Source organism: Brevibacterium linens ATCC 9172 (assembly GCF_900169165.1).
In the GTDB taxonomy this organism is placed as follows: Bacteria; Actinomycetota; Actinomycetes; order Actinomycetales; family Brevibacteriaceae; genus Brevibacterium; species Brevibacterium linens.
In genome coordinates, this window is record NZ_FXYY01000002.1 from 57104 (window position 1) to 114774 (window position 57671).

The 57671-nt window shown below is 64.8% G+C and carries 48 protein-coding genes (2 of these 48 running past the window's edge); 35 read left to right on the top strand and 13 right to left on the bottom strand.

Annotated elements, in window-relative coordinates:
- The 8 genes from BLIN9172_RS01815 to BLIN9172_RS01850 form a co-directional block, all read left to right on the top strand.
- A protein-coding gene (locus BLIN9172_RS01815; protein ID WP_101553600.1) for a S9 family peptidase crosses the window boundary here: on the top strand, positions 1-990 show its end. The gene continues 1062 nt to the left of window position 1, outside the view; the window shows 990 of its 2052 coding nt (coding positions 1063-2052); its start codon lies beyond the left edge, outside the window; its stop codon occupies positions 988-990.
- Positions 983-2071, top strand: a complete 1089-nt coding sequence (locus tag BLIN9172_RS01820; RefSeq protein WP_240811912.1) for a uroporphyrinogen decarboxylase/cobalamine-independent methonine synthase family protein — start codon at positions 983-985, stop codon at positions 2069-2071. The genes BLIN9172_RS01815 and BLIN9172_RS01820 overlap by 8 nt, the downstream gene beginning before the upstream one ends.
- A complete protein-coding gene (gene ligA, locus BLIN9172_RS01825; protein ID WP_101553602.1) occupies positions 2068-4296 on the top strand; it encodes an NAD-dependent DNA ligase LigA in 2229 nt (742 codons plus the stop codon). Before BLIN9172_RS01820 ends, ligA begins: the two co-directional genes overlap by 4 nt.
- Before the next feature lie 123 nt (positions 4297-4419).
- Positions 4420-4902: a hypothetical protein gene (locus BLIN9172_RS01830; RefSeq protein WP_145997912.1), complete on the top strand. Its 483-nt coding sequence runs from the start codon at positions 4420-4422 to the stop codon at positions 4900-4902.
- A 153-nt stretch (positions 4903-5055) separates the two neighbouring features.
- On the top strand, positions 5056-5361 hold the full coding sequence (gatC, locus tag BLIN9172_RS01835) for an Asp-tRNA(Asn)/Glu-tRNA(Gln) amidotransferase subunit GatC (RefSeq protein ID WP_039211078.1): 306 nt from the start codon (positions 5056-5058) through the stop codon (positions 5359-5361).
- A 1-nt stretch (position 5362) separates the two neighbouring features.
- Positions 5363-6865, top strand: a complete 1503-nt coding sequence (gene gatA, locus BLIN9172_RS01840; protein ID WP_101553604.1) for an Asp-tRNA(Asn)/Glu-tRNA(Gln) amidotransferase subunit GatA — start codon at positions 5363-5365, stop codon at positions 6863-6865.
- Positions 6862-8343 carry an Asp-tRNA(Asn)/Glu-tRNA(Gln) amidotransferase subunit GatB gene (gene gatB / locus BLIN9172_RS01845; RefSeq protein ID WP_101553605.1) on the top strand — a complete coding sequence of 494 codons (1482 nt, stop codon included), beginning with the start codon at positions 6862-6864 and terminating at the stop codon, positions 8341-8343. Before gatA ends, gatB begins: the two co-directional genes overlap by 4 nt.
- Positions 8344-8555: 212 nt before the next feature.
- Positions 8556-9590, top strand: coding sequence for a hypothetical protein (locus BLIN9172_RS01850; RefSeq protein ID WP_240811913.1), 1035 nt, complete (start codon positions 8556-8558; stop codon positions 9588-9590).
- Positions 9591-9603: 13 nt separating this feature from the next.
- Here the strand turns inward: BLIN9172_RS01850 and def are convergent, their stop codons facing one another.
- Positions 9604-10176, bottom strand: coding sequence for a peptide deformylase (gene def / locus BLIN9172_RS01855; protein WP_206516209.1), 573 nt, complete (start codon positions 10174-10176; stop codon positions 9604-9606).
- Between the two features lie 383 nt (positions 10177-10559).
- Here def and cysK point away from each other — a divergent pair, with 383 nt between their 5' ends.
- The 7 genes from cysK to ilvD all read left to right on the top strand — a co-directional run bounded on the left by cysK (position 10560) and on the right by ilvD (position 17965).
- Positions 10560-11486, top strand: a complete 927-nt coding sequence (cysK, locus tag BLIN9172_RS01860; RefSeq protein ID WP_101553607.1) for a cysteine synthase A — start codon at positions 10560-10562, stop codon at positions 11484-11486.
- Positions 11487-11633: 147 nt separating this feature from the next.
- Positions 11634-12311: a serine O-acetyltransferase EpsC gene (gene epsC, locus BLIN9172_RS01865; RefSeq protein WP_240811914.1), complete on the top strand. Its 678-nt coding sequence runs from the start codon at positions 11634-11636 to the stop codon at positions 12309-12311.
- Between the two features lie 317 nt (positions 12312-12628).
- The gene (locus BLIN9172_RS01870; RefSeq protein WP_101553608.1) at positions 12629-13828 is read left to right on the top strand and encodes an LLM class flavin-dependent oxidoreductase; all 1200 of its coding nucleotides are present in this window, start codon (positions 12629-12631) and stop codon (positions 13826-13828) included.
- Entirely contained in the window at positions 13828-14538 is a 711-nt protein-coding gene (locus BLIN9172_RS01875; protein WP_240811915.1) for an NAD(P)H-dependent oxidoreductase, read from the top strand. The genes BLIN9172_RS01870 and BLIN9172_RS01875 overlap by 1 nt, the downstream gene beginning before the upstream one ends.
- Before the next feature lies 1 nt (position 14539).
- Positions 14540-15007, top strand: coding sequence for a MarR family winged helix-turn-helix transcriptional regulator (locus BLIN9172_RS01880; protein ID WP_101553609.1), 468 nt, complete (start codon positions 14540-14542; stop codon positions 15005-15007).
- Positions 15008-15117: 110 nt separating this feature from the next.
- Positions 15118-16062 carry a 2-hydroxyacid dehydrogenase gene (locus BLIN9172_RS01885; RefSeq protein ID WP_101553610.1) on the top strand — a complete coding sequence of 315 codons (945 nt, stop codon included), beginning with the start codon at positions 15118-15120 and terminating at the stop codon, positions 16060-16062.
- Between the two features lie 190 nt (positions 16063-16252).
- Positions 16253-17965, top strand: a complete 1713-nt coding sequence (gene ilvD / locus BLIN9172_RS01890) for a dihydroxy-acid dehydratase (protein WP_101553611.1) — start codon at positions 16253-16255, stop codon at positions 17963-17965.
- 206 nt (positions 17966-18171) lie between these two features.
- Here ilvD and BLIN9172_RS01895 read toward each other — a convergent pair whose 3' ends face one another.
- From BLIN9172_RS01895 to BLIN9172_RS01910, 4 genes are all read right to left on the bottom strand, one after another.
- Positions 18172-19881 carry an ABC transporter family substrate-binding protein gene (locus tag BLIN9172_RS01895; RefSeq protein ID WP_101553612.1) on the bottom strand — a complete coding sequence of 570 codons (1710 nt, stop codon included), beginning with the start codon at positions 19879-19881 and terminating at the stop codon, positions 18172-18174.
- 215 nt (positions 19882-20096) lie between these two features.
- Positions 20097-21842 carry an ABC transporter ATP-binding protein gene (locus BLIN9172_RS01900; protein ID WP_240811916.1) on the bottom strand — a complete coding sequence of 582 codons (1746 nt, stop codon included), beginning with the start codon at positions 21840-21842 and terminating at the stop codon, positions 20097-20099.
- A 5-nt stretch (positions 21843-21847) separates the two neighbouring features.
- Complete coding sequence (locus tag BLIN9172_RS01905) at positions 21848-22720, bottom strand: ABC transporter permease (RefSeq protein ID WP_240811917.1); 873 nt, start codon at positions 22718-22720, stop codon at positions 21848-21850.
- Positions 22721-22821: 101 nt separating this feature from the next.
- Positions 22822-23802, bottom strand: coding sequence for an ABC transporter permease (locus BLIN9172_RS01910; RefSeq protein WP_101553615.1), 981 nt, complete (start codon positions 23800-23802; stop codon positions 22822-22824).
- 452 nt (positions 23803-24254) lie between these two features.
- On the opposite strand from BLIN9172_RS01910, the gene BLIN9172_RS01920 reads away from it, so the two are divergent.
- Both BLIN9172_RS01920 and mdlC read left to right on the top strand, forming a co-directional pair.
- Positions 24255-25196 (top strand): D-2-hydroxyacid dehydrogenase family protein, encoded by a 942-nt coding sequence (locus BLIN9172_RS01920; protein ID WP_101553617.1) that lies wholly within the window; start codon positions 24255-24257, stop codon positions 25194-25196.
- Between the two features lie 1337 nt (positions 25197-26533).
- Complete coding sequence (mdlC, locus tag BLIN9172_RS01925; protein ID WP_101553618.1) at positions 26534-28180, top strand: benzoylformate decarboxylase; 1647 nt, start codon at positions 26534-26536, stop codon at positions 28178-28180.
- Between the two features lie 91 nt (positions 28181-28271).
- Here the strand turns inward: mdlC and BLIN9172_RS01930 are convergent, their stop codons facing one another.
- Positions 28272-29093 (bottom strand): aldo/keto reductase, encoded by an 822-nt coding sequence (locus BLIN9172_RS01930; protein WP_101553619.1) that lies wholly within the window; start codon positions 29091-29093, stop codon positions 28272-28274.
- A gap of 238 nt (positions 29094-29331) precedes the next feature.
- Between BLIN9172_RS01930 and BLIN9172_RS01935 the strand changes: the two genes are divergently transcribed.
- A complete protein-coding gene (locus tag BLIN9172_RS01935) occupies positions 29332-30279 on the top strand; it encodes a hypothetical protein (RefSeq protein WP_151505451.1) in 948 nt (315 codons plus the stop codon).
- A gap of 40 nt (positions 30280-30319) precedes the next feature.
- Here BLIN9172_RS01935 and BLIN9172_RS18040 read toward each other — a convergent pair whose 3' ends face one another.
- Complete coding sequence (locus BLIN9172_RS18040) at positions 30320-30493, bottom strand: hypothetical protein (protein WP_170286848.1); 174 nt, start codon at positions 30491-30493, stop codon at positions 30320-30322.
- A 16-nt stretch (positions 30494-30509) separates the two neighbouring features.
- Positions 30510-31028 carry an adenine phosphoribosyltransferase gene (locus BLIN9172_RS01945; RefSeq protein WP_101553783.1) on the bottom strand — a complete coding sequence of 173 codons (519 nt, stop codon included), beginning with the start codon at positions 31026-31028 and terminating at the stop codon, positions 30510-30512.
- An 87-nt stretch (positions 31029-31115) separates the two neighbouring features.
- Here BLIN9172_RS01945 and BLIN9172_RS01950 point away from each other — a divergent pair, with 87 nt between their 5' ends.
- Positions 31116-31730, top strand: coding sequence for a protein-L-isoaspartate O-methyltransferase family protein (locus BLIN9172_RS01950; RefSeq protein ID WP_101553622.1), 615 nt, complete (start codon positions 31116-31118; stop codon positions 31728-31730).
- Between the two features lie 2 nt (positions 31731-31732).
- On the opposite strand, the gene BLIN9172_RS01955 is transcribed toward BLIN9172_RS01950, so the two are convergent.
- Together BLIN9172_RS01955 and BLIN9172_RS01960 are read right to left on the bottom strand one after the other, a co-directional pair.
- On the bottom strand, positions 31733-33586 hold the full coding sequence (locus BLIN9172_RS01955; protein ID WP_101553623.1) for an ABC transporter ATP-binding protein: 1854 nt from the start codon (positions 33584-33586) through the stop codon (positions 31733-31735).
- Positions 33583-35373, bottom strand: a complete 1791-nt coding sequence (locus tag BLIN9172_RS01960) for an ABC transporter ATP-binding protein (RefSeq protein WP_240811918.1) — start codon at positions 35371-35373, stop codon at positions 33583-33585. Before BLIN9172_RS01960 ends, BLIN9172_RS01955 begins: the two co-directional genes overlap by 4 nt.
- 391 nt (positions 35374-35764) lie before the next feature.
- Between BLIN9172_RS01960 and BLIN9172_RS01965 the strand changes: the two genes are divergently transcribed.
- The 5 genes from BLIN9172_RS01965 to serA all read left to right on the top strand — a co-directional run bounded on the left by BLIN9172_RS01965 (position 35765) and on the right by serA (position 42626).
- Positions 35765-37699 carry an acetolactate synthase large subunit gene (locus tag BLIN9172_RS01965; RefSeq protein ID WP_101553624.1) on the top strand — a complete coding sequence of 645 codons (1935 nt, stop codon included), beginning with the start codon at positions 35765-35767 and terminating at the stop codon, positions 37697-37699.
- Positions 37696-38211, top strand: a complete 516-nt coding sequence (ilvN, locus tag BLIN9172_RS01970; protein ID WP_025779412.1) for an acetolactate synthase small subunit — start codon at positions 37696-37698, stop codon at positions 38209-38211. Before BLIN9172_RS01965 ends, ilvN begins: the two co-directional genes overlap by 4 nt.
- Positions 38212-38392: 181 nt before the next feature.
- A complete protein-coding gene (gene ilvC / locus BLIN9172_RS01975) occupies positions 38393-39424 on the top strand; it encodes a ketol-acid reductoisomerase (RefSeq protein WP_101553625.1) in 1032 nt (343 codons plus the stop codon).
- Positions 39425-39613: 189 nt separating this feature from the next.
- Positions 39614-40906, top strand: a complete 1293-nt coding sequence (locus tag BLIN9172_RS01980) for a GNAT family N-acetyltransferase (protein ID WP_025779415.1) — start codon at positions 39614-39616, stop codon at positions 40904-40906.
- Positions 40907-41033: 127 nt separating this feature from the next.
- Entirely contained in the window at positions 41034-42626 is a 1593-nt protein-coding gene (serA, locus tag BLIN9172_RS01985; RefSeq protein WP_101553626.1) for a phosphoglycerate dehydrogenase, read from the top strand.
- Between the two features lie 23 nt (positions 42627-42649).
- Here serA and BLIN9172_RS01990 read toward each other — a convergent pair whose 3' ends face one another.
- Positions 42650-43351: a phosphatase PAP2 family protein gene (locus tag BLIN9172_RS01990; protein WP_101553627.1), complete on the bottom strand. Its 702-nt coding sequence runs from the start codon at positions 43349-43351 to the stop codon at positions 42650-42652.
- On the bottom strand, positions 43348-44199 hold the full coding sequence (locus tag BLIN9172_RS01995) for an HpcH/HpaI aldolase/citrate lyase family protein (RefSeq protein WP_101553628.1): 852 nt from the start codon (positions 44197-44199) through the stop codon (positions 43348-43350). Before BLIN9172_RS01995 ends, BLIN9172_RS01990 begins: the two co-directional genes overlap by 4 nt.
- A gap of 303 nt (positions 44200-44502) precedes the next feature.
- Between BLIN9172_RS01995 and BLIN9172_RS02000 the strand changes: the two genes are divergently transcribed.
- The 11 genes from BLIN9172_RS02000 to BLIN9172_RS02050 all read left to right on the top strand — a co-directional run bounded on the left by BLIN9172_RS02000 (position 44503) and on the right by BLIN9172_RS02050 (position 57326).
- Positions 44503-45540 (top strand): 3-isopropylmalate dehydrogenase, encoded by a 1038-nt coding sequence (locus BLIN9172_RS02000; RefSeq protein ID WP_101553629.1) that lies wholly within the window; start codon positions 44503-44505, stop codon positions 45538-45540.
- A gap of 194 nt (positions 45541-45734) precedes the next feature.
- A complete protein-coding gene (locus BLIN9172_RS02005; RefSeq protein ID WP_101553630.1) occupies positions 45735-46826 on the top strand; it encodes a branched-chain amino acid aminotransferase in 1092 nt (363 codons plus the stop codon).
- Between the two features lie 229 nt (positions 46827-47055).
- Positions 47056-48546, top strand: coding sequence for an MFS transporter (locus BLIN9172_RS02010; protein WP_101553631.1), 1491 nt, complete (start codon positions 47056-47058; stop codon positions 48544-48546).
- A 69-nt stretch (positions 48547-48615) separates the two neighbouring features.
- Positions 48616-50352 carry a DUF222 domain-containing protein gene (locus BLIN9172_RS02015; RefSeq protein WP_101553632.1) on the top strand — a complete coding sequence of 579 codons (1737 nt, stop codon included), beginning with the start codon at positions 48616-48618 and terminating at the stop codon, positions 50350-50352.
- A gap of 99 nt (positions 50353-50451) precedes the next feature.
- A complete protein-coding gene (locus BLIN9172_RS02020) occupies positions 50452-51114 on the top strand; it encodes an N-acetyltransferase (RefSeq protein WP_240811919.1) in 663 nt (220 codons plus the stop codon).
- Between the two features lie 74 nt (positions 51115-51188).
- Positions 51189-53396, top strand: a complete 2208-nt coding sequence (locus BLIN9172_RS02025; protein WP_101553633.1) for a prolyl oligopeptidase family serine peptidase — start codon at positions 51189-51191, stop codon at positions 53394-53396.
- A 10-nt stretch (positions 53397-53406) separates the two neighbouring features.
- Positions 53407-54486 (top strand): lipoate-protein ligase small subunit, encoded by a 1080-nt coding sequence (lplB, locus tag BLIN9172_RS02030; RefSeq protein WP_101553634.1) that lies wholly within the window; start codon positions 53407-53409, stop codon positions 54484-54486.
- Positions 54465-55253, top strand: a complete 789-nt coding sequence (locus BLIN9172_RS02035) for a Type 1 glutamine amidotransferase-like domain-containing protein (protein ID WP_240811920.1) — start codon at positions 54465-54467, stop codon at positions 55251-55253. The genes lplB and BLIN9172_RS02035 overlap by 22 nt, the downstream gene beginning before the upstream one ends.
- Positions 55254-55384: 131 nt before the next feature.
- Entirely contained in the window at positions 55385-56170 is a 786-nt protein-coding gene (gene thyX, locus BLIN9172_RS02040; RefSeq protein WP_025779438.1) for an FAD-dependent thymidylate synthase, read from the top strand.
- 60 nt (positions 56171-56230) lie between these two features.
- A complete protein-coding gene (locus BLIN9172_RS02045; protein WP_101553635.1) occupies positions 56231-56809 on the top strand; it encodes a maltokinase N-terminal cap-like domain-containing protein in 579 nt (192 codons plus the stop codon).
- Positions 56810-56891: 82 nt separating this feature from the next.
- Positions 56892-57326 (top strand): HIT family protein, encoded by a 435-nt coding sequence (locus tag BLIN9172_RS02050; RefSeq protein WP_101553636.1) that lies wholly within the window; start codon positions 56892-56894, stop codon positions 57324-57326.
- 72 nt (positions 57327-57398) lie between these two features.
- On the opposite strand, the gene BLIN9172_RS02055 is transcribed toward BLIN9172_RS02050, so the two are convergent.
- Positions 57399-57671: the final stretch of a zinc-binding dehydrogenase gene (locus BLIN9172_RS02055; RefSeq protein WP_101553787.1), read on the bottom strand. The gene runs 783 nt beyond the window's last position; 273 of the gene's 1056 nt are visible here — the last part of the coding sequence; the start codon falls outside the window, past its right edge; the stop codon is at positions 57399-57401.

Sequence of the window (57671 nt, forward strand, 5' to 3'; positions counted from 1 at the left end):
TCCTCCCCGCCCTGGGAGACCATCGATACGACGGGGGAGACGTTCGGCACGATCGAACTCCTCGACCTCGGACGCACTCACCTGCTTCTGACCGCGAAGTCGACGAGGCGACCCGGAGTCCTCTACGCCGTCGACCGGGTGACCGGACTGTTCACGGAGATCGCCAGCGAACGCCTCGACACCCACCAGGGCTACTATTCCCGCCCGAGCGTCGGCGAACTCGGGGGAGTGCCCGTCGTCATCCATCCTCCCCACAATCCCCGCTTCGCCGCCCCCGATGACGAACACCCTCCCTTCGTGGTCTCGATCCACGGCGGACCGACGGGACAGGCGACCCCGGAGATGACGGCCCGCACGAGCTTCTTCACCTCCCAGGGCATCGGCGTCCTCGAGGTCAACTACGGCGGGTCGACCGGATTCGGCCGCGCCTGGCGTGACCGGCTGCGCGGCGGATGGGGAGTCGTCGACGTCGAGGACACCGTCGCCGCCGTCAACGGGCTCGTCGCAGCCGGACTCGCCGACCCGAACCGCATCGCGATCTCCGGAGCCTCATCGGGCGGGTGGACTGTGCTGTCCGCCCTGGCCTCGACGAACGTGTTCGCCTGCGGCACCTCGTATTTCGGAGTCACCGACCTCATGCGCTTCGTCGTCGACACCCACGACTTCGAATCCCACTACATCGACGGGCTCGTCGGCCCCTGGCCCGCCGCCCAGGACGAATACATCGCCCGTTCGCCGATCCGCCGGACCAGCGATATCACCGTGCCCGTGGCCGTGATGCAAGGCGACCGTGACCCGATCGTCCCGCCCTCACAGGCCCAGGAGTTCGTCGATACACTTCAACTGGCCGGAGTGGAGTACATTTACCGTCTGTACAAGGGCGAATCCCACGGCTTCGTCCGCGCCGAAACCATCATCGATTCCCTGGAAAGCGAGTTCGGATTCTATGTCGACGTCTTCGGAATCCCCCGCGCCCACCAGCATGGCTGACCGAGTTCTGCCCGCCGCCACGACCACGGGAATCTGGCTGCCCGGAGCCCGTGATCCGCGTCGTGGCTATATTGCGACCAGCCCGGTTCGAGAGGCCGCGGCCGCCGGCTTCGACATCCTCGCCGACCAGCTTCCGCCGGTGCCCCTGACCGCTGACCGGTCCGAGGACCGGTGGGGCGCCGACGCCATCGGCCGCGCCGTCGGCCTGCTCACCGAACTCCACGTCGACCGCACATCCTACGGGTGGCGGCTGACCGCCTCGGCGGGCAAAGACGAACGGCTCGAGGACTCCGCCCTCATTGAAGCCTTTGACGCGATCGCCGAATACGGTGGGTCCCGGCCCGGGCAGGTCCAGATCAGCCTGCCGGGACCGTGGACGCTCGTGACCGCGCTGAGCCTGAGCTCCGGCGCCCGCGTCCTCGGCGACCACGGCGCCCGCCGTGATGTCGTTCAGGCCTACGCCTTCGGCATCGCAGCCTTCACCGATCGCATCGCGGGCTTGGGCATGCACCCGACCGTCCGCCTCGTCGAATCACGCCTGACCCCGGTGCTCACCGGCACCTGGCCGAGCGTGTCCGGGTGGGCGAGCCTGCCCGCCATCAGCGAAACCCAGGTGTGGGCGGCGCTCGAATCCACACTGCGCCACCTCCCGCCCACCGTGCTCGCCCTGCCGGACCTCGAGCCCTTGCGCCTGCAGGGCAAGGAGATCCCCGCCGCCGAGGCGGTCCGCCGCAGCGGCGCCCGTTCCGTGTCAGTGCCGTTGGTTAGCCTGAGACCACACAGCTGGGAGCAGCTGGCGATCCTCGCCGAGGCGGGGCTCGGCACCTGGATCCACCTGCCGACCGAGGCCGGTGGGCGATCGGACGCGGTCAATCACTGGTGCGAGCGGATCCGCACCCCGTGGTCGCGCATCGGCATGGGGGTCACGAGTCTGCGCGAATTCGGGATCATCGCCGGACCCGAACTGCCGCTGACCTTCCCGCCGCTGCTGGAGGACCAGCAGGGGCTCGGGCCCGAGCACAATCGGGGAACCATGACCATCGCCGCCGGTCTGCGGCGGGCTCTTGAGGAGATCGAATGACCACGACACCGGAGAACGCCGACTCATCGACGCCCGAGCACCAGACCTCGGATTCGACCACACTCGACCTGCAGGGCGTCGACCTCACCGACGCGACCGCTCGCGCTCAGGCTCATGCCCAGCTGACCGAGAAGATCGAGGAGCTGCGGGCCGCCTACTATCAGGACTCCCTGCTCGTCTCCGATGCGGAATACGACGAACTCGTCCATCGTCTCGAAGACCTCGAGGCGCAGTTCCCCGAACTCGTCACCGACTCCTCGCCGACGCAGACAGTCGGCGGCGTCGTCGATACCTCGACCTTCGACCCGGTCGAACACATCGGTCCGATGTACAGCCTGGACAACGTCTTCGACTACGACGAACTGCGAGCCTGGTACGAGCGGGTACGGTCGGCCACCTCGGTGAAGTCGAAGTTCCTGTGCGAACTCAAGATCGACGGTCTCGCCGTCAACCTGCTCTACCGGAACGGCGAACTCGTGCGGGCGGCGACCCGCGGCGACGGACGCATCGGTGAGGACATCACCGCGAACGTGCGCACGATCTCCGATATCCCGCACCACCTCGATACCGAGCACCCGCCGGCCGAGGTGGAGATCCGCGGTGAGGTGTTCTTCCCCGTCGAGGACTTCGCCGAACTCAATGCCTCGCTTGTTGCCGAGGGCAAAGCCCCCTTCGCGAATCCGCGGAACTCCGCGGCCGGTTCGCTGCGGCAGAAGGACCCGGCCGTCACGGCGCGTCGGCCCCTGCACATGCTCGTCCACGGAATCGCCGTGTGGACGCCGGCCGACGATTCGCATCCCGAGCCTGCCCACCAGTCCGAGGTCTACGAACAGTTCCGGTCGTGGGGTCTGCCGATCAGCGACTATTTCAAGGTTCTCGACACCGTCGATGAGATCGAAGACTTCATCGCCTACTACGGCGAACACCGTCACGACGTCACCCACGAGATCGACGGGATCGTCATCAAGATCGACAATATCGCCGTGCAGGAGGCGATGGGCTACACCTCTCGCGCACCGAGGTGGGCGACCGCATTCAAATACCCGCCCGAGGAGGTCACGACGAAGCTCATCGACATCCAGGTGCAGGTGGGTCGGACCGGGCGAGTGACCCCATTCGCCGTGATGGAACCGGTGACCGTGGCCGGATCGACCGTCGAGCGGGCGACCCTGCACAACGGATACGAGGTCAAGCGCAAGGGTGTGCTCATCGGCGACACCGTCACCCTGCGCAAGGCCGGCGACGTCATCCCCGAGGTGCTCGGCCCGGTCGCGGCCCTGCGGGACGGATCCGAACACGAATTCGTCATGCCCACCCACTGCCCGTCCTGTGGGACCGAGCTCGGCGAGCAGAAGGAAGGCGACAAGGACCTGCGGTGCCCGAACTCACGGTCGTGTCCCGCGCAGCTGGCCAATCGCATCTTCTACCTCGCCTCCCGTGCGGCCTTCGACATCGAAGCCCTCGGCGAGGAGGCCGCGCTGGCGCTGACGGCACCGGCCGAACCGGATACACCTCCGCTGACCTCGGAGGCCTTCCTCTTCGACCTCACTCCCGATGATCTGCGCGATGTCAAGATCTGGCGAAACAAGAAGTCCAAGGGTGTGGAGACCGGCGAACGAGAACTTGTGCCCTACTTCTTCACCCGTGGAACCGCGAAGAAGCCGAGCGCTCAGAGCGCGAACACGAAGAAGCTCTTCGACGAATTGGAGAAGGCAAAAGATCAAGAACTGTGGCGGGTGCTCGTCGCTTTGTCGATCCGCCACGTCGGACCGACCGCGGCACGGACCCTGGCCGCGAAGTTCCGCACCCTTGAGGCCATCCGTGAGGCCAGCCTCGAAGAGCTGTCGGCCGTCGAGGGCATCGGTCCGACGATCGCACAGAGCATCCGCGATTGGTTCGAGATCGACTGGCACAACGAGATCGTCGACACTTGGGCGGCAGCCGGGGTGCGGATGGAAGACGACGAAGTCGAGGCCGCCGCGCAGACCCTCGAAGGGCTGACGATCGTGGCGACCGGATCGCTGAGCTCGTTCACCCGCGATGGCATCAAAGAGGCGATCCTCGGCGCCGGCGGCAAGGCGGCGGGATCGGTCTCGAAGAAGACCGACTATGTCGTCGCCGGTGAGAATGCCGGGTCGAAGTTGGAGAAGGCGGAGTCGCTGGGCGTGCCCGTCCTCGACGAGGACCAGTTCAGGGTTCTGCTGGAGACCGGCAGCCTCGACTGAGGGAATACTTCGCGGGTCCTGGAGTTTCCATGGTGCGGCTGTGATTCGTTCGTGACCGAACTCGAAGTCGGGGTTCAGACTCAGTCAAGCTCAGAGACAGCTTCGAGTGGAAGAGTGTGGGACATGAGATGGATCCCCAAAGTCCTTGCCGGTACCTGCGTGGTCGTCGCCGCGGCCCTGACCGCGGTTCCCGTGACGGCGGGCCTGGCCGACCTGGTTCTGGGGCCGGGACCGAACAGCACCAAACGCAGTGCGCAGCCGACCCTGACGTCCATGCGCACTTCGGCGGCCCCGGCCACCGGGCGTACCGAGGAGTCGACGACTGCATTCGACGCCATCTCGACGGACGGTCGTGAGGTCATCGAAGGCACCATCGTCGACGATTCGGCGGCCGGTGCCCTGTCGTCCGGCTCACTGTCGACCGGCACCGACCTCGTCGCGGCCACCGCGGCCGACGCCCGGTCCCGCATCACCGATCTCGCCGCCGACCTGCAGTCCGGAGTCTCTGCCGGAGAGTTCACTCAGGCCGACGCCGACCGCGTCGTGGCCGACATGGCCGGATACATCCACGGCACCCGCACCTGGCCCGAACGCCTCTCCGCCTGATAATTGCTACCTGACGGCGGCCCAGCAACCTCGCGCGAGGTTGCTGGGCCGCCGTCAGGTAGCAATGGGGGAAGGTCACAGCGGGACTTCGGGAGGGCGCCCCGCGGAGAGACTAGACTGGGGGCGAGTGAAAACGACGATGAAAGGCAGGGAATGACGGAGTCTTCCGCAATCACCCCCGAACAGGTGGAGCATCTGGCTTCACTGTCTCGGATCGCCATGAGCGAGGACGAGCTGAAATCGCTCGCCGGTGATCTCAGCACAATTCTGGGAAACGTCGCCAGGGTCAACGAAGTGGCCGGCGACGATGTGCCCGCAACCAGCCACCCCATCCCGCTGACGAACGTCATGCGCCCCGACGTCGTGGGCGAGACGCTGACCAGCGAACAGGCACTGGCCTCCGCCCCGGCCGCCGAGGACGACAAGTTCCTCGTCCCGCAGATCCTCGGGGAGGAATGAGATGACCGCACTGACGAACAAAAGCGCCCTCGAACTCGCCGCAGGACTGAAATCCGGCGAGTTCTCCTCCGTCGACGTCACGCAGGCTCACCTCGACCGCATCGCCTCCACCGAGGATGACTTCAACTCCTTCATCACCGTCACCGACGAACTCGCCCTGGAGACAGCGAAGACCGTCGACGCCAAGCGTTCCGCCGGTGAGGACCTCCATGCCCTGGCCGGTGTTCCGGTGGCGCTGAAAGACCTCGTCGTCACCGAAGGTACGCGTACGACCGCCGGGTCGAAGATGCTCGAGAACTGGGTTCCGCCCTACGAATCGACGGTGCACACCTTGGTCAAGGCTGCCGGTCTGCCGGTGCTCGGCAAGACCAACCTCGACGAATTCGCCATGGGATCGACGACCGAGCACTCGGCCTTCGGCAACACCCGCAACCCCTGGAACCTCGACCACGTGCCCGGCGGTTCGTCGGGCGGCGCGGCCGCAGCACTGGCCGGTTTCCAGGCCCCGCTGTCCGTGGGTACCGACACCGGCGGATCCGTCCGCCAGCCCGCCGCGTTCACCGGCACCGTCGGCGTCAAACCGACCTACGGGTCGATCTCGCGCTTCGGCATCATCGCCATGGCCTCGAGCCTCGACCAGGTCGGACCGATGGGCCGCAACGTCGCCGACGCCGCAGCCCTGCACGAACTGTTGGCCGGACACGATCCGCTCGATTCGACGTCGCTGCCCGACGAGGTCGGCGGATTCCTGACCGCCGCCCAGACCAGCGAGCTCAAGGGCAAGAAGCTCGGCGTCATCAAGCAGCTGGCCGGTGAGGGGTACCAGGACGGAGTCCGCACCGCGTTCACCGCAGCGCTGGAAACCGCGGCCGCCGCAGGTGCCGAGATCGTCGAGGTCGACTGCCCGTCGATCTCCTACGCCCTCGACGCCTACTACCTCATCATGCCCTCCGAGGTGTCGTCGAACCTCGCCCGCTACGACGGCATGCGCTACGGCCTGCGCGTCGAACCCGAGTCCGGTCCCGTCACCGCCGAGACCGTCATGTCGGCGACTCGCTCGTACGGCTTCGGTGATGAGGTCAAGCGCCGCATCATCCTCGGCACCTACGCCCTGTCGGCCGGATACTTCGACGCCTACTACGGTTCGGCGCAGAAGATCCGCACCCTGGTCCAGAACGACTTCGCCAAGGCCTTCGCTGCGGCAGACGTCCTCGTGTCCCCGACCGCCCCGACGACCGCACTGAAGTTCGGCGCGGAGAAGGCCGCCGACCCGATGGCCCTCTACCTCGGCGACGTCGCGACGATCCCGGCGAACCTCGCCGGCATCCCCGGCCTGTCCCTGCCGGCAGGCCTGGCCGATGGTCTGCCCGTCGGCTTCCAGGTCCTGGCTCCGGCCCGTGAGGACGTCAAACTCTACGAGGTGGCCGGCCCCTTGGAAGCCGCACTCGAATCCGCCGGCGGACGCGTGCTCGACACTCTCGCGGAAGGACTGAACGCCAAGTGAAATACGAAGACGCGATCAAGAAATACGATCCGGTCATCGGCATCGAGGTCCACGTCGAGCTCGGCACCGCGACCAAGATGTTCGACGCCGCACCCAACACCTTCGGCGGGGGACCGAACACGAATGTGACCCCCACCTCGCTGGGCCTGCCCGGGTCCCTGCCCGTGGTCAACGAGAAGGGCGTCGAGTACGCGATCAAGATCGGTCTGGCACTCGGCTGCGAGATCGCCGAGACCTGCCGGTTCGCGCGCAAGAACTACTTCTACCCGGACGTGCCCAAGGACTTCCAGACCAGCCAGTCCGATGAGCCCATCGCGGCCGAGGGCCAGGTCGAGGTCGAGCTCGAGGACGGCACCATCGTCACCGTCCCCGTCGAGCGCGCCCACATGGAGGAAGACGCCGGCAAGAACACCCACGTCGGAGGGGCTACCGGCCGCATCCAGGGTGCCGACCACTCCCTCGTCGACTACAACCGCGCCGGTGTTCCGCTCGTGGAGATCGTCACCCACCCGATCACCGGGACAGGGGAGCGAGCCGCCGAGGTGGCCGCCGCCTATGTGCGCACGCTGAGGGACATCTTCCGCGCCCTCGACGTCTCCGAAGCCCGCATGGAACAGGGCAACGTCCGCGCCGACGTCAACGTCTCCCTGCGGGAGAGCCCCGACGCACCGCTGGGCACCCGCACGGAGACGAAGAACGTCAACTCCTTCCGTTCGATCGAACGTGCCGTGCGCTTCGAGATCGCCCGTCAGGCGACCCTCCTCGAGGCGGGGGAGAAGATCGTCCAGGAGACCCGTCACTTCCACGAGGAGACCGGCGAGACCTCCTCGGGACGTCCGAAGTCCGACGCCGACGACTACCGCTACTTCCCCGAGCCCGACCTCGTGCCGCTGCAGCCGTCCCGCGAATGGGTCGATCAGCTGCGGGCGAGCCTGCCCGAGCTGCCGGCGCAGAAGCGTCGCCGCCTCCTCGGGGAATGGAAGTTCTCCGACCTCGAGATGCGCGACATCGTCAACGCCGGACTCCTCGAAGCCATCGAGGACACCGTCACCGCCGGTGCGAAGCCCGCGAATGCACGCAAGTGGTGGACCGGTGAGGTCGCCCGCCTGGCCAACCAGGAGGACAAGCACCCCACCGAGATCGTCACCCCCGCTCAGGTGGCAGGACTCGTCGACCTCATCGGCCAAGGCAAACTCAACGACAAACTGGCCAAGGACGTGTTGGCTGGAGTCGCCGCCGGCGAGGGTGATCCCGCCGAGGTGATGGCCGCCCGCGATCTCGAGATCGTCGAGGACACCGGGGCACTCGAAGCCGCCGTCGAGGAGGCCATCGCTGCCAACCCCGATGTGGTCGAGAAGATCAAGGGCGGAAAGATGCAGGCCATCGGTGCGCTCATGGGCCCGATCATGAAGGCCACCCGCGGGCAGGCCGATGCCGGGAAGGCCAAGGAGCTCATCCTCGCCAAGTTGGGCGGCTGAGCACAGGTCCGAACTGATCCTGGTCGACGCCGGCGCCTGACAGTGTCGAGCAAGACTCAGGATTGATCCAGCCACACCCTCTAGACTGTGCGTCCAAGGGAGCCGACCGGGTTCCCGAGCACAGCGGAGGGTGTGGCTGTTCGCATTCCCCGCAGCCGATGGCCCGCCAGGACAGGGCCAAGAGCGTGACCCACACGCGTGGAGGTGAAGCGGTGTCTGAGTGGAAATCGCTGTGGAAGAGCGAATGCGGGAAGTCCGCGCCGATCTACCGGGTGCTCGTGCCCGACAGCGTCAACGAGGCGGTGCTGCGCGCCTGGAGTGCCCGCGGATACCGCTACACGGCCGGTGCCCCGAGCGCGATCATGCTCACCGGTGGGATGAGCCGGAACTTCTTCCGCTCCAGCGTCCTGTTCAAGGGCGGCACCGCTGCCGGCACCGCCGTGACCGCGGGATTCGCGGCTCCTGGAGGACTGGCTCTGGTCTCGGGATTCGCCGATGCCGCACTGACCTTCGGCGGGATGGGTGCGGCCACCGCCCTGGGGACCGGAATCTTCGCGGCCGTCACCGGCCCCAAATACTTCCGTGATCCGAAGCGTCTGAGCCGGAAGAACCGACGCAAGGTTGCCGCCGCCCAGTGGGTGACCCCGTCCAGTCTCGGCTATCTGCCCGGGCGCAAGGAAGGCCGCGACACCGACGAGCAGCGTCTGTTCCATCTCGCGGTCACGATCGCCCGCAAGATCGTGCGCACCCGCGCCTGGACCCATCCGATACTCAAAGACCACGTCTCCCGCGTCGACCTCGACCATGCCGTGGCCTCCATCGGCGTGCGGCTGCAGGAACTCGTCAGCCTCCGCGAGGAGATCGAGGGCATCCGTGATGCGGGGACCGCGAAGTCGGTGGAGACCTATCTGTCGAAGCTGGCCGTCGCGTTCTCGTCCATGGCACGCCGCGTGGAGTCGATGCACGACTACTACGAACGCCTCCTCCAACTCGATCAGCAGCTCATGCTGCTGCACAACTCCGAACGCTCCCGCGAGCTCGGTGATCGGGTGCTCGACGTGCTGTCTCGCACCGCCGCCGACGATTCCGCTGATTGGCAGTTCAGGGAGCTGCGCATCGACGCGGACTCGCAGTCGTCGATCATCTCCGGACTCGTTGCCGAACTCGACCAGACTGCCGATGATTTCGACGACTTCGACACCCGGTTGGCCGCAGCTCAGAAATCCGTGGACGAACTCGAGGCTTAGGCTCGGCTCTGGTTCAGTGACCGAAGGGGTCGGGGTCGACTCCCGGCATCCATGACAGGCCCGGCTGGTTGTAGCCATGCGCTTCCTGGGCCTTCTTCCACTTCTTCGACCAGCGCTTATCGAGGCGGTCGACATAGAGGGTTCCCTGCAGGTGGTCGTATTCGTGCTGCATGATGCGCGCGAACCACCCGTCAGCGCTCAGGGTCACCGGTTCGCCTTTCTCATCCAAGCCGTTGACGGTGACCCTGTCGGCACGTTTGAGGGGGAAATCGAGACTCGGCACCGACAGGCACCCTTCGGTCTCATCGTCGGGATCGGGACGGGTGTCGGGAACCTTCGAGGCAATGAGCACGGGATTGACGAAGGTGCCGCGACGACGCACACCATAGTCGTCATCGGCGTTGTACACGAAGATGGACTTGCCGACGCCGATCTGCGGTGCGGCCAGTCCGACACCGTTGCTGGCATCGAGTGTCTCGTGCATGTCTGCGACGAGTTCGGCAAGGTCCTCGTCGAACTCGACGATCTTCTCGGCACGACGATGCAGAACGGGCTCGCCGTAGACGACAATGGGATGAATAGCCATGAGGATAATCGTATCGGTCACCGCAGACCGTCTCAGCCTCAGCCTGACGACCATGGTCGGGCATGAGCGTCAGGGAGAACCGCCTCGGTGATCATGTCCACCGATTGCTCAGCGGTTGTTCCGATTCGGACCTGCGGCAGATGGATAGATATGCGACCGCTCCCAGCCTGTGATACGGAACGTCATATAGTTTCGCCGCCAGCGAACACAGATTGTTGAGCAACATATCTGGGAACACGTTCAGGGTCGGCGTGGTTATGATGAGGGCAAGCCGTCTCGGACCACGAGATGAAAGCTGTCGCTCAACGCTTGCCGGAACAGCTCTGCCGAGTGGTGAGAGGCCTGTGACGGCGGGTGCACACAGAAGCGTGAAAGGACTTACTTTGACCATCTTCAACAACGTCTCCGATCTGGTCGGCCGTACTCCGCTGATCCGCGTCAACAAGGCCAGTGAACGCTCCGGCGCCGAAATCGTTGCGAAGCTCGAATCGTACAACCCGGGCAACTCCGTCAAGGATCGCATCGGTGTGGCGATGATCGACGCGGCTGAGAAGTCCGGCGAACTGCAGCCCGGCGGAACGATCGTCGAAGCCACCTCCGGCAACACCGGCATCGCTCTGGCGATGGTCGGCACCTCCCGCGGTTACAAGGTCAAGCTGACGATGCCCGAGTCGATGTCGAAGGAACGTCGCGCCCTGCTGCGCGCCTTCGGTGCCGAACTCGTCCTCACCGACAAGGCCGACGGCATGAAGGGTGCGGTCGCCAAGGCCGAAGAGCTTGCTTCCGACGGCGCCGTCCTCGTGCGCCAGTTCGAGAACCAGGCCAATGCCGAGATCCACAAGGCCACCACCGGTCCAGAGATCCTCGCCGACACCGATGGCAAGGTCGACATCTTCGTCTCCGGCATCGGCACGGGCGGGACCATCACCGGTGCGGGGGCCGCGCTGCGTGAGGCCAACCCGGATGTGAAGATCGTCGCTGTCGAGCCCGCCGCTTCGCCGCTGCTGACCGAGGGCACGGCCGGACCGCACGCGATCCAGGGCCTCGGCGCGAACTTCGTGCCCAAGGTGCTCAACACCGATATCTACGACGAAGTCGTCGATGTTGACAACGACGACGCCTTCGAGCGGGCTCGCGCCGTCGCTCTCGAAGAGGGCCTGCTCGTCGGCATCTCCTCCGGTGCTGCCCTGGCGGCGGCCGAGGCTGTCGGCGCACGCCCGGAGAACGCCGGCAAGCGCATCGTCGTCATCCTCCCCGACTTCGGTGAGCGCTACCTGTCGACACCGCTGTTCTCCGAATACCTCGACTGACATCGAGTGATCAGCGTGAGGGCGTCAGACTTCGGTTTGGCGCCCTCGCTGTCTGCAGAGTCCGATGTCGGACCGCTGCGGGAATTCTTCCGCCCGGATCCGACTTGCACGAGACAGACCAAGACGAATGAGCAGGGGGAGTCAACGATGAAGGCACTGTGGACAGCGGCCGCGGCGGCCGCCGGTGCGGCAGCCTATGGGCTGAGCCGACCCGGTGTGCGCGAGACGCTCAAAGAAGACCTTGAGACGGTGAAGCGGCGAGATCCGGCGGCGCGCAATGATTTCGTCTCATTGGTGTCCTACCCGGGGATGCATGCCATCTGGGCCCACCGCGGACTCCACCGCCTGTGGCAGCACGATGCTGGAAAGGTGCCCGCGCGACTGATGTCCCAGCTGGTGCGGACGCTGACCGGTGTGGAGATCCACCCGGGGGCGCAGATCGGGCGTCGCTTCTTCATCGACCACGCCAACGGCGTCGTCATCGGCGAGACCTCGGAGATCGGCGACGACGTCATGCTCTATCACCAGGTGACCCTCGGCGGCACATCGATGGCACAGACGAAGCGCCACCCGACGATCGGCAACCACGTGCTCGTCGGCGCCGGGGCGAAGATCCTCGGCCCGGTCGTCGTCGGCGACAACTCCGCGGTCGGAGCCAATGCCGTCGTCGTCAAGGACGTGGCGGCCGACTCGAGTGCCGTGGGCATTCCCGCGACTGTGCGCCCGAAGAAGAAGGTCGGCGCCGCCTCGGCGAAGGCATCTGCGGATGACGGTTCGGTGAAACACCCGGATTTCGTCCTCGAGGACCCCGCGCTCTGGATCTGAGGCGGCTCCTGCTGCCGGACTGGCGGCGGCTCCTGCCTCCGGGTCTCAAAAGCGGCTCCTGCCTACGGGCGGGAGCCGCTTGTCGTGCTTTGTCGGGTCGTTCCACGGTGAGAACCGGGCTGGAACCACCGGGGATCGACCCGACAATCGACCGTTTGCGGTCATGGACTCGCGATGCACTCAGGTGACCGCCCAGGGGTCGGGAATACTTCTGAGACCACGTCTGTTAAGCTTTCAACTAGTTACTTCAAAATTGAAGTGAGTTCATTCAGCGGGGCGGCCGCTCAAGCCGCAGGAGCCCAGACGCAGGAGGCGCCATGGAATTCGGAATCTTCACAATCGGCGATGTCACCACCGACCCCACTGACGGCACCACCGTCAGCGAACACCAGCGGATCAAGAACACCGTCGAGATCGCCAAGAAGGCCGAGGAAGTCGGACTCGACGTCTTCGCCACCGGTCAGCACCACAACCCGCCCTTCGTGGCACCGGCGAATCCGCCGATCCTGCTGTCCAACATCGCCGCACAGACGCAGACACTCGAACTCTCCACGGCGACGACGCTCATCACCACGACCGATCCCGTGCGCATCGCCGAGGACTACTCCTACGCGCAGCACCTCTCCGACGGTCGCATCAGCCTGATCATGGGCCGCGGCAACACCGGTCCCGTCTACCCGTGGTTCGGCAAGGACATCCGTGCCGGCATCCCGCTGGCGGTCGAGAACTACAACCTGCTCTACCGTCTGTGGCGTGAGAAGAACCTCGACTGGGAAGGCAAGTTCCGCACTCCTCTCAACGGCTTCACCGTCACCCCGACCCCACTGGACGAGGTTCCGCCGTTCGTGTGGCACGGTTCGATCCGCAGCCCCGAGATCGCCGAACAGGCCGCCTACTACGGCGACGGGTTCTTCCACAACAACATCTTCTGGCCGACCTCGCACACCGCCCGGATGGTTCAGCTCTACCGCCAGCGCTTCGAGTACTACGGCCACGGCACGGCCAGCCAGGCGATCGTCGGCCTCGGCGGTCAGGTGTTCATGCGCAAGAACTCCCAGGACGCCGTCCGCGAGTTCCGACCCTACTTCGACAATGCCCCGGTCTACGGCCACGGACCCAGCCTCGAGGACTTCTCGACGCAGACTCCGCTGACCGTCGGGTCACCCCAGCAGGTCATCGAGCGCACCCTGAGCTTCCGCGACTGGGCCGGCGACTACCAGCGTCAGCTCTTCCTCATCGACCATGCGGGACTGCCGCAGAAGACGGTGCTCGAACAGCTCGACCTGCTCGGCGAAGAGGTCATCCCCGTCCTCCGCGAGGAGTTCGCGAAGGGCCGCCCGGCCGATGTCCCCGATGCCCCGACGCACGAGTCGCTGGTCATCCGCCACCGCGAAGGCCGGGATCCGATCCCCGGCGGCGGAGAAGGATCACGTGCCTTCGAGGACCGCCAGGCACGCGCCGCCGAGTCCGCCGGGAACGACGCCCAGGATGCGACACGGGAAGGAGCCGACCGCTGATGAGCACGAAGACGATGAATATCGTGGCCGTGACCACCTCGCTCAGCGAGGACTCGACCACACTCAAGCTCACGAACCGGATCCTGGCATCCGCCGCCTCGGCGGGGGAATCGGTGGGCAGCGACGTGACCACGGACGTCATCAACGTCCGCAGCCTCGCCACCGCGCTCACGGACATGACCCTGACCGGGTTCCGCTCCGAAGCGCTGGAGACGGCCTTCGCGACCATCGCCGCGGCCGACGCCGTCGTCACGGTCGCGCCGGTGTACAAGGCCGCTCCTGTCGGTCTGCACACCCTGTTCTGGCAGCTCATCGACGACAAGGCGCTGAGCCGCAAGCCCGTGCTCATCGCCTCCACCGGCGGCACCGCCCGGCATTCCCTGGCCGGGGACGCCGTGCTGCGGCCGATGCTGTCCTACCTCAAGGGCATCGTCGTGCCCACGACGGTCTTCGCCGCGACCGACGACTGGGGAACCGTCGCAGGCGGCCGGGCGCTGACCGCCCGGATTCGCCAGGCGGGGGAGGAGCTCGTGTCCCTGACCGCAGCGATCAGCGGGGCCGGAAGCGACGACCTCGCCGAGGTGGCCGACCCCGATCCGCGCGCACGTGCAGGGGCGGGTGCGGCCCCGGATGCCTCGGCGAATCGCGGATTCGTCGACGAATTCGACCCCGCGAACGTCACTCCGTTCGCACAGCTGCTCGAGGGCTGAGATGACGGAGATCAGATTCGGACTCGGGAGGGAGGCGCTGGCGCAGAACGCGTGGCGGACCTATTTCGAGACATCGCAGCGCCTGCGTCAGGCTCTCGAGGCCCAGCTCAAGGACGATGCGGGGCTCGACGTCAGCGACTACAACACTCTGCTCCTGCTGTGGGAGGCGCCTCAGCGGACGCTGACGATGAGCGCCCTGGCGAAGAAGCTCGTCTTCTCACCCTCGCGGCTGAACTATCGGATCAAGGTCCTCGTCGAGGCGGGACTGGTGACGAAGACTCAGTGCCCCGGGGATGGGCGTGCTCACAATGTGGCGCTGACCGAGGCGGGAGCGCGGGCCTTCCTGTCCGCCGGCTCCCAGCACAAGAGCTATGTCGACGAGGTATTCTTCGACCATGTCAGTGACGCCGAGCTCGAGGTGATCGAAGCCGTCTTCACTCGGATCGGGAAAGCGCTGCCGGCGAACTGAGACAGGTGTCGGTCGAGGGGTGAGGTGGGCACTGCCCGAGGGCTGAGGCCGGTCATCTCAGAGTGACGAACGTCTCGGCATGGTCTGAGACTGCGTGCCACAATGAGGGCATGTCCATCACCACAATCGCCTTCCCGAACTCCGAGCTCCGCAATCGTGTGATCGCTCAGATCCCGGCTCACCAACGCGCTAATGTCGACCTCGTCGTCTTCTCCGACGCCGAACGGTCGGCCAAGCTCAGCCGTGACGACGTCGACGTCGTGATCCTGCCGTATCTGAATTCCGGGCCGACGATCGAACTGCTCGACGAGCTGCCCAATCTGCGTATGGTCATCACGCAGACGACCGGATACGACCCCGTCGCCCACCTGCCCGAGCGTGGAATCCAGGTCGCGACCGCCTCCGGCGTGCATACGGGAGGCACCGCCGAGCTCGCACTGGCGCTGACCCTGGCCAGTCTGCGCGGAATCGACGACGCCGTGCGCTCGCAGGTCTCGCGGGTGTGGGAGCACCACCGCTACCGTTCGCTGCAGGACCGACGCGTGATGATCATCGGCGTCGGTGAGATCGGCTCGGCCATCGCCGACCGCTTCGACTCCTTCGAGGTCCAGCTCACCCGCGTCGCCTCGACCGCGCGTGAGGACGAGCGCGGGAAGATCCACGGCGTCGACGAGCTGCCGAGGCTTCTGCCCCACACCGAGGTGGTCGTGCTCATCACCCCGCTCAACGAAGGGACGCACCACCTCGTCGACGCGGAGTTCCTCAGCCTGCTTCCCGACAATGCGCTCATCGTCAACGTCGCCCGCGGCAAGGTCGTCGATACGGACGCGCTCGTGGCAGAGCTTGCCACCGGACGACTCCATGCCGCACTCGACGTCACCGACCCGGAGCCGCTGCCGCGCAACCACGCGCTGTGGGGCACCCCGAACACCCTCATCACACCCCACGTCGGAGGAGACACCTCGGCGTTCGAACCACGGGTCGTGAAGATCCTCGCCGCGCAGGTCAGGCGGATCAACGACGGAGAGCAGCCGGTCAATCTCATCAAGGCCTGAAGCGCGGTCAACAGAAAGCCGGAGCTGTCGCGCACAGCAGGCCTGAAGCGCGGTCAATAGGTCACGCCAACCTGACCTAAGCGGGCCCCGAACACCGCAGTGCCGCCGGACTCCCGCATGGTGCCCACGAGAGGTTCCACCATGCGAGAGTCCGGCATGCGGATGCTGAAATCGGGCGTAGCATGCCTGCATGAGCATCGATACAGACACCACCACTCCCGACATCAAACCCCGTTCTCGCGATGTCACTGACGGTCTCGAAGCCACCGCCGCGCGTGGAATGCTTCGCGCCGTCGGCATGGGCGACGACGACTGGGTGAAGCCGCAGGTTGCGATCGCGACCTCGTGGAACGAGATCACCCCCTGCAACATGTCGCTGCAGCGTCTCGGTTCGGCCGCCAAAGAGGGCGTCCACGAGGCCGGTGGCTTCCCGCTGGAATTCGGCACCATCTCCGTCTCGGACGGAATCTCGATGGGCCACGAAGGCATGCACTACTCGCTGGTCTCACGTGAGGTCATCACCGACTCCGTCGAGACCGTGATGAGCGCCGAACGACTCGACGGCTCCGTGCTCATGGCCGGCTGCGACAAGTCGATCCCCGGAATGCTCATGGCCTCCGCCCGCCTGGGACTGTCGAGCGTCTTCCTCTACAACGGTTCGATCATGCCCGGCACCGCGAAGATGGAGGACGGCTCGGAGAAGGAAGTCACCCTCATCGACGCCTTCGAGGCAGTCGGCGCCTGCCGCGCGGGCACCATGTCCCAGAAGGACGTCGACGCCATCGAACGCGCCGTCTGCCCCGGCGAGGGCGCGTGCGGCGGAATGTACACCGCGAACACGATGGCCTCGGCCGCCGAGGCGATGGGCATGTCGCTGCCGGGTTCGGCCGCTCCGCCGGCCATCCACCGCAACCGCACGATGTTCGCCCGCAAGTCCGGCGAGGCGGTCGTCAACCTGCTGCGGCAGGGCATCACCGCGAAGGACATCATCACCCGCGAATCGCTCCACAATGCGATCGCCGTGGTCATGGCCTTCGGCGGTTCCACGAACGCGGTTCTCCACCTGCTGGCCATCGCGCACGAGGCCGGAGTGACGCTGGAGCTCGACGACTTCAACCGCATCGGCGACAAGGTCCCGCACCTGGGCAACGTCAAGCCCTTCGGCCAGTATGTGATGAACGACGTCTTCAAGATCGGCGGCGTGCCCGTGATCATGAAAGCCCTCCTCGACGCGGGTCTGCTCAACGGAGACTGCCTGACCGTGACCGGCAAGACCGTGGCCGAGAACCTCGAGTCGATCAACCCGCCGGACCCCGACGGGAAGATCCTGCGTGCGCTGAGCAATCCGATCCACGCCACCGGCGGCCTGACCGTGCTGCAGGGATCGCTGGCCCCCGAAGGTGCCGTCGTGAAGTCCGCCGGTTTCGACGCCGACGTCTTCGAAGGCACCGCTCGCGTCTTCGACCAGGAGCAGCCGGCGATGGACGCCGTGCTCAACGGCGAGCTGAAGAAGGGCGACGTCGTCGTCATCCGCTACGAAGGCCCCAAGGGCGGACCCGGAATGCGTGAGATGCTCGCGATCACCGGCGCCATCAAGGGCGCGGGCATCGGCAAGGACGTCCTGCTGCTCACCGACGGTCGCTTCTCCGGCGGTTCGACAGGTCTGTGCATCGGCCACATCGGCCCCGAGGCGGTCGACGGCGGTCCGATCGCGCTCGTCGAGGACGGCGACAAGATCACCGTCGACATCGCGGCTCGCTCGATCGAGCTCCACGTCGACGAAGAGGTGCTGGCCGAGCGTCGCAAGTCCTGGACGCTGCCCGAGAACCACCGCCTCACCGGTGTGCTCGGCAAGTACGCAAAGCTCGTGCAGTCGGCGTCGAAGGGCGCGGTCTGCTTCTGAGCATGTCCTGATCAGCCGCTGACCGTCGTCCGCGGCAGAACCAACACCAGCGCCGAGGTGGCGCAGACGATTCGTCTGCGCCACCTCGGCGCTTCTGTGCGTTTTCCGTTGGCACTGCCGAAGCAGGGAGAGGGAACGGAGGAAGCAACTGGGGCCGCTGCCTGTCGGCAGCGGCCCCAGCCACTCAGACGAGAATCACCTGAGGATCACTTGAGTTTGTCAGATCCCTTGACGTATCCGATCTTCGTCCAGTCGGGGCTTTCGAAGCCGAAGGCGCCGTAGTTGGCGAGGTCGGGGTTGACGACGAAGAAGTCGTAGGACTGCCACAGCGGGATGACGCCGGCGACGTCCCAAAGCTTATCGTCTGCCTGATTCATCAGATCTGCTCGCTCGTCTTCATCGGTGGAAGTCGCTGCCTTGTTGAGTAGCTTGTCGACTTCCTTATCACCGATGTTGCTGAAGTTCTGGCCGCCATTGGTCTTCCAGATCGAGTCGCCGCTGGAGAGGAACGGGTTGCCTGAGTACCCGAACAGCGTCATATCGTACTTGCCGGGATCGATGTACTTGGCGAAGAGATCCGTCGGCGGAACCTTGTGCTCCTTGACTGTGACACCGATCTCCTTGAGGTTCTCCTGGACAACGGGCAGGACTGCTTCGTTCGTCTTCGAACCGTCGTTGTAGACGTATTCGAGTGTGATCGGCTCGCCGTCCTTCATCGCCTTGCCCGAGTCGTCGTACTCGTAGCCGGCGTCTTCGAGCATCTTCTTTGCGGCGCCCGCGTCAGCATCGGCGCGACCGTCAGAGGTGTCCTTGTACCCGTTCTGATTGGTCATGAGCATGCGGTTGTTGAGCTGCTCGGTGTCCTTCGGGTAAGGCATCGTCGAGTTGACCGAAAGGAAGATCTCTTCACGGTCGAGAGTCTTGAAGACAGCCTGGCGCAGAGTCTCGTCAGCCAACGGTCCGCCCTTTTCACCGTTGAGAGTGATGTGGCTCCAGTCTGGTGCTGATGCGCGGCGCAGTTCAGCACCATTGTCGATCATCGGCTTGACGACGGAGTATTGGGCAGGAACCGTGGTCTCAATGGCATCGAGCTGTCCGTTCTGGAAGCTGGAGGCCGCTGCCGAAGGATCTTCGATCGTGGTGATGAGGACAGAATCCAGGGGAGCCTTGTCTCCCCACCAGTTGTCGTCGGGCTCCATCTGGACGGTCTTGTTCTTCGAATCGATCTTCTTGACCTTGTAGGGTCCCGCAGTGACCTTCGGACCATCGACCCACGCATCGTTGAAGGTCTTTGCATCCTTGACGAGCGAGTCGGGGGCAACGTCGGCCAGCCCCTTCCAGTCCGCGTAAGGTTCTTTGAACGTCACCTTGGCAGTGAGGTCGTTGTCGCCTTTCTCGATCTTCTTGACCTGGTCATAGCCCTCGGAGGACACGATGTTGTAGTCCTTTTTCGACCCGTCCATCGTCTTGAAGACATTTTCAATGGACTTGTAGTCAATCGGAGTGCCGTCCGACCACTTCATCCCCTCGTTGAGTTCGATCTCAACGACGAGTGGATCCTCAGAGACCACGTCGAGACGCTTCGTGTAATTTTTGTTCGGGACGACCTCGCCATCGGCCGTGTAGCTGTATAGATCGGGATAGATCATATCCATCATGTCGTTGGTATTGGTCTCGTACCCGTCGAGATTGAGGATGTTCCAATTCGCGGGGAACGCATTGTTCGTCAGTCGCAGGTCGCCTCCGTCGCCGACCTCACCGCGGTCTTTCGCATTGATCTCATTGGCGCTGGCGTCGAGCGCTTTGTCATCGCCGTCCTTGCCGCCGCCTTCGGGTGCTTGAGAACACCCTGCCAGCGCGAGACCCGCGATTGCCATGGCGGCAACTCCGCAGGTGAACTTCTTTCTGAGAATCATTTTCTGCATCTCCTTTGATTTCGAGGCCGCCGCCTTGCGACGGTATTCGGCCGGTGCGGGGCTGAGAAGCTGAGCCGGTGGTGTCCTCACCACGAACTCACATGGTGGTCAAGCTCTTGAGACGTTGCTTGGTGGATGCTCCTTTACGGTTCTTCGGGCGCGCAGTCGAACGGCCGGGGGCGAGTGACAGCCGGCAAGAGCGATGAGTTCTCTCGTCATCGGGACTCACCAAAACCGGAGAACGCCTCGGCATCGATCGTGGTGCTGCGGCGAGCCCGGGCCTTGGCCGGATCAGGGATCGGAACTGCAGCAAGCAGCTCGCGGCTGTACTCGTGCCGCGGGTCGTCGAAGACGTTTGCGGTGTCTCCTATTTCGACCAGCTTTCCGGACTTCATCACCGCGATGCGGTCGGAGATGTGACGGACGACCGACAGATCGTGGGAGACGAATAGGAAGCTCACGCCCAATCGGGACCTGAGGTCGGCAAGCATCTTCAGCACTCCGGCCTGAACAGTGACGTCCAGGGCGCTGGTCGGCTCGTCGAGAACGATGAGTTTCGGCTCGCAGGCCAGTGCGCGAGCCACCCCCACACGCTGTCGCTGACCGCCGGAGAACTGTGCCGGATACCGAGAAGCATGTTCGGGCGTGAGGCCGACGGTCGTCAGCAGCCAATCGACCCGCTCATTCATACGTTCCTTGCTGTACCCCTGAACCTGCATCGGCTCCTTGAGGATGTCGCTGATCGGCATCCTCGGATCCAGTGCAGCCATCGGGTCTTGGAACACTACCGTCACGTCGCTGCGCATCGTCGCTCGGTCTGCGCGAGTGAGCGAAGAAGTGTCTTTGCCGTTGATCCTGATCGCGCCCTTCTGCGGCTTGCGCAGCTGCATGATCTCCAGCAGGGTAGTGGTCTTACCCGATCCGGATTCACCGACCAGAGCAAGGCATTCGCCTTCACGGATGTCGAACGAAATGCCGTCTACGGCCCGTTGCTCGCCGATCTTCTTACGGATGAGCGCACCCTTGGTGATAGGGAAGATGCGTTCGAGGTCGGTCACCTCGAGGACGACGGGACGCTTCTCCCGAGGGAGGAGGGTCTCGGAGACCTCAGCAACTTTGGCCATCGCCGAACCCGCGATGCTCTTCGATTCGCTCGGATCGTCGAGATCGATACGCGGCACTGCGGCCAAGAGATCTCGGGTGTACTTCTCCCTGGGGCTGTAGAAGATCTCCTCGACATCCCCTTCCTCAACCATCCGCGATTCCTTCATGACCAAGACGCGCTCGGCGAACCCGGCCACCACGCCCATGTCATGCGTGATGAGAACGGTGGCGGCACCAAGCATTTCCTGTGCCGACTTGAGCAGGTCCATCACCTGCGCCTGGATAGTGACGTCCAGGGCGGTTGTCGGTTCGTCGGCGATGATGAGTTCGGGTTCATTGGCGATCGCCATGGCGATCATGGCTCGTTGCCGCATTCCGCCGGAGAACTCGTGCGGATACTGTTTGGCGCGCCTGCTCGGATCCGGGATGCCGACTGAGTCGAGGAGTTCGACCGAGCGCGCATCAGCCTTGGCTTGTGATACCTCGGGATGATGGATCCGAACGACCTCGGAGATCTGTCGACCGACTTCGTAGACGGGAGTCAAAGCCGACAACGGGTCCTGGAACACCATCGAAACCGTGTTTCCGCGGAGGGTGGACAGTTGTCTGTCATTGAGCTCGAACATGTTGCGGCCGAGCAGGTCGATGCGACCAGAGACGCTCGCGTTGGCCGGCAGCAGCCCCATCACGGCCAGCGAACTGACGGATTTGCCCGAACCGGATTCCCCGACGATCGCCAGGGCCTCGCCCTTCCTGACCTCGTAGGACAGGTTCTGGACCGCATGAACGGTGTTGGTTTCGGACGGGAACGATACGCTCAGATCGTTCACTGTGAGCACAGTGTCAGTCATTGTCATCGGCCTCAGAGTCTGCTGGAATCGCTGGTCGGGTCGAGGGCGTCTCGCAGCGCCTCGCCCATCATGTTGATGGAGATGACGAGCGCCGCGAGCACCATTGCGGGCGGGATCCAGGTGTACGGAGCTGAGATGTTGTAGTCCTGGAGCACGGTTCCCAGCGAGACCTGCGGGTACTGAATGCCGAAGCCGATGAACGACAGACCGGTTTCGCCGAGGATCGCAGCACTGACGCCGAGCGTCGTGTCGATGATGATCCAGCTGGCGATATTGGGAATGATGTGACGCAGGATGTTGACGACAGGATTGACTCCCATGAACTTGGCGGCTTCGACGTATTCGGTCCTGACCAGCTGCTGGGTCATGGCGCGCAGGACACGAGCGGTGAGCATCCAGGCGAACAGAGACAGCAGCGGGATCATCCACAGCCACGATGCCTGCTGGAGCGCCGGGCTGAAGAGCATCATCAGCAGAAGCGCGGGGACGACGAGGAAGAGGTTCGTCAGGTTGACGAGGAACCCGTCGGCAATCGCGCCCCATTTTCCTTTGCTGCTGACGTAGCCGGCAACGGTGCCGACGAGTATTGCGAGGAGCGAGGTGAGGATGGCGGTGCCGATACCGATGACCAGCGAGATTCTCAGTCCCTGCATGGTCCGGGCGAAGATGTCGAGTCCGTTTTCGTTGACTCCGAACCAATGGTACTGCGTCGGTCCGGTCAGTGAATTCGCGAGATCGCGTTCGAACGGCCCGTACTGGTAGATCATCGGCGCGAAGATCGCGACGAGTATCAGCAGCACGAAAGTCGTCAGTCCGATCCAGGCACCCGAGCTGCGGAAGAACCTGCGTCGGATGAGAGCCGCCCGTCCGAGGGGTGCCGGCACGTGAACATTCTCGTCGGTCCGGTCCGGATCTGGCACATGTGTCGGATCGGGTGTGTCGAGCGTCGTGTTCCAGACTCCTGAACTATCTTTACTCAATGCTCTCACCTCACACGGGGATCGAGGACGCCCTGCAGGAAATCTGCAAGGGTTGCTGACAGCAGGGTCAGTACGGCTGTGTAGAGCACAACTCCCACCGTTCCGTTCACGTCGGCCAGCGAAATCGAGGAAATGGCGAAGCGGCCGATGCCTTGCCAGTTGAACATGAGCTCAACGAACAGCGAGCCGGCGAAAGCCGCCCCGACTGCAAACGCGAAGTACTGTCCCATGGGGATCAGAGCCATGCGCAGACCGTGGCGTGTCATCGCTTGGCCGCGGCGAAGCCCTTTCGCGCGAGCCGTTCTCAGATAGTCACTGCCGAGCACGTCAAGGGCCGTGACTTTCATATATCTGGAATACGAAGCTGCGGCAGTTGCGGTGAGAACGATCGTCGGCATCACCAGAGCCTTGATCTGATAGGAGATCGCGTCCCATGACCCGGGCTCGAGGAGAGGATTGATGGGGTTGATAGCCGGCAGGCCCCAGCCGGTGAGGTCGAGGACACCTTGGTTGATCTGTTGGACGATGAGGATGATCACCGGTGTCGGCAGGGCCAGGATGAGAAACGAACCGAAGGTGAAGGCCCGGTCGTCGATCGAGCGGCGGCGAACAGCCGAGACCATTCCGAGGGCGACGCCGAGAACGGTTCCGATGATCGTACCGAGCAGCACCAGGCGCAGGCTGATGGGCACACGGTTGAGCAGCTCTTCCCAGACCGGGACCATCGCCTTATTGGTGCCTGTGGTGACGCCGAGGTCACCGCGGACCAATCCGCCGAGCCAGTTCGCATACCGCTGGAACAGCGGCACATCCGGATTGATGTTGCGAGCATCCAAGTACTGCTGTGCGGTCTCGAGGGGGACTGGTTCCTTCGCGATAGGCGGGTAGAGGATTGCTTCGGGATGCATCAGGCCTGCGGCCAGAAGGTAGGCGAAGCTGGAGGCGACGAATGCCAGAATCAGGTAGGTCAGTGCTCGGATGGACATGAACCTAAGCACTGAGACTCCTTTGTCGTTTGCTCAGGTTGGGGAAAGTCTTCATTCCAGGTGGAACCCTTGTGGTCGACGGTGGTCAGATGTGACGTGTACTACATTCAGGGTATCCGACATTTGGACAATTTCAGCAAGGCATCCTAAAAAATTTGACGATATGATTAGTCTCGTGATTTGGATAGATGTCGCCATCGTGGTTATCGGGGCCGTTGCCGCGGTCGCGGTGAGCGATGTCCTGGGACATCGAAATCTGCCGACATGGCCGGTTGGGCTCATTGCGGTGGCTGGATTCATCTTCGCGGGTCTGACTTACAGTTCATGGCTTGCGGCTGGTGCTCTGGGTCTCGGCTGCGGGGCGCTGATCGTGTCTGCACGAGGATTTGTTCAGATGGTGATGGAGCGACGCAGTCGTCGCACGGACTCGCGGACAGACCGAGGGGAATGACATGCGCATCGTCGTACTCGATGACTATCAGCAGGTGGCCGCGGACTTCGCGGACTGGTCCCGTCTCGACTCCGAGGTCGAGTTCGTCCACCGTCCCATCGTCGACGACGATGACCTGGTCAAGGTGCTCACCGGCGCCCAGGTGGTCGTGGCGATGCGGGAGAGAACCGCGTTCACGACCGGCCGACTGGCACGACTGCCGGATCTGCGGCTGCTCGTGACCACGGGGCGGGTCAATGCCTCCATCGATGTGGAGGCGGCGCATCCGCAGGGCATCGTGGTCTGCGGAACCGAGTCGACCACCTCGGCGACGCCGGAGCTGACCTGGGGACTCATCCTCTCTGTTCTGCGCAGCATCCCTGCCGAGGACGCCTCGGTCCGCAGCGGAGGCTGGCAGACGAGCGTCGGGGGAGACCTCGACGGACACCGCCTCGGCGTCGTCGGTCTGGGACGACTGGGAACGAAGGTCGCGCGGGTCGGCGCTGCCTTCGGCATGGACGTCGTGGCGTGGAGCCAGAACCTCGACGCGGAACGGGCAGATGCCCTGGGCGTGCGCGCGGTGAGCAAGGACGAACTGTTCTCCACGGCGGACGTGGTGACGATCCACTACAAGCTCAGCGACCGCAGTCGAGGACTCGTGGGAACCGCCGAACTTGAGACGATGAAGCCGGGCAGCGTCCTCGTCAACACCTCGCGCGCCGGACTCGTCGACACCGACGCACTCATCGCCGTGCTGGAGGCCGGTGGGATCCGGGGTGCCGGACTCGACGTCCACGACGAAGAGCCGCTGCCGGTGGACCATCGCCTGCGCAGCACACCGCGCACCGTGCTCACCCCGCACCTGGGATACGTCACCGAAGACACCTATCGGATCTTCTTCACTCAGGCAGTCGAGGACATCGCCGCCTGGATCGCAGGAGAGTCGATCCGCGTGCTGGGTTGAGAATGCGTGCCGGATACAGGCGCGAGCGTATCGGCAACTTTCATTCCACCTCGCGAAATCGGCAGAAAGGGGGACGCAGCTTTCGAGCACATCGATCGACGCGATCTTACCTGTCACTGTGCTCGCGTATTCGAACTAGCCCTGAGCGAGCGATCCCCAGACTTCGACGTTGAATCCATTGCTTGACATAGCGGACCGCCCGTTATGGGCTGCATCCCGTACTTACGATTCTAGGACTGTGGCGCTGAGGGCGAGGCTTTACAGCTAACGTACCCGTTGCCCAGCCAAGACTAAGAATCCGCAGTCACCACGAAAGTTCCGTCAGCGTGGACGGCCACCGCAGAATGTTCAGATCTCGGAACCTGGGGAGTCCAGCGGCAAGCCATGCTTCTGGTATCGATGGGATTCTGGATGTTGGCGTCGATAGAAGTCCCATCCGCGACTGGAACAATATGATTAGTAAGTCCACCGAGGTTTCCCCTTAGTGTCCTCATAACAGTGGTCTCTGCTCCAAAGGGTGGTTCAGTGATTACTCAGTCGTCGACGACCAGCAGTGGCCCAATACGCTCTAGTCGGCAAGATCGAATATCGGGCTAGATCGGTCGACGGTACGGGGCCGAACTCTGATGGAAGATAGGTTTCTCGGGATGAGAAATGTATATGTGAGGGAATCTTGGTAAATGATCTACACCAACATCGGCGCTAACGTTTTCTCACTTCACAAGGATGTTCTATCCTCGGCATTACCAAATTCATAGATGAGGAGTAACCGATGGCGCGTATCCTATTGGTGCGTCAGACCCCTGCATAGTTGTTTAGCAGAAATCCCTGCCGATGAGACAGTTACCATGGGAGCCGCAGGGTGAAGCTGACGGCTCGTCCGTGTAGATGATCTGGCTGTTAAGCGCACCAAACGCGCCTATTGACAATATAAACGTGGCGATTGCAGTACCGCCCAGCGTGCAAATTTTGGTTAGCTTTGACATTGCGATCCTCATATTCTCGTCTGGGTCCACGTCGTTGACTCATCATTAATCAACGATGCGGAAAACTATACCTAGGGCTGAAAGTTGTTTGAACCAATTTATCGAAATGTTACTTAACTATATCGGATTTTAATATTAACTTCTGTTGTGTATGGAACGAAATAGATATTAACTTGGGTTCGGTAGAAGCGATTGCAATCTAACGAGGACATCGCAGCCTGGATCGCAGGAGAGCCGATCCGCGTGCTGGGCTGAGCCGACTCGATCGCGCCAACGGATATGGTGAGGTGAGAGAGGTGCCACACAACTCGGCCCCTCCGCGAGAGCACTACGAACGAAAGCAGAGGCACCATGGCCGACCAATCCGACAGAGACGACAGCGGGAAGACAGTCCTCGATGCGAGTCTGGAGGTCTTCCGTGCCCATGGGATGACGACGATCTTCGGAAATCCGGGTTCGAACGAGCTGCCGTTCCTCGCCGGTCTCGGCGACGACTTCCGATTCGTCCTCGGTCTGCATGAGCAGGTCGTCGTCGGCATGGCCGAAGGATACGCACGGGCCACGGGAGCCCCGGCGCTGGTGAATCTGCACGCCGCCTCGGGGTCGGGCAATGGCATGGGAGCGTTGACAAACGCCCACTACGGGCACGTTCCGCTGGTCGTCCTCGCAGGTCAGCAGGTGCGCCGCACCGTCGGTCAGGAGACGATGCTCGCCAGCGTCGATGCCTCGACGCTGCCCGCCCCGCTGGTGAAGTACTCGCACGAGCCGCTGTCGGCGCTCGACGTGCCCCGCACCCTGTCGCAGGCGGTCCTCGAGGCGGCCACCCAGCCCAGCGGTCCCGTCTATGTGTCCGTCCCGCTCGACGACTGGGACCAGTCGGCGCTTCCCGACGACGCACTGTTGGCGCAGCGGTCGGTGGCGACGGCGGGGACGATGTCGACCTCGCTGCTTCGCGAGCTCACGGACGTCCTCGACGGGGCACGGAACCCTGCCCTCGTCCTCGGGCCGCAGGTCGATGCCGCCGCCGTCGCTGATTCGACGGTCTATGAGGATGCCATGGTGCTGGCCGAACGCCTGAACGCCTCGGTCTTCGTCGCTCCCTCGCCGACTCGCTGTCCGTTCCCGACCACGCACCCGAACTTCGACGGCGTCCTCGTCCCAGGTATCAAGTCAGTGCGTGACCGGCTTGCCGGCCACGACGTCGTGCTCGTCATCGGAGCCGCCGCGTTCCGATACCACCGCTGGGAACCGGCGAACTATCTGGAGCCGGGCACCGAGGTCATCCAGATCACCCAGGATCCGCGGGAGGCGACACGGGCAGCGTTCGGGCGCGCCGTCATCGCGGACGTCGCGACCGCGCTCGCCGACCTCGCAGAGGCGACGACGGACCGAGGAACTCGCCGAGGCGACCGTGGGTCTCGGGTCGTCACCGCACCTGCCGAGTCGGAGCAGGGAATGTCCGGCACCGAGGTGCTCGACGTCCTCAACGATCACGTCGACGACTCCGTCGTCTACGTCAATGAGACGACCACCCTCGATCTCGACTACCTCGAGCGGATCGTCATCGACCGGCCCGGGATGTACCACTTCCCGGCCTCGGGCGGACTGGGCTTCGGTCTGCCGGTCGCGCTGGGTTTGGCGATCGGTGCCCCGGAGAAGACCATTGTCGCCACCGTCGGCGACGGGTCCGCGAACTACGGTCTCACGGCTCTGTACACGGCTGCCCAGTTGGGCACGAAGACGATCTTCGTCATCGTCAACAACTCCGGCTACGGTGCGCTCTCCGGATTCGCCGAGCGAATGGGCGTTCCCGATACGCCGGGACTGACCTTGGGCACGATCGACTTCGTGTCGTTGGCGCAGGGGTACGGAGTCCCGGCCAGCCGGACCACGACGCGGGAAGAGTTCGAGACCGCCTACCGTGAGGCGCTGCAGGCCGACGGACCGGTGCTCATCGACGCCGTCGTCCTCGGCGTCGACGGCCGGCCGACAGCGTGACCGCCGGCGTGTGGGCAGCGCCCTGAGACCGACGAAGCCGCCGGAGAGTCAGAACTCTCCGGCGGCTTTCGCATTGCTCAACCCGACTGGGTCAGTTCACCTCGGCGGGATCGGCCGAGACGCGGCCGCCGTTTTCGAGCGCGTCGATGGCTGCCACCTCGGCGTCGGTGAGTTCGAAGTCGAAGACGTCGAAGTTCTGTTCCATGCGGTCGCGGTTGTTCGACTTGGGGAAGACGACGTGGCCCTTCTGCAGGTGCCAGCGGATGATCGCCTGGGCCCAGGACTTCTCATGGGCGGCGGCGATCTCACCGATGACGGTGTTCGCGTAGTCGACCTTGCCCTGGCCCAGCGGACCCCAGGCTTCGATCTTGATGTCGTGCTCGGCGAGCAGCGGACGGGTCTCGACCTGCTGGAACTGCGGGTGGACCTCGATCTGGTCGACGGCGGGGATGATGCCGGTCTCCAGGATCTCGGGCAGGAAACGGTGGTCGAAGTTCGAGACTCCGATGGAGGTGGTCAGACCCTGATCGCGGTAGCCGGGGAAGGCTTCCCAGGTCTCGACGGAGTTCCTGTTCTCAGGGGTCGGCCAATGGATGAGGTAGAGGTCGACGTGGTCGAGGCCGAGCTTCTCCAGGGATTCACCGAGAGCGCGCTTGGATTCCTCCGCACCGTGGCGGTCGTTCCACAGCTTGGTCGTGATGAAGAGTTCGTCACGGGCGATTCCGGACTTCGCGATGGCCCGGCCCACGCCTGCTTCATTGCCGTAGACGGCGGCGGTGTCGATGTGACGGTAGCCGACCTCGAGGGCGTCGGTGACGATGCGTTCCGTCTCGTCGGGGTCGACCTTGAAGACGCCGAAGCCCAGCTGGGGGATCGTCTTGCCGTCGTTGAGAGTGAGTGTGGGAACCGTCATGGTGTACGCCTTTCGTCACGGGCTGGAATGGTGCGTGGGAGACATCCTTGTGGGAGACCTCCGCGGGGACGGGAATCTGAAGGTGAGCCCCCTGCGACCCTATAACGACAGGGTCGGTGGCGATCATTCCCAGTCTCGGCCTGTTTCTCCCTGTTTCGATTCGGCTCGGAGCGCTCGGTGTCGAGACTGGCACACGTGATGACCACGGAAGCGTGTGTGCGTCCGATAGGTTCGAGACATGGTGGGACGAAGAGCAGGTTTTCGCAAGACGATCGCAGCGGGCGCAGCTGTACTCGCCTTGACTGTCGGCTTGTCCGGGTGTTTCGGGCCGGACCTCAGCGACCGCGCACATGACATCGGCGGGGTCCTGTCGACGAAACCGGGGGTCGAAGATGTCAGAACTGTTTACCAGAACGGCTTCGATTCGGGTCGGTTGCTGGCACACACCGTCACGATGTCCACCGATGCGACTCACAATCAGGCTGTCGAGGTCGCCGCCACGTTCGATCAGGAGACTGGCAGCGAATTCGATCGCTATGACCAAGAGCTCACGCTCGTGATTTCGCACCAGGTCATCGAGATGCGAGACTCCACGAGCAGCGACATCATGGAGGAGCGAACACCGCATCTTCTTGCGCTCGCGTCAGAACTGTCCGCCGACCGAATCGAGTGGGATCAACAGTCCGAGCAGAACCCCTTTGACGATTCGCTGCGCCTGACGGCTGTGCAGAGTGGCCCCTTCAGGACACTCAGTGTGGTGCGGGCAGAACTCGGCTCCGAGAGCTTTGAGCTGAGAACAAAGGCTCCATCCCGGGCTGAGTGGATGGTGGCCTTCCCGTACTCGGAACAGGCGCAGAATCGTCTGGAGACGGCAATCAGTCCGATTCTCGGCCAGACCGATGAGATCAGGATCGAAGACGACCAGGTGTCGAGCTACCGCGTTGAAGTCCATGACGGGCCGGCAGCGGTCGGTCAGCTGAGAGAGAAGATCGAACGCATCGATACTGTCAACCCTCAGCCCTGGGATTTCCACTGGAATCTCACCACGGGCCCGAACAGTCAGTGGAATCCAGGATGGGTCAATGTGGGCGGATGCGACTATGGTGAGGAGCCAGACTCGCAGGCCACCTCTTCCGCGCAGACTCTTGAGGATCAGCTGCGAGCACTGTACGACACGTGCCAGTGATCGTCAGTGGCGGTCCTGACAGACAGCGGCTGACCTGCCTTCAGCTTCGCCCCTCGTCCTGTGCGCGCCTCTTGCCGGTGGACTCCGCGGCGGCGATCTGGGCCTTGTCTGCACTGCACCGATCACCGTCACGGTGATCCCACTGACGGAGGTTTCCGACCCCGTCTTCGCGCAGGCGTTCGTCGGTCACGGTGGGGCCATCGACATCGTCCATCTGTGAGGCGCAGGCTTCACTCCACGAAGAGGGTGTGCACCTCACCCGTATGTTCGCGACCACCGAGTTCGCTCAGTTCGAGGACCACTGCCGAGCCGATGACTTCGGCGTCGAGGTCGGCGACGAGGGACTGAGCAGCTGTGAGCGTCCCGCCGGTGGCGAGGATGTCATCGATGAGGAGGACGCGCTCGCCCTTCGTCAGGACATCGGGGCCTTCGATCGTGGCGGTGCCGTATTCGAGGGTGTAGGACACAGCGGCAGCCGGGCGGGGGAGTTTGCCGGCCTTGCGGATCGGCAGGATTCCGACTCCCGTCATCGCGGAGATGGCACCGGCGAAGAGGAAGCCGCGGGCCTCGAGCCCGCCGACGATATCGAACTGACCTGCGAACGGTTCGATGAGCGCCTCGGTGACGGCCCGCATCGCCGGGCCATCGGCGAGCAGCGGAGAGATGTCGCGGAAGACCACTCCCGGTTCGGGGTAGTCGGGAATCGAGGTGATGAGGCTCTGGGCGCGGGCGAGATCGGATTGGGTCACGGCACAACGATACTCGGTGGCCATTGTGCCCTCAGCTCGGATCGGCACAATGGGAGGTACCGAAGACGGTGGTGGATCGGAGGAGCAATGACATCGGATGCGACGCACGACCGAATCGCCGAGGCGTTCGCCCGGGTTCCGCGCGAACCCTTCCTGCCGGTGACGGAACGACAGAACGCCTCCGGCAACGTGCCCCTGCCGATCGGGCACGGACAGACGAATTCGCAGCCGAGCACCGTCGCGGACATGCTCCGACTGCTTGATCCGCAGCCGGGTGAGACCGTCCTCGACCTCGGATCAGGCTCCGGGTGGACCTCGATGCTGCTCGCCGTCCTCGTCGGTCCGGCCGGGCGGGTGCTCGGGGTCGAACGCCATCCCGAGCTCGTCGAAACCTCGCGGGCGGCCATCGACGCCGTCACTGCCGATTCCGCAGACCGGGAGGCCCTCGCCGAGGTGGCCATCCACGCAGCCGTTCCGGGTGCCCTCGGTCTCCCGGCCGAGGCCCCGTTCGACCGGATTCTCGTCTCCGCCGGGGCGGAATCCCTGCCCGCCGAGCTCGTCGATCAGCTGGCCCTCGGCGCCACCATGGTCATTCCCGTCGCGGGGGAGATGCTGCGAGTCGTCCGTGACGGGCCCGGTGCCGACGAGCTGGCGATCACTCGTCACGGGTGGTATCGGTTCGTGCCGCTGATCAGCGAGTGACCTCACACGAGGGAGTCGCGCCAGGCCTGGTGCAATTGGGCGAACTTGCCCGTCCCGGAGATGAGTTCGTCCGGCGTGCCGTCCTCGATGATCCGACCGGACTCCATGACGAGCACGCGATCGGCGATCTCGACAGTGGACAGGCGGTGGGCGATGATGATCGCGGTCCTGCCCTCGAGCACCGTGGCCAGAGCGTTCTGCACCAGCCGCTCGGACGGAATGTCGAGGTGAGCGGTCGCCTCATCGAGGACGACGACATCCGGATCGGCGAGGAACACCCGGGCAAAGGACACGAGCTGACGCTGTCCCGAACTCAACCGGCCGCCGCGCTTCTTCACATCCGTGGCATATCCCTCGGGCAGTCGACGGATGTACGCATCCAAGCCGACGGCGGTCGCGGCCGCCACGACTGCCTCGTCGCTGGCACCAGGATTGCCGATGCGGATGTTGTCGGCGATCGTGCCGGCGAAGAGGAACGACTCCTGAGTGACCATGACGACCGACGACCGCAGCTGTCCGTCATCGAGGTCACGCAGATCCACCTCGTCGAGGGTGATCCGACCGACGCTGGGGTCATAGAACCGGGTGACGAGCTTGACCAGGGTCGACTTGCCCGCGCCGGTGGCGCCGACGAGCGCGACGATCTGCCCTGCCGGGATGTGCAGATCGAAGCGGGGGAGGACATCGGGTCCGTCGGCGTAGGCGAAGCGGACGCCGTCGAGATCGAGGGAACGTCCAGTGGCGGGTCGTGTGGGTGCGGCGTCATTGTCCGCAGGCGGTGCGCCACCGCTCGCGTGCGCAGGCAGAGCCTTCGGCTGGGTCGGTTCGACCACCTCGGGGTCGGTGTCGAGGACGGCGGCGATCTTCTCCAACGCCGCCGAGGCGGACTGGTAGAGATTGAACGCCTGGACGAGTTCGTCGAGCGGGCCGTAGAAACGGCGCAGGTAGAGGATGAACGCGGCGAGCACGCCGATCTGCGTCCACCCTTCGATGACGAGCCACGCACCGACGACGATGATGACCGTCTGGGTGATGTTGCCGATCAGCCGCGTCCATCCGGCGAACCAGGCCACCCCACGCAGGGCATCGGTGTTCGCATCCCGATACCGCGCATCCTGATCGCTCAGCGTCCCGCGCCGCTCGGGCTGACGGCGGTACGCCTGCACGGCGCGGATGCCGCCCATCGTCTCGACGAAGTGGACGATGACCTTCGCGATCGACGTCCGCGTCCGCCGGTAGGCGCTGCGCTGAGTCGAATGCGCGGCCTTCGTGATGAAGAACAGCGGCACGAAACCGGCGAAGGCGACGATCGCCAAGGGCACATCGAGGACGACGAGCGTGACGGCGATGAACAGCATCTGCAGCACCGCCAGCGCCGTCTCGAACAGGGAATACGACAGGAACTGCTGCACCGATTCCATGTCCGAGGTCTGCCGGGACACGAGCCGACCCGAGGTCGACTTCTCGTGATAGCCCAGGTCCAGACGCTGCACATGAGTGAACACCCGCTCGCGCAGAGTGAAGAGGATCTTCTGTGCAGTGATCCCGACGAGCCTGGTCGAGGTGAACGCCAGAATCGCCGAGGCGACCGCGGAGACCACGAAGAACGTGACCGCCCGGATGAGCGGACCCATGTCTCCGTCGATGGCGGCGGGCACGCCCTGATCGAGGGCATCGGCGATGAACACCGGCCCGATGACCATGAGGGCCGCGGTGAGGACGACGATGACGGCGAGGAAGATGATCATCGCCGAATGCGGCCTGACCAGCGACATCAGCAGGGCGCGGGCCTTCTTCGCGATATCGGGCGGAAGCGACTCGATCTCGTCGTCGCTGTCGAGACGGGGCATGCTCATGGTGTCCCTCCTTCCGTCGCCGAGGCGGCCGCCCCCGGATGCGTGTGCGCCGCGGTGTTCGCGCTCGCCCCCATGAGTTCGCGGTAGAGCTTCGAGGACTCGAGCAGCTGTTCGTGGGTGCCCAGCGCCGCGATCCGGCCCTCGTCGAGCACGGCCACCACATCGGCCAGCGCCGCAGTGGAGGGGCGGTGGGCGATGATGAGAGTCGTCGAATCCGGCAGGATCTCCCGCAGGGCCCGCTGCACCCGATCCTCGGTGTCGACGTCGACGGCCGAGAGCGGGTCGTCGAGGACGAGGATGCGCGGACGGCCGATGACAGCGCGAGCCAGGGCGAGGCGCTGACGCTGACCGCCGGACAGCGACAGACCCTGTTCGCCGACCTGCGTATCCAGTCCCTCGGGCAGGCGGGAGACGAAATCCTTCGCCGCCGCGATCTCGAGGGCCTCCCAGATCTCCGCCTCGCTCGCCCCCGGGGCGCCCATCTCGACGTTCTCGGCAACCGAGGTCGAGAACAGGATCGGATCCTCGAAGGACACGGACACGAGGTGGCGCAGCTCGTTGACCGGCATGTCCCGGATGTCGACCTCGTCGATGCTCACCGTGCCGGCGGAGACATCCTGGAGCCGGGGCACCAGCGATGCCAGCGTCGTCTTGCCCGAGCCCGTCGCCCCGACGAGGGCGAGGGTCTGACCGGGTTCGATGGTGAGATCGAGGCCCCGCAGGGTCAGCCGCTCCGTATCGGCGAAATGGAAATCGACATCGTCGAAGCGCAGCCTCCCGCGGTAGCGGCCGACTTCGGGGGCATCGTCGACCCCGCCGTCGGTGTCTGTGATGTCGTGGCGGATGTCGATGACCTCCCAATACCGACCGGCGGCGGTCAGCGCCATGAGCGCATCGGCGAGCAGGAAGCCGAGCATCTCGATGGGCATCCGCAGCACCATCGAGATCGTCACCGCCGCCACGACCGTGCCGATCGTCGTCCAGCCTTCGATGACGCCCCACGTGCCGATGGCGACGATCGCGGCCTGAGCCAGGGTCGGCAGCAGCAGTAGCACGCTCCACAGCCAGGAGTCGAGCTTCGCTTTGCGGACCTCCAGGGACTTCAGCCGGGTCGAGATCTCGGAGAAGCGTTCGGCGGCCCAGGGGGAGCGGCCGAAGGACTTGAGGATGCGGATGCCCTGGATGGACTCCTCGACGTCGGTGGTCAGTTCGCCCATGGTGTCCTGCGACCGACGGGAGGTCTCCCGATAGTGCTTCTCGAAGACGGCGACCGCGATGATCGCCGGCACCGCCATGAGGATCATGATCAGGCCGAACACCGGCTGCATGATCACGAGCATCACCGTGCCGACGGCGAGCACGATCGGTGTGGACAGGAGGAAGGGCAGCCCGAATGCGAAGAAGCGTCGCAGCTGGGACAGATCATTGACCGCGCGTGAGAGCAGCTGGCCGGACTCCCAGGAATCATGGATCGCCACCGAGGTGTACTGCAGACGGTCGAACAGACGCGAACGCCACGTCACCTCCCAGGCCGAGACGACGGGAGCGACGACCATGCGCCGGGCCCACATGCCGACCGCCTCGGCGATGCCGATGAGCAGCACCCCGAGGACCGGCAGCCACAGGGCGGACAGATCTCGGTGGGCGATGGGTCCGTCGACGATGTGGCCGGTGATCACTGGGACGATGAGCTGGATTCCGTTGGCCAGGAGAGTGAGCACGAGCACGAGGACGTACACGCCGATGCGGGAGCGGAGATCAGGCCAGAAACGGAGGAGGGGGCGCACGAGAATCCAGCCTAGTCGCAGACTGTGACCGATTCCACGATTCCGGCAAACGGACTTCCCGTTTCTCTGTGCGCTGAATGTCACCGGGTGCGCTGAATATCGCCGGCCGGCAGACGACCGGTGGGGAGGTGTCGACGCGGCGCCGCCTCGGTGAGTCTCGCATGACAACCATTTTAGGTCTCGGATGTTGGGACGAACGATGACGAGGTTTGACACCCTCGAGTGCTGCGGGGAACTATTGAGGCATGACTCACCTTCTTGTCGTCGTTATTCACCAGCGCGCGGATCTTCCGTAGCCTGTCCAGACGACACGTTCCGCGCGCCCCTACCGAATCCGGAGGGGCTTTTTTCATGCGGAGATGAGAAGGAAGCCCAGGAAGGATAGGAATCGATGGCAGCCAAGCCCTCGACCGCGAAGGACACGGGCACTCAAGCCGCGTCCACGCCGGTCACAGCCACACCGTCCAGCATTCGCCGCAACACCGGCCCGGAGGTCCTGACCGGCGCGCAGGCGATCGTCCGCAGCCTCGAGAAGCTCGAGGTCGACACGGTATTCGGGCTTCCCGGCGGCACCATCCTTCCCACCTATGACCCGCTGTTCGAGACGGAGAAGATCCGGCACATCCTCGTCCGCCATGAGCAGGGCGCCGGCCATGCGGCCGAAGGCTATGCGGCGGCATCGGGCAAGCTCGGCGTGTGCATCGCCACCTCGGGTCCCGGCGCGACGAACCTCATCACGGCGCTGGCCGATGCGAATATGGACTCCGTTCCGATGCTCGCGATCACCGGACAGCAGGCCTCGTCGCTGCTCGGCACCGACGCCTTCCAGGAGGCCGATATCGTCGGCATGACGATGCCGGTGACCAAGCACAGCTTCCTCGTCACCCGCGCCGAGGACATCCCCGGAGTGCTCGTCAACGCCTACCACATCGCGACCACCGGCCGTCCCGGACCCGTGCTCGTCGACATCACCAAGGATGCGCAGACCGGCACGGCTCCGTTCGTCTGGTCCGAGGAGCCGGTGCTGCCGGGCTACCGCCCGATCCTCAAGCCGCACGCCAAGCAGATCCGCGAGGCCGCGCGCCTGATGTCCGAGGCCCAGCGCCCCGTGTTCTACATCGGCGGCGGCGTCATCCGCTCGGAGGCCGAGAAGGAGCTGTTGCGCCTGGCCGAGGCGACGAACATCCCCGTGGTCACCACGCTCATGGCGCGCGGAGCCTTCCCCGACTCGCATCAGCTGCACCTGGGCATGCCCGGAATGCACGGCAGCGTACCGGCGGTCACTGCCTTCCAGAAGGCCGATCTGCTCATCGCGATCGGTGCCCGCTTCGACGACCGCGTGACCGGCAAGCTCGACTCGTTCGCCCCGAACGCCCAGGTCATCCACGCCGATATCGACCCGGCCGAGATCGGCAAGAACCGCGAGGTCGATGTGGCCATCGTCGGCGATGCCCGCGAGGTGCTCTCCGAGATGCTCGCAGAGATGCGCAGCAAGTTCCCCAAGGCCCTGGAGCGTCAGCGCGAACCGTGGTGGCGCTTCCTCAACCGTCTCAAGCAGACCTATCCGCTCGGTTACGAGACACACGGCGAACTGTGCGATCCGCAGTACGTCATCTCCCGCATCTCCGCGCTCACCGGCCCCGAGGCGGTCTATGCGGCGGGAGTGGGACAGCACCAGATGTGGGCGGCTCAGTTCATCGAATTCGAGCGCCCCAAGTCCTGGCTCAACTCCGGCGGACTCGGCACCATGGGCTACTCCGTGCCCGCGGCCATGGGTGCGAAGGTCGGCCAGCCCGACCGTGTGGTGTGGGCGATCGACGGAGACGGCTGCTTCCAGATGACGAATCAGGAACTGGCCACCTGCGCGCTCAACAACATCCCGATCAAGGTCGCGATCATCAACAACTCGTCGCTGGGCATGGTCCGCCAGTGGCAGACCCTGTTCTACGACGGCCGCTACTCGAACACCGACCTCAACACCGGCCACGAGACGATCCGGATCCCCGACTTCGCCAAACTGGCCGAAGCCTACGGCTGTGAGGCGATTCGCGTGGATCGCAACGAGGACGTCGACGCCGCGATCGAGAAGGCGCTGTCGATCAACGACCGACCGGTCGTCCTCGACTTCACGGTCCCACCGGATGCGATGGTGTGGCCGATGGTCGCGGCAGGCGTGTCGAACGACGAGATCGAATACGCCCGCGGCATCCGTCCCGAATTCGACGGAGAGGGCGAAGAGGAAGCCGAGGCCGCCATCGCCGAGGCCGCAGCGAACGAAGACGGCACGGTGCGTTCCGTGGCTCAGATCGAAGGAGGCCTGGAATGAACAACAGCCGACACACACTCTCTGTCCTCGTCGAGAACAAGCCCGGCGTGCTCACCCGGTTCACCGGGCTCATCGCCCGCCGCGGCTTCAACATCCACAGCCTCGCCGTCGGCGTCACCGAGCACGAAGAGCTCTCGCGGATCACCGTGGTCGTCGACGTCAACGATGTTCCCCTGGAGCAGGTGACGAAGCAGCTGAACAAGCTCGTCAACGTCATCAAGATCGTCGAGCTCGAACCCGAGTCCTCGGTGCGTCGCGCGCACATCATCTACAAGGTCAAGGCAAATGCTGCGACACGGCCGCAGGTCGCCTCGGCGGTGGAGATGTTCCGAGCGAAGATCGTCGACGTCGGACCTGATTCCGTGAGCATCGAAGCCACCGGTGAGCTCGGCAAGGTCGAAGCGCTGCGCGAGGTCCTCGAACCCTTCGGGATCAAGGAGATCGTGCAGTCGGGAACCGTGGCCATCGGCCGCGGAGCGAAGTCGATCACCGACCGTGCCCTGCGCAGCTGACGAACACTGCGCAGCTGACGAAGAATACGGAACCGCGCGGTCACGACCGACCGCGCGGCCGCCTCGGCGAAGATTTTCGCGTTCCAACTTGTGGAACCCCCCGACATCTCAAAACGTGAGCAGTAATACCGAACTGTGAAACAATGGGGACATCACCCCGTAAGCATAAGGAGCTAGAACTATGGCAGCAGAACGCTATTACGACGACAATGCAGACCTGTCGATCATCCAGGGCAAGAAGGTCGCCGTCATCGGCTACGGCAGCCAGGGCCACGCCCACTCGCTGAGCCTGCGCGACTCCGGCGCTGAAGTCCGCATCGGCCTCAAGGAAGGCTCGCCCAGCCGCGACAAGGCCGCGGCCGAAGGCCTCGAGGTCGGAACCCCCGCCGAGGTGGCCGCATGGGCCGATGTCATCACCATCGCCGCACCCGACCAGGTTCAGGCCGAGATCTTCAACAACGAGATCAAGGATCAGCTGGCTCCCGGCAAGACCCTCGTGTTCATCCACGGCTTCAACATCCGCTACGACTACATCAAGGCTCCCGAGGGCGTCGACGTCATCATGGTCGCCCCGAAGGGACCGGGCCACGTGGTCCGTCGTGAGTTCGTCGACGGCCGCGGCGTGCCCGTGCTCGTCGCCGTCGAGGTCGACGCCTCCGGCAAGGCCTGGGACACCGTCCTGTCCTACGCCAAGGGCATCGGCGGCCTGCGCGCCGGCGGCATCAAGACCACCTTCACCGAGGAGACCGAGACCGACCTGTTCGGTGAGCAGACCGTGCTCTGCGGCGGTGTCTCGCACCTCGTCCAGTACGGTTTCGAGACCCTGACCGAGGCCGGCTACCAGCCCGAGATCGCCTACTTCGAGGTCCTCCACGAGCTCAAGCTCATCGTCGACCTCATGGTCGAAGGCGGCATCGCCAAGCAGCGTTGGTCCTGCTCCGACACCGCTGAGTACGGCGACTACGTCTCCGGCCCGCGGGTCATCACGTCCGAGGTGAAGGAGAACATGAAGGGCGTCCTCGACGACATCCAGAACGGAAAGTTCGCCGAGCGCTTCATGAACGACCAGAAGAACGGCGCACCGGAGTTCAAGGAGCTGCGCGCCAAGGAAGAGCAGCACCCGATCGAGTCCACCGGCCGCGAGCTGCGCAAGATGTTCGCATGGCTCAAGGACTCCGACGACGACTACACCGAGGGCACTGCCGCTCGCTGAGTCTGATCACTCGGTCCTGTACACAGGAGCCCCGGATGCCGCTCGGTGTCCGGGGCTCTTTCGCATTCACCTCGGCGATCCCATGGTGCCGTGCCGGCCGATTCCATCAGCGGTTGCGGAACTCGGGGGTCGCCCGACATCGATAGGGAAAATCCCCCGACGGCGGACCATGTGGACTACTGTGGATGTGTGACGAATTACAGATTCGAAGACTTCAAGCCGACCATCGACGCGTCCACCGGCGAACCGGATGAGCGCACGAAGGGCTATTTCGCCTCGACGAGCGTGGGCTTCCATGACCCTCGGTCGACCGATGCGGCCCTGCTCAACCGGGTCGAGCGGGCGATCGCCGATGGGCGCAATCTCACCGCCGTCTATGCCGATCAGGAGTTCGGGCACGGCCTCGACGCCTCGATCCCGGTGGCGACCTTCGCGTGGTTCGAGAAGCTCGTCAACGTCGGCGGGGGACGGCTGGTGCCCGGTCACCTCATCACCTGGATCACGGTGCGCCCGACCCATCGCCGGCGCGGTCTGCTGCGGTCGCTGATGACCACGGACCTCGCCGAGGCGAAGGCGAACGGCTACCCGTTCGCCGCACTGACCGCGACCGAAGGCGGAATCTACTCGCGCTTCGGCTTCGGTGTGGCCACCTGGCTGCGTTCGATCGAGGTCGACACCTCGCCCGGCTTCAAGATGGTGCGCGAACCCGATCGCCGCGTCGAGATGTGCCTGCCGAGCGAGCTGCGTGAACTGGCTCCGAAGATCTACGGCGAGTTCATGCGGACCTCACCCGGCGCCATGGAGCGTCAGCAGACCTACATCGAACGCGCCACGGGTGCACTCAACACCGAAACCGGCGAAGAGGATCGAGGCGTCCGCGCGGCCCTGCACTTCGACGAGCAGGGCGAGCCCGACGGCTATGTCTCCTACAAGTTCGCCGGCTGGTCGAAGACCCCGCCGACCGTCGACATCATCGACTTCGTGGCCGCCACCGATGCGGCCTACGCCTCGCTGTGGTCGTTCCTCGCCGCCATCGACCTGTCGACCCGAGTGACCTTCGGCGAGTCCGCCGAATACTCCCCGCTGCCGTGGCTGCTCACCGATTCCAGGCGTGTGAAGACCGTTGCGAGCGAGGACAACATCTGGATCCGCATCCTCGACGTCAAGGCCGCGCTCGAGGCCCGGCCCTGGTACGTGCCCGGGACACTGACGATCGACATCGACGATTCGCTCGACCTCGCCGGTGGACGCTTCACGATCACCTCGGACGGTGAGAACGCCGAGGTGACCCCCGCCTCCGATTCGACACCGGCTGACCTCGGGCTCGGCATCGCCGAGCTCGGGTCCCTCTACCTCGGCGGCGCCGATCCCGTCATCCTCGCCCGGGCGGGACGCATCGACGAGCAGACGCCGGGATCCGCTGTGCTGGCCAGCGCCATGTTCAGCCTGGGCCGGGCGCCGTATTCGCCGAACGGGTTCTGAGCGCGCCACGGATTCTGAGCGTGCAGCACTGTCTGTTGAGCGATTGTTCCCAGAATCTGAGACCTTGTGAAGGATTCCTGAAAGTCTCATAAGGTGGACGCGTCCCGGACGCAACAGGAGGAAATCAGTGCCCAAGCCCGTCGTGCTCATCGCCGAAGAACTGTCACCGGCCACCATCGAAGCTCTCGGAGGAGACTTCGAGATCCGTCACACCGAGGGCGCCGACCGATCCCAGCTCCTGCCCGCCATCGCGGACGCCGATGCGATCCTCGTCCGGTCGGCCACGCAGGTCGACGCCGAAGCCATCAACGCTGCGAACAACCTCAAGGTCATCGCCCGTGCCGGAGTCGGACTCGACAATGTCGATGTGCCCGCAGCCACCTCGGCGGGTGTCATGGTCGTCAACGCTCCCACGTCGAACATCATCTCCGCAGCCGAGCTGACGATGGCCCACATTCTGGGATCCGCGCGGTACTTCGGCGCCGGCAACACCTCGCTGAAGGCGGGGGAGTGGAACCGGAAGAAGTACACCGGCGTCGAACTCTACGAGAAGACTCTGGGTATCGTCGGCCTCGGCCGCATCGGCGGACTCGTCGCCGAGCGCGCGAAGGCCTTCGGCATGCGTCTGGTCGGCTACGACCCCTACATCACTCAGGCTCGTGCGGCTCAGATGGGCGTCGAGGTCCTCGACCTGCCCGGCCTGCTCGCCGTGTCCGACTTCGTCACCGTGCACATGCCCAAGACGCCGGAGACGGTCGGCATGATCAGCACCGAGGAGCTCAAAGCCGCCAAGCCCGGCGCCCGGTTCATCAACGTCGCCCGCGGCGGCATCATCGACGAGGCGGCCCTGGCCGAGGCCGTGGCCAAGGGTGAGGTCGGCGGCGCCGGAATCGACGTCTGGAACGTCGAGCCGCCGGAGCACTCGGCGCTCATGGATCTCGACGCCGTCAACGTCACCCCGCATCTGGGCGCCTCGACTCATGAGGCACAGGAGAAGGCCGGCGTCGCCGTGGCGAAGTCCGTGCGCAAGGCTCTGGCAGGGGAACTCGTCCCCGACGCGGTCAATGTCGCAGGCGGTGCCATCCACGAGGATGTGCGTCCGGGCATTCCCCTGGCCGAGCGTCTGGGCCGGGTCGTCAACGCGCTGGCCGACTCCTCGGTCACGCACTTCAAGGTCGAGGTCAACGGCGAGATCGCCGACAAGGACGTCTCCGTCCTCAAGCTCTCCGCGCTCAAGGGCCTGTTCAAGGACGTCGTGTCCGACCAGGTCTCCTATGTCAACGCTCCGCTGCTGGCCGAAGAGCGCGGAATCGGCGTCGAACTCGTCACGGATCCGTACTGCGAATCGTTCCGCAACATCACCCGCCTGACCGCGACGACGAGCACCGGGCAGCGCATCTCGGTGTCGGGCACCGTGACCGGTCCGAAGCTCGTGCAGAAGCTCACCGAGGTCGACGGCTACTCGCTGGAGATCGAGCTGACGGACAACCTGCTCATCTTCCGCTACGAGGATCGTCCGGGAATCATCGGTCAGCTGGGTCTGGCACTCGGCGCGAACAACGTCAACATTGCCGGAATGCAGGTCTCGCCCGCGTCGACGAGCAACGAGGCGCTGTCCGTCCTGGCCGTGGACTCGGTCGTCTCGGACGAGGTCGTCAAGGCTGTGGCCGGTGCCGTGAACGCCTCGGCCTTCACCGGCGTCTCACTCCAGGAGGACTGAGACCCTCACGCCGGACGACCCGTTCACCCCGCAAGCCAGAGAGCGAAGCGGGGTGAGCGGGTCCTCTGTGCTGTCAGGGTCCAGAACTCGTCGACGAGAACGGCGACGGCGATGCCGATGAAGGCGCCGGCGATCGTGTCGGTGAGCCAGTGGACCTGGAGCGCGGTCCGCGACCACATCATGGCGAGGATCCAGACGGCGGCGAGGAGGAATGACCAGCAGAAGCCCATCCTCGGTGCCTGAGCTTCTGCTGCCTGGGCGACTGATCCGCGCAGCTGATGGCGGCGGCAGGCGATGATCGCCAGGCTCATGGCCAGTGCGGCAGCGCCCATCGAATGTCCCGAAGGGTAGGAGAAGCCCAAGGATTCGTAGAGCTGATCGCCGGGGCGCAGGCGGGTGACGACGGCCTTGAGGATCTCCGAGGCGGCGATGCCGGCGAGCATCGTCGTGACGAGGACGATCGCCGAGCGCAGGCGTCTGCGCAGGATGAAGAAGCCCGTGAGCAGCGTGGTGCAGATGACCACACCGGTCCCGCCGCCGACCTCGGCGAGGACGACGGCGATCCAGTACGGCACCGAGCCCTCAGTGAGGCCGACGAGCTCCAGCCAGGCCTGATCGATCGGGGTGGGTCCGATGCGTTCGAGGTGCAGCCACAGTCCGAAGGCGATGATGAACAGGACGGCGGGCAGTGTTGCCCACAGCAGCCAGGACGGCTGTCGGCTCAAGCGTTCCAGAGGCCGTAGGTGTCAGCCAGGGACGCGATCTTCTTCGCACGGGCCAGGCGGGGCAGGTAGGAGCCGTCGGTGATCTCGGATCCGCCTTCGGCGGCTTCGAGCATCTGGCGGGCCCAATCGCGTTCGTCCTCGCTCGGGCTCATTGCCTCGTTGAGGGTGTTGACCTGGTCGACGGTGAGCACGAGCTTTCCGGTCATGCCCATCATGTGAGTGACCTCGGCATCGGCCCAGACCTTCTCATCATCGGCATCGGCGGCCGACGGTCCGTCGATGGGACCGGGCAGTCCGCCCATGCGGGAGGCGATCGTCAGGCGCGAACGGGCGTAGGCCAGGGCCATCGGATCGCCGGAGAAGCCCGTGTCCTTGCGGAAGTCGTTCGTGCCGAAGGCCAGGCGGAAGGTGCCGGGCGCCTCGGCGATCTTCGTGGCGTTCTCCACTCCACGCGCCGATTCGAGGAGTGCGATGACCGGCAGGCCCGCCTTCGCACGCATCGCGGTGTAGGAGACCTGCTCGGGCCGTTCGGTCTCCGGGAGCATGACTCCGCGCAGACCGGGCAACATGGCGATCGCGGCGAGGTCATCGTCCCAGAATTCGGATTCCATCTTGTTGATGCGCACCCAGGCCGACATTCCGTTCTTCAGTGCGCGCACGACATTGTCACGTGCCTCGAGCTTCTTGTCGTCGGCGACGGACGCTTCGAGGTCGAAGATGACGGAGTCCGCTTCCGACGTCTGCGCGGGAGTGAAGATCTCTTCCTTCGCAGCGTTGACGAGCAGCCAGGACCGGGAGAGTTTGGCGGGCAGAGCTGCGGCACGGGCGTTGCGGATGGTCTCGGTCAATGATCGACTTTCTCTCGGGGCAGTTTCGGCGTGGCCCCCACGGGGTTTGGGGTGCTGTATCCATCTTCGTCCCTGCGGCGCCGGATGTGTAGCCGGAATCAGGGTTTGAGACGTGAAATTGTTCATGACCGCACACGGATCGCGGGATCTGTCCCGGGAAGGGCAGGCGCGGCCCGTTGGGGCAGGGGGCCGCTTTCGGGTGGCTGACGTCGCTCAGCCTCCGTGCCGATGAGCGCCGGTGACGATGGTTCACATTGTAAGACGCCGCAGTTGCATCGTGAGATGGGGTCGTATTCTGTGGGCATGAAGTTCTCAATCGCAGTCATGCCCGGAGATGGAATCGGCAACGAGGTCGTCCCCGAAGGCCTCAAAGTCCTCCGCCGCGCCATCGAGGTGTCAGGCGAGCCCGTCGAGCTCGAGCTCACAGACTACAAGGTCGGCGCCCAGCGCTACCACGAGACCGGTGAGACGCTCACCGACGACGAGCTCGAGTCGCTGCGTGGACATGATGCCATCTTCTTCGGCGCCTGCGGGGATCCGTCCGTGCCCTCCGGAGTGCTCGAGCGCGGAGTGATCCTCAAGATGCGCTTCGGGCTGGGGCATGCAGTGAACCTGCGTCCCTCGAAGCTGTTCTCCGGAGTGACCAGCCCGCTGGCCGATCCCGGAAAGATCGACTTCGTCGTCGTCCGCGAGGGCACCGAGGGCTCGTACACCGGATCCGGCGGATCGGTGCGCACGGGCACCCCGCAGGAGGTCGCGACCGAGGTCTCGGTCAACACCTGGTACGGCGTCGAGCGTGCGGTCCGCGACGCCTTCGCCCGGGCTCAGGCGCGGAACAAGAAGCTCACCTACGTGCACAAGCACAATGTCATGGTCCATGCTGGTCACCTGTGGCGTCGCGTGGTCGAGAAGGTCGGGCAGGAATTCCCCGAGGTGGCCGTCAACTACGAGCACACGGATGCGTGCACGATCTACATGGTCACGAATCCCGAGCGCTACGACGTCATCGTCACCGACAACCTCTTCGGGGACATCCTCACCGACCTCGCAGCCGCGGTCACCGGCGGAATCGGTCTGGCCGCCTCGGGGAACCTCAATGTCGAAGGGACGGCGCCGAGCCTGTTCGAACCGATCCACGGTTCGGCTCCGGACATCGCCGGCCAGCAGATCGCGGACCCGACCGCGTCGATCCTCTCGGGGGCGCTCATGGCCTCCCACCTGGGACTCGAGACCGTGGCCAAGGCGATCGAGACGGCCGTCGAAGCCGACCTCGCCGAGCGCGACGGAACGAAGCGGTCCACCTCCGAGGTGGGCGACGCGATTGCGGCACGCCTCGGCTGACCGGAAGCCGCGGTCGGCGTGGTCGACCGCCTCGGCGAGGGGCGGATGGGTGACGATGGGGTCACCTCTGCGAGGATGAACCCAACCGAGCGACACCCGATTTCAGGATTGACGACATCACCCCGGTGCGACGAGCGCCGGGGTGATGGACTACCCTGAAAGTGTCACTCATCACAAGTGAGAAAAGAGTTTTCATGACAGATTTCACCGTTCTTAAGAACCTCCAGCCGCAACCCGAGCTGGTGCGCGAGAACATCAAGAAGGATCCCGGCTTCGGCCAGTACTTCACCGACCATATGGCGCACATCCGTTACACGGTCGACGACGGTTGGCAGGGGCACGAGGTCCGGCCGTACGGGCCGCTGCTGCTCGACCCGGCAGCCGCTGTTCTCCACTACGCCCAGGAGATCTTCGAGGGGCTCAAGGCCTACCGTCATGCCGACGGTTCGGTATGGACGTTCCGACCCGAGCGCAACGCCGCGCGCATCAACCGCTCCGCCGAGCGTCTCGCGCTGCCGCAGCTGCCCGAAGAGGACTTCATCAACTCGCTCAAGCAGCTGGTCAGCCTCGACCAGGCCTGGGTTCCGACGCCGGAGTCGGACGCCGATGAGTCGAGCCTGTACCTGCGGCCGTTCATGATCGCCACGGAGCGGTTCCTCGGCGTGCGGGCCAGCCATGAAGTCGACTACTACGCCATCGCATCGCCGGCCGGTCCCTACTTCTCCGGCGGCATCAAGCCGGTGTCGATCTGGCTCTCGCCGAAGCTCAAGCGCGCCGGCGCGGGCGGCACCGGCTTCGCCAAGTGCGGCGGCAACTATGCATCGTCGCTGGTGGCGACCAACGAGGCGGCCGCAAAGGGCTGCCAGCAGGTGCTGTTCACCGACTCGGTCGAGAACAAGTACATCGACGAGCTCGGCGGCATGAACCTCATGCTCGTGACGAAGAGCGGCAAGCTGCTCACTCCGGCGCTGAGCGATTCGATCCTCGACGGCGTCACCCGTCGTTCGCTGCTCGAACTGGCACCGCAGCTCGGACTCGAGGCCGAAGAGCGTCAGATCTCCATCGAGGAGTGGCGTGAGGGTGCGGCCAGCGGCGAGATCGTCGAAGCATTCGCCTGCGGCACCGCTGCCGTCATCACGCCGATCAGCAAGCTCGTCAGCGAGGACTTCACCATCGACCATGGTGAAGAGGCCGGTGAGAAGACCATGGAGCTGCGCAGGACGCTGCTCGACATCCAGTACGGACGGGTCGAGGACACGAACAACTGGCTGGTGCGCCTGGCCTGATTCGATGGGCGTCGTTGGCCTGGCGGGCGTTGTCTGAACTGGACGTCAGTGTCTGATCTGGACGTCAGCCGGGCACGCTCTTGAGGCGGGCCGCTGCGAAGTGATTCGCGGCGGCCCGCCTTCTGCTTTCCGCGCGTCGTTCACCCGTTGTCCCTTGTTGCCCACCCGCTATCCATTGCGCCGGCGGACGTTTTACTCAGTTGTGCGTAAATTGCGGTACTGTGGCCTCGTGCACACGACCACCTCGGCGTCGATTCCGACAGCCTCCGAAGTCATCGCTCACCTGCCATGGAAGTGGCGCACCCAGGGTGCCATCTTCATCATCGGCGGGCTCGGTTTCATGTTCGACGCCTGGGACGTCGCTCTCAACGGATTCCTCATTCCGCTGCTCAGCGACTATTGGAGTCTCAGCCTCGGCCAGGCCGCATGGATTGCGACCGCCAATCTCATCGGCATGGCACTGGGTGCCTTCATCTGGGGCGGCATCGCCGATGTCATCGGGCGGAAGAAGGCGTTCACTCTCACTCTGCTCGTCTTCTCGATCTTCACGGTCGCCGGAGCATTCGCGCCCGCATATGGTTGGTTCATCCTCTTCCGCTTCCTCGCGGGATTCGGTCTGGGCGGATGCATCCCTGTCGACTACGCCCTCGTCGGGGAGTTCACGCCCAGCCGACATCGCGGACGCGTGCTCACCGCCATGGACGGCTGGTGGCCGATCGGCGCCTCGCTCTGTGCGTTCGTCTCCGCCTATCTGCTCGGTTTCGGGGACTGGCGGCTGATTATGCTCGTCATGATCGTTCCCGCCCTGCTCACCGTCGCCGTGCGTTTCGGGATTCCTGAATCACCTCTCTATCTCGCCTCGGTCGGCCGGTACGCCGAAGCCGACGCGATCATCAGACGACTGGTCGAGCGCACCGGCGCCGACGTCACCGAGTGGACCCATGAACCGGTCGGCGAGGCTGCCGCAACGCCGGCGGCCGGTGACGATGCAGCCCCGGCAACGGCTGAGCCCGACGCGGATCGGAGCACGGCGAGCCCCGCCGCGTCGCAGACGACGCCGACCTCGGACGCGGGGCCCAGAGTCAGCGGGCAGCTGCGAGCGGCCAGCGGTCAGCTCGTGCAGCTGTGGCAGCACTCAGCCAAGACGACCCTCGTCGCCTGGTCGCTCTTCGTCTCCGTCCTCCTTGTCTACTACGCGGCACTGACATGGCTGCCCGGAATCCTGAAGAAGCAGGGGCTGGCCGATCAGGCGGCGTTCCTCGTCACCGGGTCGATGACCGCGGTCGGCATCCTCGGCGTGATCGTCTGCGCGCTCATCGTCGAACGATTCGGTCGCAAATGGGTGCTCGGAGTCTCGGCGATCGTGGCCGCGATCCTCCTGATCGGATCTGCCGTATTCATCGAAGCTTCCGGTGCCGAACTCAACTGGACGGCGAAAGCGGCCATCATCGGCTTCGGCTTCGTCATCCAGATCGCGATCCCGACCCTGTACACCTATGTCTCCGAGCTCTACCCGACCCGACTGCGCGGTTCTGGTTTCGGTTGGGCTTCTGCGGCGTCGCGTCTGGCCACGGGAATCGCCCCGATCGTGTTCGGCGCGTTCATGTGGCCGGTGCTCGGCCTGACCCTGACGTTCGTCCTCACCGGAGCTCTAGTCGTCGTCGCCGTGGTTCTGATGAGCTTCATGGCACGAGAGACGACCGGTGAAGAATTGAGCTGACTAGTGGTCTGACCAGGGCAGATACGTTCGGGAAATGTCGTGTCAGTGCCGCCAGGTAGTGTTCTGGACATGGAGGCAAAGCAGGTTCCGGACGCACTCACCGAGATCCTTCGGTGGCGCGACAGCCTGTCCGAAATGCCTCCTGCCGCGACCGAGGAAGAAGCGATCGATCGCATCACGGCTCTTGAGGAACTGACCTCCGCATGCGCCGCCGCACAGGCCCGCGAAACCCTGACGTTCGATATGCACCGAAAGAATCGGGAGGCCGAAGACGGTGTCCCGAGCACGAAGCAGGGACTCGGGGTCGGCGCGGAGATCGGCCTGGCCAGAAAGGTCTCCCGACACCGCGGCAACGCGCTGCTCAAATTCTCACGGACCCTGCTCCTGGACCTGCCCAATGTCTACTCGGCGATGAAGGGCGGAGACATCTCGGAGGAGAAGGCACGCACTGTCGCCAAGGAATCCGACTGGCTGCCGCGGGAGAAGAAGCACGAGCTCGACGAGCGGATGGCCGAACGCCTGGCCGAGGTGGGAGTCAGACGACTGGGCAACGAGGTGAGGGCCCTGGCACAGAAGCTCGACCAGCAGGCAGCGGTCGACCACCTCGAACGCTGTGTCGAAGAGCGCTCGGTCAGCGTGCGTCCGGCACCGGGAAACATGGCCTATCTGACTGCTCTGCTGCCGATGTCGCAGGCCGTTGCCGCATTCGCCAATCTCAAGAAGTCGGCCCAGACCGTGACCGCCACCGGCAAGGCCGACGGCCGTGGTCAGAATCAGATCGCTGCGGATCTCTTGGTCGAGCGACTGACCGGGCAGGCTGCCGCTGCGGCCGTGCCCACCGAAGTCCACCTCATCATGCAGGACAGCAGCCTGTTCGGGCCCGGAGAAGAATCGGCATGGTTCCCCGGGGTCGGCCCGATCCCGGCCCAAGCCGCCAGGAACGTCGTTGCCGAGAACGAGGCCGCCACCTTCATCCGCAGGCTGTACACGCGGCCGGAAGACGGTCAGCTCGTGCGGATGGACTCCCGCCGCAGGGAATTCTCCGGGCTGCTTCGACGCATGGTCGTCTTCCGCGACGACGTCTGCCGTTCGCCCTGGTGCGAGGCACCCATCCAGCACGCCGATCATGTCGACGCGGCCGCTGCCGGTGGGGAAACGGACTGGGACAACTCTTCTGGACTGTGCGCCGCCTGCAACTATCTCAAGGAACTCAGCGGGTGGCGCCATCAGGCGACAGCCGAGGCCCTCGAGGTCATCACACCGACCGGTCACCACTACAGGACCCGAACCAAACCCCTCAGCGGTCCCGATCCCGGATGCGCCTCTGGTCAGGACGACAGTCGTGGTGCGAGGCATGGCCCCGGCGAACAGGATCCTCCTGATCAGCAGCATGATCGGCAACGGCAGCAACTTCCCGGCCGACAGCATGGTCCCGAGCCGGGACGAGACACCGGGGAAGCAGCGGCAGAGAGGACGGCGACACCGGTCGACGGGGCTCGCGCCGCGACTCCGGGCGACGAGGCTCGCGCCGCGACTCCGGTCGACGGGGCTCGCGCCGCACCGCCGAGTGACAGCGACTGTGCCGGAGCGCTGGATGACGAAGCCCGCGTTGTACCGCCGCGTGCCGATTCCGAATTTTCGGTGATGATCCCATGGCGATACGTTCGCCGGACCTCGCAGCCGGCAACCATCGATATCGGTGGGTCGAGTGTCGGAATCGACATCGTCGATGCCGACGAACGGCCGATGAGCCCAACCGAAGAACTTCTCCGCGCCGCAATCCTCGAACACAGACGCAGGCTGTGAGCCGAGTCTGCCGCGCTGTGAACCGAGTCTGCTGCGACGACGGCAAGTGGCCACCGAAAGTTCAACTGCCCGCTCCATGACGAGACTATGGTGATAGTCATGAACGACCTCACCGGGCAGCCGTCGCCCGCCGGCCATTGCGCGCGGTCCGGCCACGCGGACGACCCCACGGTCGAAATCGTGTGGGGGATGCCGGCGGGGATGGGTCCACTGTGGCAGGGCGTGCCCTCGGGGCCGGGAATCCGCGGTGTCCTGCCACCCCGCAGCGAGGTCGAAGCGCTCTATGGGGCCGCTGCCGCCGAGCCGCCGCTGAACGAGGACCCGAGGTTTGCGGCACTGTTCGCCGATGTCTACGACGTCTCCGTCCGCAAGGGACAGGCCCTCATGACATTGACCCGGACCCAGCCCGACGGGCGGCTGAGCTCATTCGCCTACGGCCACCATTGGAGGTGGGAGGAGCAGAAGTATCCGTGGGCATTCGAACTGCAGAGCCGCCTCGGCGAAGCTTCGACCGAACTCGAATCGACCTTCGCACTCAACCTGCTCGCCCGTGACCCGAAGCAGCGCGAACAAGGCCCGGGACGGCGCACCCTTCAAACGTGGATCGGAGAGGTCGGACACTGCGGCTGCTGGCTGCAGACCGACGATATCGACAGTCCGGCACGCCGCCTCTACGAAGAACTCGGCTTCGCAGAACTCGGACACGGCCCCGACGCCCCCAACGGGCAGCCCGGCCTGGTCATGTTCCGCAGCCCGCGGTGAGAACTGCACGTCAGACGAATTCCTCGTCCGCGGCACCACGTGGCTGTTTCAGCGGCGGTCACTAGGATGGGAGAATGCGCGAAGAAGACTCACCGACAGCGGCCCCGACGACGAGTGCCGAACTGCCCGACGACGAAAACCTCTGGCTCGAAGACATCTCCGGCGAGCAGCAGATCGCCTGGGTGAAGAACCAGAACGCGGAGACCCTCGACCGATTCCACGACGACCTCTTCGATACCATCTCCGGCGAACTGCGCACCGCGCTGGACTCCGACGACCGCATTCCGATGGTCACCAAACGCGGCGACCACTTCTTCAACTTCTGGCGCGATAGGACCAACCCGAAAGGTCTGTGGCGACGCACCACATGGGAGAGCTACCGCACGGATGCACCCGACTGGGATGTGCTGCTCGACCTCGACGAACTGGCGGCACAGGAAGACACCGCCTGGGTCTGGTCAGGAGCGATGGTCCGGCGCAGCGACAATCGGCGCGCCCTCGTCCTCCTGTCCCCGGACGGAGGCGACTCCCACCGAGTCCGCGAATTCGACCTCGATGACCGCACCTTCGTCGACGGCGGCTTCGACATCCCCGCCGCCAAGACACGATTGGCCTGGCTCGATGATGACACCGTCCTCGTCGCCACCGAGACCGACGCCGACTCACTGACGACCTCGTCGTATCCTCGCCAAGCCAGAGCGCTCCGCCGCGGTCAGAGCCTCGACGAGGCCCCGATCGTCGCCGAAGTCCCACGCGACCATGTGGCGATCTTCGTCGGCAGCGACATCCGCCCCGACACCGCGGCCACCGACCGCGCAGTCATCATCGACGCCATCGACTTCTTCAACTCGACGATGAGCTTCCTCGACCTCGCCGACATCACCGGCGCAGACGGGACGCTGTCGGTCGAACCGACGACTTGGGCCGACGCGCTCAACCGAGTCGACGTTCCCACCGACGTCGAGGTCGGCTTCGACCGCGACCTCGTGCTCTTCCGTCCGCAGTCGACGTGGCAGTCCACCACCACCGAGGTGGCCGCCGGCGGCCTTGCTATCGCCGATATCGATGCGGTCAAGGCAGGAGAGATCACTCCGCGCGTGATCTTCACCCCGGACGCCCGCACCTCGCTGCAGTCCTTCACCTTCACCCGCGACTACCTCGTCCTCGAGCTGCTCGCCGACGTGCAGTCGACGCTGACGGTCCTCGACCTGAACAACGACTTCGCCGAATCCACCCTGCCCGGGGTGCCGGCCAACCATATGGTCGGCCTCGGCGCAGTCGACAAATACGACCCGGCCACCGCCAACGACTTCTGGATGGTCAGCACCGGCTTCCTCACGCCCTCGACGCTGTCATACGGAACTCTGGGCCCCTCGGACGAAGCTGCGGGAACGGACTCCGAAAAGTCCACCGCCGAGGTGATCAAATCGGCGCCGGCGATGTTCGATGCCGACGGGCTCAGCGTCGAGCAGCACTTCGCCACCAGCGCTGACGGAACGGCGATCCCGTACTTCCAGATCGGATCCGACGACCTCGTGCTCGACGGCGACAATCCCACACTGCTCGACGGCTACGGCGGATTCGAAGTCAGCCGCACACCCGGATATTCACCCGTGGTCGGCATCGGCTGGCTCAGCCGCAGCACCACCGGAGACACCATCCCGACAGGCCGCCGAGGCGTCTATGTCCTCGCCAACATCCGCGGCGGAGGCGAATACGGGCCTGAATGGCACACTGCCGCGATGCGAGAGAACCGCATGCGCTGCTATGAAGACCATTCGGCCGTGGCCCGCGATCTCATCGCCCGCGGAGTGACGAGCCCGAAGAGGCTCGCCTGTGCCGGCGGTTCGAACGGCGGATTGTTGGTCGGCAATATGCTCACCCAGTATCCCGAGCTGTTCGGCGCAGTCTCCTGTGGAGTTCCGCTGCTGGACATGGCCCGGTACACGAAGCTCAGCGCCGGCTATTCATGGAAGGCCGAGTACGGCGACCCGGACGTGGCCGAGGACTGGGCGTTCATCAGACACTTCTCGCCCTACCACCTCCTCGAGGGCGGACAGGACTATCCGCCGGTGCTGTTCTGGACGGCGACGTCGGATGACCGGGTGGGACCGGTGCAGGCGCGGAAGATGGCCGCCCGGATGCAGGCGCAGGGTATCGAGAACGTGTGGTTCTTCGAAGACACCGAAGGCGGTCATTCCGCGGCTTCGGACAATGAGCAGACCGCGTTCACCCGGGCGCTGAGCTACCGGTTCATGTGGAACGCGCTGACAGGGGAGTAGGTTGGCAGATATGACGAACGAGACACAGCACTTCCACGGCGAATACAAGGTCATCGGCGGCAAACTCGTCGTCGCCGATGTCACCACCGACGGTAAGACGATTACCGAGGTGAAGATCTCCGGTGACTTCTTCCTCGAACCCGAGGAAGCTTATTTCGACCTTGCCCCGGCACTCGTCGGCGCCAGCGTCACCGCCGACAATGCGGCCCTGCGCGGCCGCCTCGACGAGGCCCTGGCCGGATATGGTTCGGACCTGGCGATGCACGGCTTCTCCACCGCCGATATCGCCACGGTCGTGCGTCGCGCCCTCGGCTCGGCCGCGAACTTCACCGACTTCGACTGGCAGGTCATCCGCGGAGAGGTGCTGCCCACTCAGCTCAATGTGGCGCTCGATCAGGTGCTGCTCGAAGAGGTCGCGGCAGGTCGTCGGCAGCCGACCCTGCGGTTCTGGGAATGGGAGGACACCGCCACCGTCATCGGCGCCTTCCAGTCCTACGTCAACGAACTGCGCCCCGAAGGCGTGGACATGTACGACGTGCAGGTGGTCCGTCGCATCTCCGGAGGCGGAGCAATGTTCATGGAAGGCGGCAACTGCATCACCTACTCGATGTTCGTCCCGCCTGCCCTCGTCGCCGGTCTCGACTACGAGGAGTCGTATGTGTTCCTCGACCAGTGGGTGCTCGCGGCGCTGAAGACTCTCGGTGTGGAGGCGTTCTACAAGCCGATCAACGACATCTCCTCGACCGGAGGCAAGATCGGCGGTGCCGCACAGAAGCGCAATCGCGACGGCACACTGCTCCACCACGCGACGATGAGCTATGACATCGACGCCGACAAGATGGTCGAGGTGCTGCGCATCGGCGAAGCGAAGATCTCCGACAAAGGAGTGGCGAGTGCGAAGAAGCGCGTCGATCCGCTGCGGAGCCAGACCGGTGAGGCACGCAAGGACATCATCGATGTCATGGCCGACACCTTCGCCACCCGCTATGGAGCCACCTACGGCACCTACACCGAGGATGAGCTGAAGCGGGCACAGGAACTCGTCGATGAGAAGTTCGGAACCGAGAAGTGGACGCACCGAGTGCCGTGACCGCGGGCTCCGGCCCGATCGCCGAGGCGGTCGAGCAGTTCCGCGGCACGATCGTCGCTCTCGGCGGCGGTGGGTTCTCGATGTCCGAGACGGGGGAATCGGGCATTGATGACGAGCTTCTGCTGATGGCGAGTCGGCGACGCACCGCATCTGACCTCCCGCATGTCTGCTTCGTCCCGACGGCATCCGGCGACAGCCGCGACTACATCGAACGGTTCGAAGCGGCATTCGAGGCGCGGGCACGAACCCATGTCCTCTCCCTGTTCGGGCAGGCTCCGTGGGACTACCAAGATCCGGAGATGCTGCTCGGCATGGATCTCATCTACGTCGGCGGCGGGTCGACGGCGAACCTGCTCAGCCTGTGGCGTCGGCACGGAGTCGACGGGGTCATGCGCCGGGCGGCTGCCGGCGGCACGATCCTCGCCGGCATCAGCGCCGGAGCGAACTGCTGGTTCGAGGCATCGTCGACGGACTCGTTCGGTCCGCTGGCGCCGTTGGACGATGGACTCGGATTTCTGCGGGGGAGCGCCTGCCCGCATCTCCACGGCGAACCCGGCCGGGAAGCCTCCTTTCGGAAATGGATCGCCGACGGCAGCCTGCCGGGCCCGGGAACCGCCATCGACGACCATGCTGCGGTCGTCTACGTCGATGGTGCGGCCACCTCGGTGATGGTGGAATCCGACGGCGCAGCCGCGTATTCAGTCGACGAATACGGCCGACTCCGGACCCTGAACGACCACGCACGGCCGCGGGCCGCCGAGGAATGAACGGCGAGAGCTCCCCGGCTGCCATCGCTGACTGACGAATCGAGAAGAGTTTCGAGACGGACGGGTGGCCATCCAGGCGGCGGCGGTCTGTAGGATTGGGAACCAATCACGTCCCCTGCACAAGGAGAGCCATGCGCCAGGTCGAACCGTCCGTTGAACTGCTCGCCAAGCCCAATATCGATTGGGAGGCGATGAGGACTTACCTCGATGAGGTGGGCGGAACCTCCTGGGCGGACCGGGTCGAAGATGCGGAATCTCCCGACGCCGAGGATCTCCTCGAGTTCTCCGGACGCATGTGCTACCGCTCGTGGGAGCCGGGCCTCAACCCGAACGTCTCCCGCGTGCGCACCGATTCCGCGCAGTACCTCGGCAATGTCGTGAAGTCTCAGCACGGATCCGTGCTCGAACACGCGAACTTCACCTTCGTCCTCCACAACGTCTCGCGCGTGCTCACCCACGAGCTCATCCGCCACCGCGCGGGGTCGGCGTTCTCGCAGGAATCGCTGCGATACGTCCGCCTCACCGACATCCCGTTCTGGTTCCCCGAGTGGGCACGCGAAGATCCCGAACTCATGGAACGCAGCCTTCAGGTCCTCGACACCCTCGAGGAGCACCAGAAGTGGATGGCCGAGCACTTCGAGCTCGACGAGGAGGGCACGAAGTTCTCGCACAAGAAGCACATGACCTCGTTCATGCGTCGTTTCGCCCCCGAGGGGCTGGCCACCGGCATCGTCTACACCGCGAACCTGCGCTCTCTGCGCCATGTCGTCGAGATGCGCACTGCGAAGGGCGCCGAAGAGGAGATCCGCCTGATCTTCAACAAGATCGGTGAGGTCATGCGCGAGGAGGCTCCGGCGGTCTTCGCCGACTACGAGGTCGTGGACGGAGAATGGATCCCCGGCACCCGCAAGGCCTGAGCCTCGCCACCATCAGCCACACCTGACGCCGACGTCAGACAGATTCCAGGAGGACATGCCATGGCAGATATCTACGCAGCTCAGCTCAACCCCGGCAAACTCGACGTCGTCACCGACTGGGTAGCCAAGCAGGACTGGGTCGCCGAGCTCGACCTCGCGGCGAACCCGCTCGAGGCCGTCACCGCGTATCGCTTTGACGACCCCGCCGGCGAAGTGGGCATGGAGATCCACATCGTGAAGAGCGGCGACCAGCTGCTGCAGGTGCCGCTGACCTACCGTGGAGAACCGCTCGAAGGCGCCGACGACGCATTCGTGGCGAATATGGAGCATTCGGTGCTCGGCAAGCGGTGGGTCTACGCCGGAATGGGTGATCCGCTGTTCCGGCAGCGCCTCGACCACACCATCGCCACCGCGTCGACCGCAGCGAAGCAGTACCGCGTCGACGCTGAGGGCAACCAGGGCGAAGAGATCACCCACGTGGCCCACGCCTTCGGGACGGGACCGCTGCCGGGCTCCGGCGACGTCGAGATCCTCTACCGCCTGTCGCCCGATTCGCCGGCGGAGAAGTCCGACGCCGGTCTGCTGCTCGGCCGCTGGGAGGGCCAGGACACGAACGTCGTCCTCGCCATCATGGTCTGAGGGCTCGCCTCTGTGATCTGAGGGGCCCGGGCCGAACGCCGTAGGGCCCAGCCAACTCACCGCGGGGGAGGAGCCGGAACTCATGAGCAGCGATTGCATCTTCTGCCAGATCGTCGCGGGTGACGCACCGAGTGCGCCGATCGCCGAGACCGAAGCGACGTTGGCGTTCATGGACATCCAGCCCGGGTCGGACGGGCATCTGCTCGTCGTGCCGAAACGGCACAGCACTGATCTGCGGGACATCCCGGGAGACGACCTGGCGGCGGTGGCGCTCGAGTCTCAGCGCATCGCCAAGCACGCCTATGCGGCGTGGGATGCGGACGGAGTCAATCTCCTCAACTGCTGCGGTGCCGATGCCTGGCAGTCGGTCTTCCACTTCCACATGCATGTGATTCCGCGCTACCGGGACAAGAGCAAGGACCGCCTGCGGCTGCCGTTCGAACCCGGCGTCCGCGGGGATCAAGAGCTCATCGGCTCCCTGGCTGTGAGCATGCGGGAGTCGCTCGACGCGGAGTGAGCATTGCCGTGATCGCCGCCGGTGCGCTCGACCTCGTCGAGGAGACGCACAGTGCCCGGACCCCGGCCGTTCTCACCGCGCCAGGTCGATGATCGTCATTCCCGTCGAGGCGGCGGGGGAGCTCATCGCCTCCATCGCCGCCGGTGCCTCGTCGAGTCCGATGACAGTGGTGACGAGGTCCTGAGGGCGCAGCCGTCCCTGCACGACGAGGTCGACGAGCTCCGGGTACTCGGCCGCGGCCATTCCGTGCGAGCCGAGCACGCTGAGTTCGAGCGCGATCACGCGCGGCAGGTCGACGACCGGTTGGTCGGGCAGCAGACCGATCTGCACGTGCCGGCCCAAGGG

Coding starts and splice junctions, on each gene's coding strand:
- BLIN9172_RS01820 (WP_240811912.1), top strand. CDS start 983: ATGGCTGACCGAGTTCTGCCCGCCGCCACGACCACGGGAATCTGGCTG.
- ligA (WP_101553602.1), top strand. CDS start 2,068: ATGACCACGACACCGGAGAACGCCGACTCATCGACGCCCGAGCACCAG.
- BLIN9172_RS01830 (WP_145997912.1), top strand. CDS start 4,420: ATGAGATGGATCCCCAAAGTCCTTGCCGGTACCTGCGTGGTCGTCGCC.
- gatC (WP_039211078.1), top strand. CDS start 5,056: ATGACGGAGTCTTCCGCAATCACCCCCGAACAGGTGGAGCATCTGGCT.
- gatA (WP_101553604.1), top strand. CDS start 5,363: ATGACCGCACTGACGAACAAAAGCGCCCTCGAACTCGCCGCAGGACTG.
- def (WP_206516209.1), bottom strand. CDS start 10,176: ATGGCTATTCATCCCATTGTCGTCTACGGCGAGCCCGTTCTGCATCGT.
- epsC (WP_240811914.1), top strand. CDS start 11,634: ATGAAGGCACTGTGGACAGCGGCCGCGGCGGCCGCCGGTGCGGCAGCC.
- BLIN9172_RS01870 (WP_101553608.1), top strand. CDS start 12,629: ATGGAATTCGGAATCTTCACAATCGGCGATGTCACCACCGACCCCACT.
- BLIN9172_RS01875 (WP_240811915.1), top strand. CDS start 13,828: ATGAGCACGAAGACGATGAATATCGTGGCCGTGACCACCTCGCTCAGC.
- BLIN9172_RS01880 (WP_101553609.1), top strand. CDS start 14,540: ATGACGGAGATCAGATTCGGACTCGGGAGGGAGGCGCTGGCGCAGAAC.
- BLIN9172_RS01885 (WP_101553610.1), top strand. CDS start 15,118: ATGTCCATCACCACAATCGCCTTCCCGAACTCCGAGCTCCGCAATCGT.
- ilvD (WP_101553611.1), top strand. CDS start 16,253: ATGAGCATCGATACAGACACCACCACTCCCGACATCAAACCCCGTTCT.
- BLIN9172_RS01895 (WP_101553612.1), bottom strand. CDS start 19,881: ATGATTCTCAGAAAGAAGTTCACCTGCGGAGTTGCCGCCATGGCAATC.
- BLIN9172_RS01900 (WP_240811916.1), bottom strand. CDS start 21,842: ATGACAATGACTGACACTGTGCTCACAGTGAACGATCTGAGCGTATCG.
- BLIN9172_RS01910 (WP_101553615.1), bottom strand. CDS start 23,802: ATGTCCATCCGAGCACTGACCTACCTGATTCTGGCATTCGTCGCCTCC.
- BLIN9172_RS01920 (WP_101553617.1), top strand. CDS start 24,255: ATGCGCATCGTCGTACTCGATGACTATCAGCAGGTGGCCGCGGACTTC.
- mdlC (WP_101553618.1), top strand. CDS start 26,534: ATGGCCGACCAATCCGACAGAGACGACAGCGGGAAGACAGTCCTCGAT.
- BLIN9172_RS01930 (WP_101553619.1), bottom strand. CDS start 29,093: ATGACGGTTCCCACACTCACTCTCAACGACGGCAAGACGATCCCCCAG.
- BLIN9172_RS01935 (WP_151505451.1), top strand. CDS start 29,332: ATGGTGGGACGAAGAGCAGGTTTTCGCAAGACGATCGCAGCGGGCGCA.
- BLIN9172_RS18040 (WP_170286848.1), bottom strand. CDS start 30,493: ATGGACGATGTCGATGGCCCCACCGTGACCGACGAACGCCTGCGCGAA.
- BLIN9172_RS01950 (WP_101553622.1), top strand. CDS start 31,116: ATGACATCGGATGCGACGCACGACCGAATCGCCGAGGCGTTCGCCCGG.
- BLIN9172_RS01955 (WP_101553623.1), bottom strand. CDS start 33,586: ATGAGCATGCCCCGTCTCGACAGCGACGACGAGATCGAGTCGCTTCCG.
- BLIN9172_RS01965 (WP_101553624.1), top strand. CDS start 35,765: ATGGCAGCCAAGCCCTCGACCGCGAAGGACACGGGCACTCAAGCCGCG.
- ilvN (WP_025779412.1), top strand. CDS start 37,696: ATGAACAACAGCCGACACACACTCTCTGTCCTCGTCGAGAACAAGCCC.
- ilvC (WP_101553625.1), top strand. CDS start 38,393: ATGGCAGCAGAACGCTATTACGACGACAATGCAGACCTGTCGATCATC.
- BLIN9172_RS02000 (WP_101553629.1), top strand. CDS start 44,503: ATGAAGTTCTCAATCGCAGTCATGCCCGGAGATGGAATCGGCAACGAG.
- BLIN9172_RS02005 (WP_101553630.1), top strand. CDS start 45,735: ATGACAGATTTCACCGTTCTTAAGAACCTCCAGCCGCAACCCGAGCTG.
- BLIN9172_RS02015 (WP_101553632.1), top strand. CDS start 48,616: ATGGAGGCAAAGCAGGTTCCGGACGCACTCACCGAGATCCTTCGGTGG.
- BLIN9172_RS02020 (WP_240811919.1), top strand. CDS start 50,452: ATGAACGACCTCACCGGGCAGCCGTCGCCCGCCGGCCATTGCGCGCGG.
- BLIN9172_RS02025 (WP_101553633.1), top strand. CDS start 51,189: ATGCGCGAAGAAGACTCACCGACAGCGGCCCCGACGACGAGTGCCGAA.
- lplB (WP_101553634.1), top strand. CDS start 53,407: ATGACGAACGAGACACAGCACTTCCACGGCGAATACAAGGTCATCGGC.
- thyX (WP_025779438.1), top strand. CDS start 55,385: ATGCGCCAGGTCGAACCGTCCGTTGAACTGCTCGCCAAGCCCAATATC.
- BLIN9172_RS02045 (WP_101553635.1), top strand. CDS start 56,231: ATGGCAGATATCTACGCAGCTCAGCTCAACCCCGGCAAACTCGACGTC.
- BLIN9172_RS02050 (WP_101553636.1), top strand. CDS start 56,892: ATGAGCAGCGATTGCATCTTCTGCCAGATCGTCGCGGGTGACGCACCG.